General features: G+C 69.9%; 49 protein-coding genes and 3 pseudogenes (2 of these 52 cut by a window edge). 21 read left to right on the top strand and 31 right to left on the bottom strand.

What is annotated here, in order from left to right; translation table 11 throughout:
* A protein-coding gene (locus GA0115254_RS17835) for a CDP-alcohol phosphatidyltransferase family protein (RefSeq protein ID WP_256102635.1) crosses the window boundary here: on the bottom strand, positions 1-363 show its 5' end (the start). Its footprint begins 1422 nt before the window's first position; the window shows 363 of its 1785 coding nt (coding positions 1-363); it begins with the start codon at positions 361-363; its stop codon lies beyond the left edge, outside the window.
* Between the two features lie 274 nt (positions 364-637).
* On the opposite strand from GA0115254_RS17835, the gene galE reads away from it, so the two are divergent.
* The 4 genes from galE (at position 638) to idi (ending at position 4942) form a co-directional block, all read left to right on the top strand.
* Complete coding sequence (gene galE / locus GA0115254_RS17830) at positions 638-1618, top strand: UDP-glucose 4-epimerase GalE (protein WP_093896285.1); 981 nt, start codon at positions 638-640, stop codon at positions 1616-1618.
* A gap of 166 nt (positions 1619-1784) precedes the next feature.
* Entirely contained in the window at positions 1785-2726 is a 942-nt protein-coding gene (locus GA0115254_RS17825; protein ID WP_093896284.1) for a cation diffusion facilitator family transporter, read from the top strand.
* A 206-nt stretch (positions 2727-2932) separates the two neighbouring features.
* Positions 2933-4201 (top strand): bifunctional class I SAM-dependent methyltransferase/N-acetyltransferase, encoded by a 1269-nt coding sequence (locus tag GA0115254_RS17820; protein ID WP_093896283.1) that lies wholly within the window; start codon positions 2933-2935, stop codon positions 4199-4201.
* A 147-nt stretch (positions 4202-4348) separates the two neighbouring features.
* Positions 4349-4942 (top strand): isopentenyl-diphosphate Delta-isomerase, encoded by a 594-nt coding sequence (gene idi, locus GA0115254_RS17815; RefSeq protein ID WP_093896282.1) that lies wholly within the window; start codon positions 4349-4351, stop codon positions 4940-4942.
* 40 nt (positions 4943-4982) lie between these two features.
* Here idi and GA0115254_RS17810 read toward each other — a convergent pair whose 3' ends face one another.
* Positions 4983-5438: an ATP-binding protein gene (locus GA0115254_RS17810; RefSeq protein ID WP_093896281.1), complete on the bottom strand. Its 456-nt coding sequence runs from the start codon at positions 5436-5438 to the stop codon at positions 4983-4985.
* A gap of 134 nt (positions 5439-5572) precedes the next feature.
* A complete protein-coding gene (locus GA0115254_RS17805) occupies positions 5573-6196 on the bottom strand; it encodes an HdeD family acid-resistance protein (protein WP_093896280.1) in 624 nt (207 codons plus the stop codon).
* A gap of 80 nt (positions 6197-6276) precedes the next feature.
* Here GA0115254_RS17805 and GA0115254_RS17800 point away from each other — a divergent pair, with 80 nt between their 5' ends.
* Complete coding sequence (locus GA0115254_RS17800; protein ID WP_093896279.1) at positions 6277-7035, top strand: enoyl-CoA hydratase/isomerase family protein; 759 nt, start codon at positions 6277-6279, stop codon at positions 7033-7035.
* An 11-nt stretch (positions 7036-7046) separates the two neighbouring features.
* Here GA0115254_RS17800 and GA0115254_RS17795 read toward each other — a convergent pair whose 3' ends face one another.
* Complete coding sequence (locus tag GA0115254_RS17795) at positions 7047-7685, bottom strand: DJ-1/PfpI family protein (protein ID WP_093896278.1); 639 nt, start codon at positions 7683-7685, stop codon at positions 7047-7049.
* A gap of 18 nt (positions 7686-7703) precedes the next feature.
* The gene (locus GA0115254_RS17790; protein WP_093896277.1) at positions 7704-8666 is read right to left on the bottom strand and encodes a GlxA family transcriptional regulator; all 963 of its coding nucleotides are present in this window, start codon (positions 8664-8666) and stop codon (positions 7704-7706) included.
* 134 nt (positions 8667-8800) lie between these two features.
* Here GA0115254_RS17790 and GA0115254_RS17785 point away from each other — a divergent pair, with 134 nt between their 5' ends.
* Both GA0115254_RS17785 and GA0115254_RS17780 read left to right on the top strand, forming a co-directional pair.
* On the top strand, positions 8801-9664 hold the full coding sequence (locus GA0115254_RS17785; protein ID WP_093896276.1) for an SCO6745 family protein: 864 nt from the start codon (positions 8801-8803) through the stop codon (positions 9662-9664).
* 124 nt (positions 9665-9788) lie between these two features.
* Positions 9789-12203, top strand: a complete 2415-nt coding sequence (locus tag GA0115254_RS17780; protein WP_093896275.1) for a Tex family protein — start codon at positions 9789-9791, stop codon at positions 12201-12203.
* A gap of 171 nt (positions 12204-12374) precedes the next feature.
* Here the strand turns inward: GA0115254_RS17780 and GA0115254_RS17775 are convergent, their stop codons facing one another.
* From GA0115254_RS17775 to GA0115254_RS17765, 3 genes are all read right to left on the bottom strand, one after another.
* Positions 12375-14012 (bottom strand): ABC-F family ATP-binding cassette domain-containing protein, encoded by a 1638-nt coding sequence (locus GA0115254_RS17775; RefSeq protein WP_093896274.1) that lies wholly within the window; start codon positions 14010-14012, stop codon positions 12375-12377.
* Between the two features lie 261 nt (positions 14013-14273).
* A complete protein-coding gene (locus GA0115254_RS17770) occupies positions 14274-15581 on the bottom strand; it encodes a M14 family metallopeptidase (RefSeq protein WP_093896273.1) in 1308 nt (435 codons plus the stop codon).
* Positions 15578-17590 (bottom strand): Xaa-Pro dipeptidyl-peptidase, encoded by a 2013-nt coding sequence (locus GA0115254_RS17765; RefSeq protein ID WP_093896272.1) that lies wholly within the window; start codon positions 17588-17590, stop codon positions 15578-15580. Before GA0115254_RS17765 ends, GA0115254_RS17770 begins: the two co-directional genes overlap by 4 nt.
* Before the next feature lie 211 nt (positions 17591-17801).
* Between GA0115254_RS17765 and GA0115254_RS17760 the strand changes: the two genes are divergently transcribed.
* Together GA0115254_RS17760 and GA0115254_RS17755 are read left to right on the top strand one after the other, a co-directional pair.
* A complete protein-coding gene (locus tag GA0115254_RS17760; RefSeq protein ID WP_093896271.1) occupies positions 17802-19304 on the top strand; it encodes a M1 family metallopeptidase in 1503 nt (500 codons plus the stop codon).
* A gap of 160 nt (positions 19305-19464) precedes the next feature.
* The gene (locus GA0115254_RS17755) at positions 19465-20514 is read left to right on the top strand and encodes a LacI family DNA-binding transcriptional regulator (protein ID WP_093896308.1); all 1050 of its coding nucleotides are present in this window, start codon (positions 19465-19467) and stop codon (positions 20512-20514) included.
* On the opposite strand, the gene GA0115254_RS17750 is transcribed toward GA0115254_RS17755, so the two are convergent.
* Positions 20477-21394: an oxygenase MpaB family protein gene (locus tag GA0115254_RS17750; RefSeq protein WP_093896270.1), complete on the bottom strand. Its 918-nt coding sequence runs from the start codon at positions 21392-21394 to the stop codon at positions 20477-20479. The genes GA0115254_RS17755 and GA0115254_RS17750 overlap by 38 nt on opposite strands.
* Before the next feature lie 290 nt (positions 21395-21684).
* Between GA0115254_RS17750 and GA0115254_RS17745 the strand changes: the two genes are divergently transcribed.
* Positions 21685-22635, top strand: a complete 951-nt coding sequence (locus GA0115254_RS17745) for an oxygenase MpaB family protein (protein WP_093896269.1) — start codon at positions 21685-21687, stop codon at positions 22633-22635.
* Positions 22636-22762: 127 nt separating this feature from the next.
* Here the strand turns inward: GA0115254_RS17745 and GA0115254_RS17740 are convergent, their stop codons facing one another.
* The 3 genes from GA0115254_RS17740 to GA0115254_RS17730 all read right to left on the bottom strand — a co-directional run bounded on the left by GA0115254_RS17740 (position 22763) and on the right by GA0115254_RS17730 (position 25970).
* Positions 22763-23395 (bottom strand): TetR/AcrR family transcriptional regulator, encoded by a 633-nt coding sequence (locus tag GA0115254_RS17740; protein ID WP_093896268.1) that lies wholly within the window; start codon positions 23393-23395, stop codon positions 22763-22765.
* Positions 23396-23613: 218 nt separating this feature from the next.
* Positions 23614-24090 carry a macro domain-containing protein gene (locus GA0115254_RS17735; protein ID WP_093896267.1) on the bottom strand — a complete coding sequence of 159 codons (477 nt, stop codon included), beginning with the start codon at positions 24088-24090 and terminating at the stop codon, positions 23614-23616.
* A gap of 44 nt (positions 24091-24134) precedes the next feature.
* Positions 24135-25970, bottom strand: coding sequence for an AMP-dependent synthetase/ligase (locus tag GA0115254_RS17730; RefSeq protein WP_093896266.1), 1836 nt, complete (start codon positions 25968-25970; stop codon positions 24135-24137).
* 165 nt (positions 25971-26135) lie between these two features.
* On the opposite strand from GA0115254_RS17730, the gene GA0115254_RS17725 reads away from it, so the two are divergent.
* Positions 26136-26867, top strand: coding sequence for a MerR family transcriptional regulator (locus GA0115254_RS17725; RefSeq protein ID WP_093896265.1), 732 nt, complete (start codon positions 26136-26138; stop codon positions 26865-26867).
* Positions 26868-26888: 21 nt separating this feature from the next.
* Here the strand turns inward: GA0115254_RS17725 and GA0115254_RS17720 are convergent, their stop codons facing one another.
* Genes GA0115254_RS17720 through GA0115254_RS17700 form a run of 5 tightly spaced genes read right to left on the bottom strand, consistent with a single transcriptional unit; the run spans position 26889 to position 33671 of the window.
* Positions 26889-29060, bottom strand: a complete 2172-nt coding sequence (locus GA0115254_RS17720) for a 3-hydroxyacyl-CoA dehydrogenase NAD-binding domain-containing protein (RefSeq protein WP_093896264.1) — start codon at positions 29058-29060, stop codon at positions 26889-26891.
* Positions 29061-29099: 39 nt separating this feature from the next.
* Entirely contained in the window at positions 29100-30314 is a 1215-nt protein-coding gene (locus tag GA0115254_RS17715) for an acetyl-CoA C-acetyltransferase (protein ID WP_093896263.1), read from the bottom strand.
* Positions 30315-30350: 36 nt separating this feature from the next.
* Positions 30351-31493, bottom strand: coding sequence for an acyl-CoA dehydrogenase family protein (locus tag GA0115254_RS17710; RefSeq protein ID WP_093896262.1), 1143 nt, complete (start codon positions 31491-31493; stop codon positions 30351-30353).
* 10 nt (positions 31494-31503) lie between these two features.
* Positions 31504-32529, bottom strand: coding sequence for an LLM class F420-dependent oxidoreductase (locus tag GA0115254_RS17705; RefSeq protein ID WP_093896261.1), 1026 nt, complete (start codon positions 32527-32529; stop codon positions 31504-31506).
* Positions 32529-33671 (bottom strand): CaiB/BaiF CoA transferase family protein, encoded by a 1143-nt coding sequence (locus GA0115254_RS17700; RefSeq protein ID WP_093896260.1) that lies wholly within the window; start codon positions 33669-33671, stop codon positions 32529-32531. Before GA0115254_RS17700 ends, GA0115254_RS17705 begins: the two co-directional genes overlap by 1 nt.
* Before the next feature lie 404 nt (positions 33672-34075).
* Between GA0115254_RS17700 and GA0115254_RS17695 the strand changes: the two genes are divergently transcribed.
* Positions 34076-35266 (top strand): saccharopine dehydrogenase family protein, encoded by a 1191-nt coding sequence (locus GA0115254_RS17695; RefSeq protein WP_093896259.1) that lies wholly within the window; start codon positions 34076-34078, stop codon positions 35264-35266.
* Positions 35154-35582 (top strand): annotated as a pseudogene (locus GA0115254_RS47645) (peptidoglycan-binding protein); the annotation flags it as partial. The gene GA0115254_RS17695 and the pseudogene GA0115254_RS47645, both read left to right, overlap by 113 nt.
* A 139-nt stretch (positions 35583-35721) precedes the next feature.
* Here the strand turns inward: GA0115254_RS47645 and mmpA are convergent.
* From mmpA to GA0115254_RS17680, 3 genes are all read right to left on the bottom strand, one after another.
* A complete protein-coding gene (gene mmpA / locus GA0115254_RS44515; protein ID WP_176740165.1) occupies positions 35722-35865 on the bottom strand; it encodes a morphogenic membrane protein MmpA in 144 nt (47 codons plus the stop codon).
* 49 nt (positions 35866-35914) lie between these two features.
* Positions 35915-36592 (bottom strand): endonuclease V, encoded by a 678-nt coding sequence (locus tag GA0115254_RS17685; protein WP_256102634.1) that lies wholly within the window; start codon positions 36590-36592, stop codon positions 35915-35917.
* 225 nt (positions 36593-36817) lie between these two features.
* Entirely contained in the window at positions 36818-37915 is a 1098-nt protein-coding gene (locus GA0115254_RS17680; RefSeq protein WP_176740164.1) for a WD40/YVTN/BNR-like repeat-containing protein, read from the bottom strand.
* Between the two features lie 184 nt (positions 37916-38099).
* Between GA0115254_RS17680 and GA0115254_RS17675 the strand changes: the two genes are divergently transcribed.
* The 3 genes from GA0115254_RS17675 to GA0115254_RS17665 all read left to right on the top strand — a co-directional run bounded on the left by GA0115254_RS17675 (position 38100) and on the right by GA0115254_RS17665 (position 42140).
* Positions 38100-38516: a spore wall synthesis regulator SsgD gene (locus tag GA0115254_RS17675; RefSeq protein ID WP_093896256.1), complete on the top strand. Its 417-nt coding sequence runs from the start codon at positions 38100-38102 to the stop codon at positions 38514-38516.
* Between the two features lie 119 nt (positions 38517-38635).
* Positions 38636-40927: an ATP-binding cassette domain-containing protein gene (locus GA0115254_RS17670; RefSeq protein WP_093896255.1), complete on the top strand. Its 2292-nt coding sequence runs from the start codon at positions 38636-38638 to the stop codon at positions 40925-40927.
* Positions 40928-41165: 238 nt separating this feature from the next.
* Positions 41166-42140, top strand: coding sequence for an acyl-ACP desaturase (locus GA0115254_RS17665; RefSeq protein ID WP_093896254.1), 975 nt, complete (start codon positions 41166-41168; stop codon positions 42138-42140).
* A gap of 120 nt (positions 42141-42260) precedes the next feature.
* On the opposite strand, the gene GA0115254_RS17660 is transcribed toward GA0115254_RS17665, so the two are convergent.
* The 3 genes from GA0115254_RS17660 to GA0115254_RS17650 form a co-directional block, all read right to left on the bottom strand.
* Positions 42261-42761: a tetratricopeptide repeat protein gene (locus tag GA0115254_RS17660; RefSeq protein ID WP_093896253.1), complete on the bottom strand. Its 501-nt coding sequence runs from the start codon at positions 42759-42761 to the stop codon at positions 42261-42263.
* Positions 42762-42877: 116 nt separating this feature from the next.
* Positions 42878-43132: a WhiB family transcriptional regulator gene (locus GA0115254_RS17655; protein ID WP_093896307.1), complete on the bottom strand. Its 255-nt coding sequence runs from the start codon at positions 43130-43132 to the stop codon at positions 42878-42880.
* 73 nt (positions 43133-43205) lie between these two features.
* Positions 43206-44006 carry a VOC family protein gene (locus GA0115254_RS17650; protein ID WP_093896252.1) on the bottom strand — a complete coding sequence of 267 codons (801 nt, stop codon included), beginning with the start codon at positions 44004-44006 and terminating at the stop codon, positions 43206-43208.
* Between the two features lie 277 nt (positions 44007-44283).
* Between GA0115254_RS17650 and GA0115254_RS17645 the strand changes: the two genes are divergently transcribed.
* On the top strand, positions 44284-44742 hold the full coding sequence (locus tag GA0115254_RS17645) for a hypothetical protein (RefSeq protein ID WP_093896251.1): 459 nt from the start codon (positions 44284-44286) through the stop codon (positions 44740-44742).
* A gap of 63 nt (positions 44743-44805) precedes the next feature.
* Here the strand turns inward: GA0115254_RS17645 and GA0115254_RS17640 are convergent, their stop codons facing one another.
* The 7 genes from GA0115254_RS17640 to GA0115254_RS47640 form a co-directional block, all read right to left on the bottom strand.
* Positions 44806-45879 carry an LLM class flavin-dependent oxidoreductase gene (locus GA0115254_RS17640; RefSeq protein ID WP_093896306.1) on the bottom strand — a complete coding sequence of 358 codons (1074 nt, stop codon included), beginning with the start codon at positions 45877-45879 and terminating at the stop codon, positions 44806-44808.
* 4 nt (positions 45880-45883) lie between these two features.
* Entirely contained in the window at positions 45884-46771 is an 888-nt protein-coding gene (locus tag GA0115254_RS17635) for an ABC transporter substrate-binding protein (protein ID WP_093896250.1), read from the bottom strand.
* Entirely contained in the window at positions 46772-47527 is a 756-nt protein-coding gene (locus GA0115254_RS17630) for an ABC transporter ATP-binding protein (RefSeq protein WP_093896249.1), read from the bottom strand.
* Positions 47524-48354, bottom strand: coding sequence for an ABC transporter permease (locus GA0115254_RS17625; RefSeq protein WP_093896248.1), 831 nt, complete (start codon positions 48352-48354; stop codon positions 47524-47526). The genes GA0115254_RS17630 and GA0115254_RS17625 overlap by 4 nt, the downstream gene beginning before the upstream one ends.
* A complete protein-coding gene (locus GA0115254_RS17620) occupies positions 48351-49373 on the bottom strand; it encodes an ABC transporter substrate-binding protein (RefSeq protein ID WP_093896305.1) in 1023 nt (340 codons plus the stop codon). The genes GA0115254_RS17625 and GA0115254_RS17620 overlap by 4 nt, the downstream gene beginning before the upstream one ends.
* 21 nt (positions 49374-49394) lie before the next feature.
* Entirely contained in the window at positions 49395-50417 is a 1023-nt protein-coding gene (locus GA0115254_RS17615) for an ABC transporter substrate-binding protein (RefSeq protein ID WP_093896247.1), read from the bottom strand.
* A gap of 151 nt (positions 50418-50568) precedes the next feature.
* Complete coding sequence (locus tag GA0115254_RS47640; RefSeq protein WP_327271637.1) at positions 50569-50679, bottom strand: putative leader peptide; 111 nt, start codon at positions 50677-50679, stop codon at positions 50569-50571.
* 199 nt (positions 50680-50878) lie between these two features.
* Here GA0115254_RS47640 and GA0115254_RS17610 point away from each other — a divergent pair, with 199 nt between their 5' ends.
* The 3 genes and pseudogenes from GA0115254_RS17610 to GA0115254_RS47635 form a co-directional block, all read left to right on the top strand.
* Positions 50879-51661, top strand: a complete 783-nt coding sequence (locus GA0115254_RS17610; RefSeq protein WP_093896246.1) for an IclR family transcriptional regulator — start codon at positions 50879-50881, stop codon at positions 51659-51661.
* A gap of 97 nt (positions 51662-51758) precedes the next feature.
* Entirely contained in the window at positions 51759-53972 is a 2214-nt protein-coding gene (locus tag GA0115254_RS17605) for a DEAD/DEAH box helicase (protein ID WP_093896245.1), read from the top strand.
* Positions 53973-54037: 65 nt separating this feature from the next.
* Positions 54038-54193: pseudogene (locus tag GA0115254_RS47635) on the top strand (pentapeptide repeat-containing protein); the annotation flags it as partial.
* A 62-nt stretch (positions 54194-54255) separates the two neighbouring features.
* Here GA0115254_RS47635 and GA0115254_RS17600 read toward each other — a convergent pair.
* Positions 54256-55206, bottom strand: a pseudogene (locus GA0115254_RS17600) (multicopper oxidase domain-containing protein); the annotation flags it as partial.
* 297 nt (positions 55207-55503) lie between these two features.
* On the opposite strand from GA0115254_RS17600, the gene GA0115254_RS17595 reads away from it, so the two are divergent.
* Positions 55504-56501 carry the 5' end (the start) of a ThuA domain-containing protein gene (locus GA0115254_RS17595; RefSeq protein WP_370740887.1) on the top strand. Its footprint extends 1495 nt past the window's final position, so 998 of the gene's 2493 nt are visible here — the first part of the coding sequence; its start codon is at positions 55504-55506; its stop codon lies beyond the right edge, outside the window.

Raw genomic sequence — 56501 nt, 5'->3', positions numbered from 1 at the left:
CACAGCGGTGCCCTCGGCGTCCATGGTGACGGCGAGGCGGCCCGGCACGGTGCGGTCGGTGACCGTCGTCGTGGTCGTGCCCGGGCCGGCCGGGACGCCCGCGCCGACGGCCGCGGCGGTGGTGCTCAGAGCGCGGACGAGCGCGGGGCGCGCCTCCGGCTGCGCGGTGAGCGCACCGGGCACGGTGGCGGCGGGGAAGCGCGGGTCGGTCAGTCCGAGCCGGAGAGCATGGACATGGCCGACGAAACGGGGGTCGACCAGTGCGACGCGGCGGTCGGCGGGGACGGCCGAGAGCAGCCGTGCGGCCTCGGTCACATCGGCGGCGATCTGTACGTCGAAGCCCAGTGACCGCAGGTCGTCCACGAGCGACGATCCGGGTACCGGTGCACCGGTGAGGATGGCGGTCGACAGACGAACTCACTCCTTGGTGCTGACGGGGTCGGCGCGCGACAATGCGGCCCGGAAGCGGGCCGGCGGCACGTCGGCAGAGGCTATCGGATGAACGGAAGCGGGAGTTCACTGCCCGTTTGTGCTCCGTTCGGGGTGGACCGGCATCATGCGGCGCCGTCCGCGATCATCATCGTCGATCCCCGCCTCGGCTGACAAAACGCGATGGCATACACCTAGGCTGACCCGCATGACATGGCTGATCACAGGCGGAGCGGGATATATCGGCGCACATGTAGTGCGGTCCATGGTGGGTGCCGGAGAGCGGGTGGTCGTCCTCGACGACCTTTCGACCGGTGTCGTCGAGCGGCTCCCGGCAGATGTTCCGCTGATCCGGGGCTCGGCCGCCGACCGCCCGCTGCTCGACCGGGTGCTCGCTCAGTACGACGTGAGCGGTGTGGTGCATCTCGCAGCGAAGAAGCAGGTCGGTGAGTCCGTCGAGAAGCCGCTGCTGTACTACCGGGAGAACGTGGCCGGGCTGACCGTCCTCCTCGAGGCCGTCGTCGCCGCCGGTGTGCGGCGCTTCCTCTTCTCGTCCTCGGCCGCGGTGTACGGCGTACCGGATGTGGAACTCATCACCGAGGACACTCCTTGTGTTCCGATCAATCCGTACGGTGAGACGAAGCTCGCCGGGGAGTGGCTGGTCCGGGCTACCGGCAGGGCACACTCCCTGTCCACCGGCTGTCTGCGCTACTTCAACGTGGCCGGAGCCGCCACTCCGGAACTGTCGGACACCGGTGTCTTCAATGTGATTCCGATGTTCTTCGACCGGCTGACCCGTGGCGAGGCCCCCCGGATCTTCGGTGACGACTATGCGACACCCGACGGCACCTGCATCCGCGACTACATCCATGTCGCGGACCTCGCCGACGCGCATCTCGCCGTCGCCCGGAGGCTGGCCGAGCAGGGCGCCGGGGACCTGACCGTGAACATCGGCCGCGGCGAGGGCGTCTCGGTGCGTGAGCTCGCCGAACTGGTGGGCGAGGTCAGCGGCCGGCCGGAGAAGCCGGAGATCGAGGCACGCCGCCCCGGCGATGCGGCAAAGGCCGTCGCGTCCGCCGTACGGATGTCCGAGGAGCTCGGCTGGACGGCCCGGCGCGGGGTACGCGAGATGGTCGAGTCGGCCTGGCAGGGCTGGTGCCTGCATCACCCCGAGGCACACGGCAACTGAGCCGCCGACGATCACCCCACAGCCCTGACCTGCAGCCATTTCCGCAGGTCAGGGCATATGACAACGGTGTTCAGTGCCGTGTTGCCCGATACCCCCCACCCGTAGTTCACTGGCAGTGCTCGGGCAGATCGCGTCCGAGTCCGCGAGACGACCGGGAGGCGTCCCCATGGGGGCAGGGCACGACCACGGGCACACACACGGCGGGCCGCCGCCCACCGGCACGGCAGCTGCCGCGTACAAGGGACGGCTGCGGATCGCGCTGTGCATCACGCTCACCGTGATGGTCACGGAGATCGTCGGGGGGCTGCTCTCCGACTCGCTCGCCCTGATCGCCGACGCGGCCCATATGGCGACCGACGCCCTGGGTCTGGGCATGGCGCTGCTGGCGATCCACTTCGCCAACCGGCCGGCCGGGCTCAACCGAACCTTCGGCTTCGCCCGCGCCGAGATCCTCGCCGCCCTGGCCAACTGTCTGCTGCTGCTCGGTGTGGGCGGCTTTCTGCTCCTCGAGGCGATCCAGCGCTTCATCACGCCGGCCGAGACCAGGGGCGGACTGACGATCGTCTTCGCCCTGGTCGGCATGGTCGCCAACATGGTCTCCCTGTCGCTGCTGCTCCGCGGCCAGAAGGACAGCATCAATGTGCGCGGCGCCTATCTGGAGGTGCTCGCGGACACGCTCGGCTCGTTCGCCGTGCTGATCTCGGCAGGAATCATCCTGACCACAGGCTGGCAGGCCGCCGACCCGATCGCCTCGCTGGTGATCGGCCTGATGATCGTCCCCCGTACGGTGAAGCTGCTCAGAGAGACGCTCAATGTGCTGCTGGAGGCGGCGCCCAAGGGGGTCGACATGGCTGAGGTGCGGGCCCACATCACCGCCCTGCCCGGAGTGCTGGACGTCCATGACCTGCATGCCTGGACGATCACGTCGGGGATGCCGGTGCTCTCCGCCCATGTGGTGGTGCGCCAGGACATGCTCGATTCGATCGGTCACGAGAAGCTCCTCCATGAATTGCAGGGCTGCCTCGGTGTCCACTTCGACGTGGAGCACTGCACATTCCAACTGGAGCCGAGCGGCCATGCGGAGCACGAGGCCAGGCTCTGCCACTGAACTGCCGCCCAACAGCGCCGTGTAGGGTGTTCGGCGGGGCATGTGGGCCCCGTGTCCGAGAGAGGAGCTGAGGTTGATGACCGTCGCGACGGCGCCTGCCCGGCGCAGCATCCGGTCCCTCTTCATCTCCCGGGTTCTCGGCTAGCGCTCGACTCGCACCGGGTCGACAGGTCGGCCGGAGCCCTCGCACACAAGGGTTTGCCGCGTTGACCGACAACGATCACGCCGTCCGTTCCGAGGCGTTCTTCTCCCTGCACCACAACCTTCCCCGGCAGAGCCCCGGCTCCGATGCCACCACCCGACGGATGCTGGGGCTCAGCGGCCCGTTGCCGCGCCGCCCGCGCGTCCTGGATCTGGGCTGCGGGCCCGGCCGCGCCGCACTGCTGCTCGCCGCCGAGGCGGGCGCCGAGGTGACCGCCGTCGATCTCCACGAGCCGTTCCTCGACGAATTGCGCGAGGCGGCCGAAGCCCGTGGGCTCGGCGACCGCATCAATACGGTCCGGGCCGACATGGCCGAGCTTTCCGGTCCCGACTTTCCGGATGGATCGTTCGATCTCGTCTGGGCCGAGGGGTCCGCGTACATCATCGGTTTCGACACCGCTCTGCGTGACTGGAAGCGGCTGCTCGCCCCGGGCGGCTCCCTCGTCGTCAGCGAGTGCGTCTGGACGACGGACGCGCCGACGGGCGAAGCCCGCGCCTTCTGGGAGCAGGAAGCCTCGCTGCGCCCCGTGTCGGCCAACACCGCGGCAGCCGTGGCGGCCGGCTACCACGTCCTCGGGGTGCGGGTGCAGCCCGACAGCGACTGGGACGAGTACTACGTCCCGCTCGCCGAGCGTGTCGAGGCCGCCGATGCATCGGCTCCCGGTATGGAGTGGGCGCTCGCGGCGAGCCGCGCGGAGCTGGCCATGCGGCGCGACCACGGTACGGAGTATGGCTACGCCTGCTACGTACTGCGCCCCGCCGACCCGCGCTGGACGACCCGGCCGGAGACGGCGGCGGACATCGAGGCCGTGCACGCGGTCAACGCCGCAGCGTTCCCGACGCCGGACGAAGCCGCTCTCGTCGACGCGCTGCGCTCCGATCCGGCGGCCTGGCTGCCCGGCCTCGGGTATGTCGCGCTGGACGGCCCGGACGGCGACATCGCGGCGTACGCGCTGCTGACCCGGTGCCGGGTCGGGGACGCGCCGGCGCTCGCGCTGGCCCCGGTGGCGGCGGCCCCGGACCGTCAGCGGCAGGGTGCCGGACAGGCCGTGGTGCGGGCCGCGCTCGACGCGGCCCGGCTGCGGGGCGAGCCGCTCGTCCTGGTACTCGGTCATCCCGAGTACTACCCGAAGTTCGGTTTCGTACCGGCGTCCCGGTACGGGATCCGACCGGGCTTCGACGTCCCGGACGAAGCGATGATGGCCCTGGTGCTCGACGACTCCGTGCCGGTGCCGCAGGGCACGATCCGTTACCCGGCGGCTTTCGGCGTCTGATGTGCCGTCCGGCCCCGCCGTGCCCCGTGGTGCGGCGGGGCCGGACATGCCAGGACCCGAAGTGCGGACAAGCGGCTTTTGTACGGCAGACTTGAGCGGACTCGACGGGACCGGCGCACGAGGCCGGGACCATAGCGAAGGATGGGTATGCCGACCACACCAGCCACCGCGGCGAACAGCTCGTCGAACGGCACAGCAGAAGCGATCATGCTCGAACTGGTCGACGAGAACGGCACCACCATCGGTACGGCGGAGAAGCTCGCCGCCCATCAGCCGCCCGGTCGACTGCACCGGGCCTTCTCGGTGTTCCTCTTCGACGAGCAGGGCAGGCTGCTGCTGCAGCGCCGCGCGCTCGGCAAGTATCACTCCCCCGGTGTCTGGTCGAACACCTGCTGCGGCCACCCCTACCCGGGGGAGGCGCCCTTCGCCGCCGCCGCCCGGCGTACGTACGAGGAGCTGGGGGTCTCGCCGTCCCTGCTGGCGGAGGCGGGCACGGTCCGCTACAACCACCCCGACCCGGCCTCCGGCCTGGTGGAGCAGGAGTTCAACCATCTCTTCGTGGGAATGGCGCAGGACCGGTTGCACCCGGACCCGGAGGAAGTCGGCGAGACCGCGTTCGTGACAGCCGATGAGCTGACCGAGCGGCATGCCCGGGCGCCGTTCTCGGCCTGGTTCATGACGGTGCTGGATGCCGCACGGCCGGCGATCAGGGAGCTGACCGGACCGTCCGCCGGCTGGTAAGGGGCGAAGGGGCACCGGGTGCCGCAGCGAATGCGGGTGGTCAGAGCTGCGGGCGCAGCGGCAGTGCCGCCCAGATGATCTTTCCGCCGCCTGCGGTGTGTTCCACATCGCAGGCGCCGCCCGCTTCCCGGGTGATCTCCCGGACCAGGAGCAGGCCGCGCCCGCCGGTCTGCGCGTAGTCCGTCTCCAGGGCCGTCGGACGGTAGGGATGGTTGTCCTCGACGGACACTCTGACCCACTCCGCGCCGACGGCCACCTCGACGGCGAGCTCCGGCGAGAGCAGCGCGGCATGCTTCACGGCATTGGTAACCAGCTCGGAGACGATGAGCAGCAGACCTTCGGCGATGTCGTCGTCCAGCGGCACGCCCTGACGGTTCAGCAGATCGCGTACGGCGTGCCTGGCCTGCGGTACGGAGACGTCCACGGCCGGGGCGGTGAACCGCCAGACTCCCTCGTACGACACGGGCCGGGCGGGGACACTCCCGCGGCTCTCCATAGTCCGGTACCCGCTCTCGACTCGATGGGGACTGCACATCGAGTACAGAGTGCGGGGCACGGTTGGTCCGGACCGTGCTGCTGAACAAAAGTCGACTTCTATCGGCAGGTTTTGACCGGACAAGCTCGAAACCATCAGCTCCTGGACCGGTTCTGATCCTCTCCGGTGGGGGTGTCCGGCAGCTCTCCGGCCGCCTGTTGATCCGAGACCATGGAGACGATACGGCGGCCGCCGACCCCGATCGCGATGAGGCCGAGCCCGTCGAAGAGCAACGCCAGCGAGAAGAAGAGGCCGAGCACGTAGAGGCTGCTGTGCGGCCAGTCGAAGAGCACCAGCAGCCCCAGCAGCAGGCCGAAGGCCCCTTGCAGCAGAGTCCAGCCGAACTGCGGACCACGCACCACGACGCTGCCCACCAGCCGGAACACTCCACCGGTCAGGAAGAGCAGCGCGGCGAACATGGTCAGCGCCTCCGCCGTGCCGTGCGGATGGCGCAGGACGACGACTCCGGCGGCGATGTTCAGTGCGGCCACCACGACGCCCAGCCAGAAGTAGTTGCTGCCGCGGGACTCGATGGCGTGGAGCAGCCCGACGAGGCCGCCGATCAGCAGAAGCCAGCCGAAGAGGAGCATCGAGGTGAGCGTCGCGACGCCGGTGTAGACGAGGCCGACCAGACCGGCCACGACGAGAAGGGTGCCGAGCAGCGCCAGCCGGCCGAAACTGCGGCTCAGCTTCTTGCCCTCGACTACGGGATCGGCCATGGGAAGCTCCTCACGGTGCGTGCCTGTCCGGCGACCCCTTCTTGATCATAGGTTCGCACCGTACGGATAGCATCCGGCGCATGGACCGTACGGAACCCCGGCTGGAGCACACCGTCGCGGGCGGTGTCGCCACTGTCGTCATCAGCAACCCCGCCAAACGCAATGCGATGACGGCCGCGATGTGGAGCACGTTGCCCGGTCTGCTGAAGCAGCTGGCCGCCGACCCCGCGGTCTGCGTTCTGGTGCTGACGGGCGCCGGGGACACCTTCTGTGCCGGTGCGGACATCTCCTCGCTCCGGGATCCGGCGGGCGATCCGCAGGCGCTCGCCGTGGCGGCCGAAGAAGCGCTGGCCGCGTTCCCCGGGCCGACACTGGCGGCGGTCCGCGGCTACTGCGTGGGCGGCGGCAGCCAGCTCGCGGCCGCCTGCGATCTGCGGTTCGCCGAGGAGGGTGCGTCGTTCGGCGTGACACCGGCCAAGCTCGGGGTCGTGTACGCCGCGTCGTCCACGCGGCGGCTGGTGGCGCTGATCGGCCCGGCCGCCGCGAAGCATCTGCTGTTCTCCGGCGAGCTGATCGACACCGCACGGGCGCTGCGGACCGGTCTGGTGGACGAGGTGCTGCCGGCCGGTGAGCTGGACAAGCGGGTCGACTCGTACGTACGCACCCTGGTAGCGCGCTCGCGGCTGACGCAGGCAGCGGCGAAGGAGTTCGCCACCGGGCGCGAGGACCGCGACGCGTACTGGGCGGAGCAGGCGCGGCGCAGCGGCGACACCGCGGAGGGTGTCGCCGCGTTCCTGGAGCGGCGTGCGCCGCGCTTCACCTGGACGACGGGGTCGTGACGCCGCCGCGGCTACTGCTCGAGGATGAAGCGGCTCTTGACGCGGAACTCCTCGACCAGTGCCGCCGGGGCCTTCGCCGGTGAGCCCGCGTCGTAAGGCGGCTGCGGGTCGTACTCGGTCAGCAGCTGTACCGCCATGGCGTGCTCGTCGTCCGCGATCCGGCCGAGCAGGGTGAGCCCCATGTCGATGCCGGAGGAGACGCCCGCTGCCGTGACGTACTTGCCGTCGATGACGACGCGTTCGCCGGTCGCGTCCGTGCCGAGGCCCTTCAGGATGTCCAGCGCGAGCCAGTGCGATGTGGCTCGGCGGCCCTTCAGCAGTCCGGCCGCGGCGAGCAGCAGCGAACCGGTGCAGACGGAGGTGGTCCAGGTGCTGGTGGCGTCGGCCGTGCGCAGCCAGCCGAGCAGTGTCTCGTTCTCCATCTGGTCGCTCTGGCCGGGGCCGCCGGGGACGACGATCACATCCGGTGCCGGTACGTCGGCGAAGGTCTTGTCGGCGACGAGCGCTAGGCTCCCGTTGTCGTTGCGCACGGGGCCGGTCCGTTCGGCGACGAACACCGTCTCGGCGCCGGGGGTGCGGGCCAGCATTTCGTAGGGGCCCACGGCGTCGAGCGAGGTGAAGCGGTCGAAGAGGACGATGGCGATCTGCATGGGGTTCCTTTCGTTCGGTCAGTCGAGGGCGGGCTGGGTGCGGAAGCGCCGGCGGTATTCGGCGGGTGCTGTGCCGAGGGCCTTGGTGAACGCGCGGCGCATGGCCTCCGGGGTGCCGTAGCCACAGGCGCGTGCGATGCCGGTCACGCCGTCGGTGGTGTCCTCCAGCAGCCGACGGGCGTGTTCGAGGCGTACCCGGTCGACGTAACGGCCCGGTGTGAGGCCCGTCTCCGCCTGGAAGGCTCGGGCGAAGTGGCGGGGCGAGAGGCGGGCTCGGGCGGCGAGCGCCTCGACGGAGAGATCGTCGCCGGGGTGCTCGGTGATCCAGTGCTGGACCTCGCGCAGCGGTTCGCGCCGGGCGGTCTGGGCGGTGAGCTGGGCGCTGAACTGGGCCTGGTTCCCGGGTCTGCGCAGAAAGACCACCAGGTGGCGGGCGACGGTGAGCGCGATGTCCCGGCCGTGGTCCTCCTCGACGAGTGCGAGGGCGAGGTCGATACCGGCGGTGACTCCGGCGGAGGTGGCCAGCCTGCCGTCGCGTACGAAGATCGGGTCCGGGTCGACCTCGACCGCCGGGTAGCTGCGGGCGAGGTGCTCGCAGACCGTCCAGTGCGTGGTCACCCGGTGCCCGTCCAGCAGCCCGGCCGCGGCGAGCAGCAGCGCACCGGTGCAGACGGAGACGAGCCGTTCGGCGTGCGCGGCGTGGTCCCGCAGCCAGCCGACGAGCGCCGGATCGGGGGTTCGGGTGCCCTCGCCGCCCGGGACGAGGAGGGTGTGCGGCGGTTCGGCGTCGGCAAGGCCGCCGTCCGGGACGAGGTTCAGGCCACTGCTGGTACGGACCGGGGCGCCGTCGAGGGAGGCGGTGCGCAGTTCGTACCCGGCCCCGGGGAAGTGGGAGGCCCCGGCGAAGACCTCCACCGGGCCGGTCACATCGAGGCTCTGGACGCCGTCGAAGAGGACCACGAGTACGGATCGCTGCGTCATGACTGCCATCCTGGGCAACCTGGAGCATGGCCGCAATGACGAAAAGCCCACCTTTTCTGCCATGTCGGGGCTCGCGCGGATTGGGCGTCGCCCCGGGGTTACGGGACGTACCGACCAGTCGGTAACGTGCTTGTATGAGTACTCTGCCGCCGCGCGCCGGACGCCGCTGCCACAACGCCATCAACCCGTTGCACTCGACGGTCTACTTCTCCCCCGACCTCGGCAAGGAGCTCGGAGAGCTCGGCATCGACGACTCGAACGCCGCCTACTTCGCAGCGCGCGGGGCGGCGCTGGGCGCCGTCGGCCCCGGCACGGTCACCGCGGCCTTCTACAACTTCAACCACGACCTCGTCGCCCGGCACCTGCCCGCCGTGTGGTCCGTCGCCTCGCCGCAGGCGGTCCTGGACGCCCGGCTGCGCGCCGCCGACTCCACGCTGCGCCGACTGCTGGGTGAGGAGATCATCGCCTCCCCCGAACTGGCCGAGGCGGCCGGACTGGCGCTCCACGCCGCCGAGGCGTGCACCCGACACGCCCGGCCGCTCTACGCCGCCCACGCCGATCTTCCGGTGCCCGAGCAGCCGCACCTGGCGTACTGGCACGCGGGCACGCTGTTGCGCGAACACCGCGGTGACGGTCATGTCGCGGCTCTCCTCGCTGCCGGTCTCGACCCGGTGGAGGCTCTGGTCAGCCACACGGCGACCGGCAAGGGAATGTCCCCGCGCTGGGTCCTCGCCACCCGCGGCTGGCGCCGCAGCGACTGGGAGGAGGCGTCCGAACGGCTGCGCGGGCGTGGACTCCTGGACGGCGAGGGCGAGTTGACGGAGGCAGGTATCGCGCTTCGGGCAGATCTGGAGGACGCCACGGACCGGACGGACCAGGCCCCGTACGAGCATCTGGGCGAGGAGGGTGTGGCGCGGCTGACCGAGCTGGCGCGCGGATTCCTGTTCACGGCGGCCTCGGCGGGTGCCTTCCCGGCCGATCTGATCGGCAGGGGCTGAGCCGCCGACCGACGGACAAGTGGGGTGGTCGGGCGACACCGCGCCCGACCACCCGGCACAATGCAGGCGAAGGGGCCCCGCCCCGGTAAGCACAGCCAGTACGAGAAGGCGAGTCGGTAGAACCGTGACGACGTCCATCGAAGGCAGGATCGCCGAGGAGCTCGGCGTACGCGAGCGGCAGGTGAAGGCGGCCGTCGAGCTGCTCGACGGCGGGTCGACCGTGCCGTTCATCGCGCGCTACCGCAAGGAAGCGACCGAGATGCTCGACGATGCGCAGCTGCGCACGCTCGAGGAGCGGCTGCGGTATCTGCGGGAGCTGGAGGACCGTCGTACGGCGATCCTCGAATCGGTACGCGAACAGGGCAAGCTGGACGAGGCGCTGGAGGCGCAGATCCGGGCCGCCGACACCAAGGCGCGCCTCGAGGACATCTATCTGCCGTTCAAGCCCAAGCGGCGCACGAAGGCGCAGATCGCCAGGGAGGCGGGGCTCGAACCGCTCGCCGACAGCCTGCTCGGCGACCCGTCGGTGGAACCGCTCGCCGCCGCAGCCGCCTTCGTCGACGCCGACAAGGGCGTCGCGGACGGTGCGGCCGCGCTGGAGGGGGCCCGCGCCATCCTCACCGAGCGGTTCTCGGAGGACGCCGATCTGATCGGTGAGCTGCGGGAGCGCATGTGGTCGCGCGGGCGGCTGGCCGCCAAGGTGCGGGACGGCAAGGAGGAGGCGGGGGCGAAGTTCGCCGACTACTTCGACTTCGCTGAGCCGTTCACCGCGCTGCCCTCGCACCGGGTGCTCGCGATGCTGCGGGGCGAGAAGGAGGACGTGCTCGACCTGGTCATGGAGCCGGAGGAGCCCTCGGAGACGCCCGGCCCTTCGACGTACGAGAACATGGTCGCCCGGCGCTTCGGGATCGGCGACCGCGGCCGCCCCGGCGACAAGTGGCTCGGAGACACCGTGCGCTGGGCCTGGCGGACCCGGATCCTGGTGCACCTCGGTATCGATCTGCGGCTGCGGCTGCGCACGGCGGCGGAGGACGAGGCGGTACGCGTCTTCGCGTCGAACCTGCGCGATCTGCTGCTTGCCGCGCCGGCCGGGACTCGGGCCACGCTGGGGCTCGACCCCGGTTTCCGCACGGGCGTGAAGGTCGCCGTCGTCGACGCGACCGGCAAGGTCGTCGCGACGGATGTCATCCACCCGCACGTCCCGGCGAACAAGTGGGACCAGTCGCTGGCCAGGCTGGAGCAGCTGGCGAAGGCCCACGCCGTCGACCTGATCGCGATCGGCAACGGTACGGCGTCCCGCGAGACCGACAAACTCGCCGGTGAACTCATCGACAAGCACGCCGAGTTGAAGCTCACCAAGGTGATGGTGTCGGAGGCGGGCGCGTCGGTGTACTCGGCCTCGGCCTTCGCCTCCCAGGAGCTCCCCGACATGGACGTGTCGTTGCGCGGCGCCGTCTCGATCGCGCGGCGGCTGCAGGACCCCCTCGCAGAGCTGGTGAAGATCGACCCGAAGTCGATCGGTGTCGGCCAGTACCAGCACGACCTGTCCGAGGTGAAGCTGTCGCGCTCGCTGGACGCGGTCGTCGAGGACTGTGTGAACGGTGTCGGTGTCGACGTCAACACCGCATCGGCGCCGCTGCTCTCACGGGTCTCGGGGATCGGCTCGGGGCTCGCCGAGAACATCGTCGCGCACCGCGATGCGAACGGGCCGTTCCGGTCCCGCAAGGCGCTCAAGGACGTGGCGCGGCTGGGCCCGAAGGCGTACGAGCAGTGCGCGGGCTTCCTGCGCATCCGGGGCGACGATCCGCTGGACGCGTCGAGCGTGCACCCCGAGGCGTACCCGGTGGTACGGGCGATGGTGAAGCGGACAGGCAGTGACGTCGCCTCGCTGATCGGCAACACGAGCGTGCTGCGGTCATTGCGGGCCGACGACTTCGTGGACGAGAAGTTCGGTCTGCCGACCGTCACCGACATCCTGAAGGAGCTGGAGAAGCCGGGGCGTGACCCGCGTCCCGCGTTCAAGACGGCCACCTTCAAGGAAGGCGTCGAGAAGATCGGCGATCTGGCGTCCGGGATGGTGCTGGAGGGCGTCGTGACCAATGTCGCGGCGTTCGGTGCGTTCGTGGACATCGGTGTGCATCAGGACGGCCTGGTGCATGTGTCGGCGATGTCGCACACCTTCGTGAAGGACCCGCGGGATGTCGTGAAGCCGGGCGACATCGTGAAGGTCAAGGTCATGGATGTCGACATTCCGCGGAAGCGGATCTCGCTGACGCTGCGGCTGGACGACGAAGCGTCGGCGGGGGGCGCGTCCCAGGGCGGCGGGCCCAGGCGGGAGCGGGGCGAGCGAGGCGGCCAGGGTGGTGGCCAGGGTGGCCGGCCGCCGCGGCAGCGGCAGGGGCAGGGCGGTCAGGACCGTGACCGGCGCGGTGGCGGTGGCGGCGGCTCTGCCCGTCCGGCGCCGGTGAACAGCGCGATGGCGGATGCGTTGCGGCGGGCCGGGCTGGCGGATCCGAAGCAGGGCGGCAAGAGGGGCTGACGTCGAGGGCGGGTGGGGGTGAGGTGCGGTCCGCTGTGCGGGGCCCGTCCCTCCCCCACCCGCCCCCTTCCCGAAGCCGTGGCTCTGCCCCGGATCCAGCCCCTCAAGCGCCGGAGGGGATCAACAAATATCCTTGAACGCCGGACGGGCCGAAAATGTCTGAGGAGCCGCTCACAGCTCCTTCACCTTGCCGTCCACCACCTCGACACGCCGCGTCGTCCGTACCGCTTCCAGCATGCGGCGGTCGTGCGTGACCAGCAGCAGCGTCCCCGTGTACGACTCCAGCGCCGATTCCAGCTGTTCGATCGCGGGCAGATCGAGGTGGTTCGTCGGCTCGTCGAGGACGAGGAGATTGACGCCCCTGCCCTGGAGCAGGGCGAGCGCCGCCCTCGTGCGTTCACCCGGTGAGAGTGTCGTCGCGGGACGCATCACGTGGTCCGCGCGCAGGCCGAACTTGGCGAGCAGCGTTCGGACTTCAGCCGGTTCGGTGTCGGGGACGGCGGCGCAGAACGCCTCCAGGAGCGACTCCGAGCCGTGGAACAGCTTGCGCGCCTGGTCGACCTCTCCGACCACCACTCCCGAGCCGAGCGTCGCATGCCCGGCATCCAGCGGCAGGCGGCCCAGAAGTGCGGCGAGGAGGGTGGACTTGCCCGCTCCGTTGGCACCGGTGATGGCGACCCGGTCCGCCCAGTCGATCTGCAGCGATGCCGGGCCGAAGCTGAAGTCGCCGCGTACGACCTGCGCTTCGCGGAGAGTTGCCACGACCGAGCCGGAGCGGGGTGCGGCGGCGATCTCCATCCGCAGTTCCCACTCCTTGCGCGGCTCGTCGACGACATCGAGCCGCTCGATCATGCGCTGGGTCTGCCTGGCCTTCGCGGCCTGCTTCTCGCTCGATTCGCTGCGGAACTTGCGGCCGGTCTTGTCGTTGTCGGTGGCCTTGCGGCGGGCGTTCTTGACGCCCTTGTCCATCCAGCCGCGCTGCATCTGCGCGCGGCCTTCGAGGGCGGAGCGCTTGTCGGCGTACTCCTCGAACTCCTCACGGGCATGCCGGCGAGCCCGCTCGCGCTCCTCCAGATAGGCCGCGTATCCGCCGCCGTACAGGTTGATCTGCTGCTGGGCCAGGTCCAGTTCGAGGACCTTGGTGACCGTACGCATCAGGAATTCGCGGTCGTGGCTGATGACGACCGTGCCTGCGCGCAGCCCGGAGACGTAGCGCTCCAGCCGCTCCAGGCCGTCCAGGTCGAGGTCGTTGGTGGGCTCGTCGAGCAGGAAGATGTCGTAGCGGGAGAGCAGGAGGGAAGCCAGGCCCGCACGGGCAGCCTGGCCTCCGGAGAGTGCGGTCATCGGCAGGTCGAGGCCGACGGTCAGTCCGAGGTCGGCAGCGACCTCCTCGGCGCGCTCGTCCAGGTCCGCGCCGCCGAGAGCCAGCCAGCGTTCCAGCGTCTCGGAGTACGCGTCGTCCGCGCCCGGCGCCCCGTCGACGAGGGCCTGCGTCGCCTCGTCCATCGCGGTCTGGGCGTCGGTGACGCCGGTGCGACGGGCCAGGAACTCCCGCACGGTCTCCTGCGGACGCCGCTCCGGCTCCTGCGGGAGGTGGCCGACGGTGGCGGTGGGCGGGGAGAGCCGCAGCTCACCCTCCTCCGGCCGGTCGAGTCCGGCGAGCAGCCGGAGCAGGGACGATTTACCGGCGCCGTTGACACCGACGAGACCGATCACATCACCGGGCGCGACGACGAGGTCGAGTCCGGCGAAGAGTGCGCGGTCGCCGTGTCCGGCGGCGAGGTCTTTGGCGACGAGAGTGGCAGTCATCAGGGTGCCGATCCTAATCGGCTGCCGGGAAGGGCGAAGCAGCCCGGCCGGTCACGGTTCGCAGAGCAGGTACAGGTGCCGGTACGGGTGCGGGCGCGGATGGTGGGCGGGGAGAGACCGGACCGGGGAGGTCCGCCGTCACCGGCAGATCCCCCCGGCCACCCGTTCTCTGTTCGTCCTGCGGCACGAATGGCACCTTTCACGGAAGCTGTGACTTCGCTCTCCGTAGCCAGAATGACACGCGCCGCTCATCTCATGGGATCAACAAGTGGTATCGGCCTGACCGTTTGTGAGGTGATATGTCGCCCGCTCGTCCAGGAGGAGGGGGATCAGATTCCGGGCCGACTGCCGCAGCGGTACGTACGCTCCGCCACCGTCGGGCCGGGAGGTGACGCCGTGCAGGGCGAGTTCGTCCTTGATGTCGTCGAACTGGGCCTTGGTGAGCCGGTATCCGCACGGCGGGTCCTGAAGGACCTGGCCGGCTTGGGGTGACTCGTTGTCGGCGCCGCCGAGATAGATGGGACCGCGGTCCTTGAACCCCGCGGCGCGGGATGCGGCGGTGGCGGCCTCGATCCGGCCGCGCCGTTCATCGGTGAAGGTGAACAGGCCTTCCAGTGCGGCAAGTTGCGAGTTCACGCGGCGTCGGCTGTTGAGTGCCGGGTCGGCCTTCTCGGCGTCGGTGAGCGCGTCGACACGGGATTCTATGAGCAGGCCGACGGCGTGCTTGATACCTGAGGTGTTGCGCAGGATGCGCTCCTGTCCGTCGCCCGCGGTCTGTTTGATCGGGTCGCCGGTGACCGGGTCGGTCCAGATGCCGTAGAGGCCGCTGCTGTAGCCGGCCTCCTTGGCGGTGGGGCGTACATACCCTTCGGCGAGGGTCTGCGATTCACCGTGCACCCGGTCCGAGGCGTTGAGGTTCCGCGGCCACAGGACGAAGAGGTCCTTGTCGTAGTACGGCGGGGTGGCTCCGTACTCGTGCAGGTCGTAGATCACGTCGGGCTTCCGGTCGCGGATGACCGCCGCCATGGCACGGGCCTCGGCGGTCTGCAGCGCGATGTGGTCGCGATTGATGTCGACGCCGTCGGAGTTGCCGCGGGTGTTCGCGGCGCGCCCATCGGGGTTGGCGGTGGGCACGACGAGGACATTGGTACGGGAGAGGAAGGCGCGGGTCGACCGGTCCTGGGCGTAGGCCAGATCACGAATGGTCGTCAGACACGCTTCGCGGCCGGACGGTTCGTTGCCGTGCTGGCTGCAGATCAGCAGCATCGTGTCGGCGCTGGGTCGGTGGTTGCCGATGCGGACGAGCTGGAGCGGGCGGCCCTGCTTCGTCGTGCCGATCCGGTCGACGGAGACCCGGTCGCTGCCCCGGTCGACGGTTGCCAGGAAGGACTGTTCCTCCGGCTGGCTGGTCCAGCGAGCCCCGTTGCTGATCTCGAAGCCGGTACGGGGCTGGGCGGGCGCGGCCTCGGCGGGCACGGTGACCAGGGGTACGGCCAGAACGGCGGCCGCGACCGCCAGGATCAGGTTGCGGCGGACGGGCCGATGGGCGGTCGGGATACGGGGTGTCATGTGCGGCTGCCTCCCGGGATGCGATGGGCGGGACGCGGCGGCGCCACGCCCTCGGAGTGGATTGCGCGGGGGGTGGCTGTCGCGGGTGCGGAACCCGCGGTGGCACGTACGAAGGCTCCGGCGCCGCCGACGAACGGCAGCTTCGCGGACGTACGGGCCAGGTCGAGGGTGAGCGTGGGCTCGGAGTCCGGCGGGTCGATGAGGTCCCGGTCGGTGCCGGCGACGATCAGGGCGAGCCGGTGTCCGGCCGGGACGACATGGTCGGTGGCCGCCAGATCGATGGTGATCGTGTAGGCCCTGCCCGGGGTGAGCGGGCGGCCGTGTCCGGCGGAGGCGTAGGTGCCGAGGTCTGCCCAGCCGCGGCTGATGACGGTCCGGTCGACCGTGACCGTGTCGGCCCGGGTGTCCTTGAAGCAGGAGCTGTCCCCGGTCGTGCTCGCGCCCCAGCAGGTGCGGTCGTCGAGGGTGGTGATGCCTTCGCCGGACGATCCGTAGTCGCGGACGGTGTCGGGGCCGATGTCCACGAGGACCGCGGAGAGATGGGCGGTCGGTGTGGTCGGGGTGGCGGTGACGGTCACCGTGGACGATCCGGAGAGCCGAAGGTCCCGGGTGAGCGGCGCGGTACGGAATCCGGCCTTGGCGCCCGTGGTCCGGTCCAGGTCGGCGGCCCATTCCGTCTCGCTCTGCGCCGGATCGTCGGTGAACGTCTCGGTGGCTCCGGGGCGGGCGGGCTTCAGGGCGAGGGTGCCGACGCCGGGCGCACTGCCGGAGCCGGGGCGCACGGTGGTGGTGTGCGTGGTGCGGGGCGGCCAGACCTTGTCGGTGGACCACTGGTCGGGATGGCGTTCGATGTCGGCCATCGGTTCACGGTCGATGCCGTTGTGGTATCCGAGGAGGTAGTGGTCGAACCAGCGGTGCAGGGTGTCGACCCACTCGGCGCGCCGGTAGTCGAACGGGTCGACGTGTCCGGTCTGCGAGAGCCAGATCTTGCGCTCCACGCCCTGGTCCGCGAGCGCGTCCCACCACTGGCCGAGGTGTTTGGTGCGGACGTTGAGGTCCTGCATGCCGTGTACGGCGAAGACGCTGGCCCGCACGTTGCGGGCGTCCTTCACGTAGTCGCGGTCGCTCCACAGCTTCGTCAGATCGCCGGTGCGCGGCGCCTGGTCGACGAGCTGCTGCTGGACGGCGGCGCAGCGCCCGCGCGCCTCGGGACTCTCGACATAGCCGGCGAGCCGGTCGGGACCGCTGTTGTAGAGAGGGGCGCCCCGGGCGAAGTAGTAGTCGTACCAGGAGGAGATGGCGCTGATCGGCACGATGGTCCGCAGCCCGTCCACTCCGGTCGCCGCGACACCGTTGGCGATGGTGCCGTCATAGCTCTTGCCGATCATTCCGGTGCGGCCGTTGGACCAGCCGGCCGTGGCGCGGTCGCCGCCGGTACGCGTGGTGTAACCGCGGGCGCGACCGTTCAGCCAGTCGATGACGGCCTTGGCGGACTGCACATCGGAGCGGCCGCCGACGTCGATACAGCCGTCGGAGCGATTGGTACCGGCCAGATCGACGGCGACGAACGCGTAGCCGCGCGGCACGAAGTAGTTGTCGTAGTAGAGGGGGAACCGCACGGGCCGGCCGTCGGTGTCGTACGTCTTGAGCTGACTCTCGTTGCCGCGGCCGCAGCAGGAGTAGTACGGGCTGGCATCCATGATCACGGGGATCTTCCGGCCCTGTCGGGCGGGTTCACGCGGCCGGACGATGTCGACGGCGACGCGGTCGCTCTTCCCGTTTCCGTCGCCGTCCAGCCCGGTATCGACCCAGACGGATTCGCGGACGGCGTTCTCGTACGAGTGGACGGGCCTGCTCTCCAGGGGTCCGGATTGCTGGGCGCTGTTCTCCGGGGGCCGTGCGGCGCCCTGTGCACCTGCCGGTGAGAGCAGGACGGTCACCAGGGCGGCGACGGCCGTCACCACCAGCGATCTGTACGTCAAGCGGGTGCCCCGCGCACGTATCGGCATGGGCGGAAGGTACCCCGGTCAACTCCTGAGCAACAGAGGGCGATCAACGGTGAACATTACGTGCCCATGACGTATCGCTCACCGTGTGCCATGTCGGCCGAATGGCGATCGTGTGACAGCTGTGGCCATGGACAGGACTGATGCGACAGTCGCTGAATAGTGTCGACGTGACGGTTCGAAAGATCATTCGCCTCGACGACTTGGAGCATTCGTGCACCGCAGATTCATCGTCCCGAGCGCGCTCGCGGCCTCCCTGCTGCTGGCGATCCCGGCCTCGGCCGCCGAAGGCACCGTGGGCGCCCCGGGCATCGGCGACCCCTATTACCCGGCCAGTGGCAATGGCGGCTACGACGTTTCCCACTACGACCTGCGGCTGAAGTACCAGCCCGCGACGGACCTGTTGGAGGGCACGGCGACGATCCTCGCCACGACCACCCAGGAACTCTCCCGCTTCGACCTCGACTTCGGGCTGGACGTCTCCGAGGTGCGGGTGAACGGCAAGAAGGCCGGTTACGCCAGGAGCGGCGATCAGGAACTGGAGATCACCCCGGCTACAGCCCTGGCGAGGGGCAAGGCCGTCTCGGTGGTCGTGCGATACGCCGGGAAGCCGTCGGAGCTGCAGATCAACGGCTGGACCTCCTGGGCCCGTACCCCGGACGGCGCGGTGGCCGCGCAGGAGCCGGACTCGGCCGTATGGTGGTTCCCCAGCAATGACCACCCGCTGGACAAGGCCACGTACGACATCTCGGTGTCCGTGCCCGACGGCACCCAGGCGATCAGCAACGGCGTGCTCCAGTCGCAGAGTTCGAAGCTCGGCTGGACCCGCTTCAACTGGCGTTCCAGCAAGCCGCAGGCGACGTATCTGACGACGCTGGCGATCGGCAGGTTCGACATCACCACGGACACCACGTCGGACGGACTGCCGGTCGTCAACGCGTACAGCAAGGACCTCGGCGCCAACGCCGGTGCGGCACGCGCCAGCATCGAACGGACCACCGAGGTCGCCGAGTGGCTGTCGGAGGTCTTCGGACCGTATCCCTTCGACGCGCTCGGCGGTTACTCCCCCAATGTGAAGAGCGGGTTCGCACTGGAGACACAGACCAGGCCCTTCTACAGCCCGAAGCAGTTCGCGAACGGTGCGAACGTCTCGGTCGTCGTCCATGAGCTGGCGCACCAGTGGTACGGCGACAGCGTGTCCGTCAAGGGCTGGAAGGACATCTGGATCAACGAGGGCTTTGCCCGCTACAGCCAGTGGCTGTGGTCGGAGAAGGAGGGCGAGGGCACCGCGCAGGAGCTGGCGGACTACACCTACGCCCAGCATCCGGCGGACGACGCCTTCTGGACGGTGAAGCCGGGCGACCCGGGCCCCGACAACCAGTTCGACGCGGCCGTCTACGACCGGGGCGCGCTGGCGATCCAGGCGCTGCGCAACAAGGTGGGCGACGAGACGTTCTTCGAGCTGTTGAAGGGCTGGCCGGCCGAGCATGCCTACGGGAACGCGAGCGTGGGGGACTTCGTGACATACGCGGAACGGGTCTCGGGCCGGCCGCTCGCCGACTTCTTCGACACCTGGCTGTACCAGCCGACGCGTCCTCAGGCGCCGGCGGCGGCCGCGGCGCGCCCCCTGCACGCGACCACACAGCCCGCTCAGCCCGCTCAGCCCGCTTCATGGAAGCAGATCGCGGCCACGAACACGATTCACGACCACCGCTGACGGTCCGCGGACCGGCTCCGGGCACCGTCGCCCCGCTCTCCTCGGCGGGGCGACGCTGTCCGGCGGACGGCCGGGGCGGACGGTTAGGCTGATGGCGCCGGTGCTGTCCGGCCGGCCCAGGCCGTATCCGGCCCGATCCCGCGCGTACGAGGAGCGTCCCTTGCCCGGTCCGACCCCCGATTCCCCTCGCGATGTCCGCCCCACACTGGAAGCCGTGGCGGCCCTCGCCGGGGTCTCACGGGCGACGGCCTCCCGGGTGGTGAACGGCGGGGCGGGGGTGCGGAAGCCGCTCGTGGAACAGGTGCGCAAGGCGGTCGACGAGCTCGGCTACGTTCCGAACCACGCCGCGCGGACCCTGGTCACCCGGCGCAACGGCGCGGTCGCCGTGATCATCGACGAGCCGGAGTTCCGGATCTTCTCCGACCCGTTCTTCTCCCAGCAGATCCGCGGCATCAGCCGTGAACTGAACGTGTACGACGCACAGTTGGTACTGCTCCTGGTGGAGGGCAGCGGGGACTTCGGCCGGGTCGCCCGCTATCTGGCCGGCGGCCATGTGGACGGCGCGCTGGCGTTCTCGCTGCACATGGACGACGAGCTCCCTTCCATCATCCGCCGGTTCCGGGTGCCCACGGTCTACGGCGGCCGCCCCGGCCGCCCGGGTGCCGCGTCCGAACTGGCCGTTCCCTACGTCGACTGCGACAATCGGGGCGGCGCAGCCGAAGCCGTACGCCATCTCGTCTCCCTCGGCCGTCGGCGGATCGCGCACATCGCCGGACCGCGCGACCAGACATCGGCACTCGACCGGATCGACGGCTACCGCGATGTGCTGCCCGAAAGCGATCCGGCACTGCTCGCGGAAGGCGACTTCACCGTCGAGGGCGGCGCACGCGCGATGACGCAACTCCTTGGGCACCACCCCGATCTGGACGCGGTCTTCGCAGCCAACGACCTGATGGCCTCGGGTGCCCTGCGGGTGCTGCGCGAGCGCGGCCGCAGGGTGCCGGAGGAGGTGGCCCTGGTCGGCTTCGACGACATGGCGTCGATAGCGGGGACCACCGAGCCCCCACTGACGACGGTCCGTCAGGACATCGAGGGAATGGGAAGGTTGATGGTGCGGATGCTGATGCGGCGACTGAACGGCGAGGGCGAGGGTGACGAGCTCGAATCGGTGATCACGCCGACCCAGCTGGTGCACCGGGCTTCTGCCTGAGCCTCCCGTCGCCCCGGACGGCCTCGCGATGCGCCGCCCGTGCCCTGCGCGCGTACGGCAGATAGCGCAGCCGCTCGGGCAGCACGGGCACGACGCGCCGCACCACTCCGCAGAACCGCCGCAGCTGCCGCTCCTGCGCATCCGTCCAATCCAGCCCGATCGCCGCCCGCGCGTCCGGCGGCATCAGCCCGATGGTGACGAAGCGGCGGAACCGGGCCAGCGGCGGGAGCAGCACCGGCCACAGCGCCTTCAGCAGCAGCCGGACGGGCAGCGGCCCCCGGTCCGGTGGCGGTACGGGGCGGTCGGTGGCGATCAGGTCCTCGACGACGACGGTCAGCTCGATCTCGTCGGCGAGCACCTTTCGGAAGTACGGCCAGAACTCCTCGATCGTCTGCGGCATGTCCCGGTCGTGAATGCCGAGAATCCTGCCCACCTGGAGCCACTCCCGGTACAGGGCCCGTTCCTGGGCGTCGGTGAGCGGCCGGACGAGATACCGCGCGGCGTGCTGGTAGACGGGGAAGCCCGTGGCGTGCACCCACGCATAGTTCTCCGGGGACAACGCATGGTAACGGCGCCCCCGGGTGTCGGTGCCCTGGATGGTGCGGTGCAGCTTGCGGAGCCTGCGGCCCTCCTCGGCGGCCGCCTCGCCCCCGTACACCCATAGCTGGAGCGATCGCAGGGACCTCTCGCCGCGCCCCCACGGGTCCGTACGGAAGACGGAGTGTTCGTCGACGCCCGCACCGACCGCCGGGTGGGCGACCTGGAGAGTGAGGGCGGCGGGCAGCATCAGGAGGGCGCGGATGTCGCCGGAGAGGCTCCAGAGCACACCGCCGGGCGGCGGCGGGACGGGTGCGTCACCTCTGACTGCTTCGGTGTTCATGCGGTGCTCCCGGCGGTCGGCGGGGCGTGCGGGTCGGCGCCCGACCCTTGTGTGATCCAGTATGCGATTGCTCCCGAGCCGGTGCGCACGGGCCCCCGGGATGCCTTCTTCGGCGCTTGCGCGTCGACGGTGTTGACGCAACCGATGAAACAAGTCGATAGTATTTGTATCTTTGACTCCTTTCACGCGATGGACCGTCAGATTCGTTGCAAACAAGTGGAGTTGATCAAAAGAGGAGATGAAAGAGGCAGGGCTCGCACAAAATCGGCACACGGACAGGAGGGCGCACCATGGGCCGTTACAGCCGTCTGCGCAAGATCCGCCGGATGGATCCCGCGCGCGATTACGCCGAGATCCTCCGGCTGATCTCGCAGTACGAGTTTCCCTGGGACTACCGGCAGGGCGTGAGCGTCGCGTTCCTCCGCGACTACGGAGTGCCCCGGATCTCCGTGCTCCTGGACCGCACTCAGGAGTTCGAGCGGTCCGGGCAGAAGCGGTACGACGACACGGTGCTGTTCGGGTACGAGATGGCCGCGGACGGCTTCGACTCGGAGCGTGGCCGGGCAGCGGCGCGTCATCTCAATCGGATCCATGGCAAGTACCACATCCCGAACGAGGACTTCCTCTATGTCCTCGCGACGACGGTCGTGGGCCCGAAACGCTGGATCGACCGGTTCGGCTGGCGCCCGCTCTGCACGCAGGAGGTCCAGGCGCTGGCGGAGGTCGGAGGGAAGATGGCGGCGATGATGGGCATCGAGGGGGCTCCCGAGTCGTACGAGGGATTCGAGCGGCTCCTCGACTCGTACGAGGAGCGGATGTTCGCGTACGACCCGGCCAACCGAAGGGTTGCGAACGCCACGTTCCGGATCATGGCCGACTGGTATCCGCGGCCGTTGCGCCCCCTGGTGGCGCGGTTCTCACTCGCGGTGCTGGACGAGCGGCTGCTCGCGGCGCTGGGCTTCCGTCCGCAACCTCACTGGGTGCGGTCGTCGGCCGCGGGAGCTCTGCGGCTGCGTGCGCGTTGCGTACGGTGGCTGCCGGCCCGGCCGCACTGGCTGCCCTCGCGCCCGCAGCCTCGTTCGTACCCCTTCGGCTGGCGGCTCGACGACCTCGGTCCGCACTGGGCGCGCAGCCGTCCTCTGAAGCCCCTGCCCGACGAGGCGGGTCCCTTCCCCACCACCGACGGCTCCGGGACGATTCTTTCGGATCATCCGAGGGCCCGCCCGACGACGGACGCGTGAAGCCGCCGAGACCCACTCGGCGGTCGACCCGGAAGCGGCGCCGGTACTGCGCGCCGGGACCGCGGGATACGCGTGGACAGAGCGCCGTGTGATCAGCCGGTTCCGGCTGTGGTCCGGACGGGGCGGCCTAGCCCGCGGCAAGCAGCGGCACCAGATAACGGCGCGCGAACGCCCGCACCTGCGCGTCGTCGTCGAGCTCGAAACAGCTGACGGGGTTGAGGAGGAAGGAGACCGTGATCCGCACCATCAGCTCGGCAACCGGTGTCGGATCGCTCACCGGCCGGCCTTCCGCACGCCGGGCATGGCGCAGCCGGTCGGCCAGGTACTCACGGATGGCGAGGAAGGCCGGCCCGCTCTCCAGGGTCAGAAAGGGAAGCATGGTCTCGGGCTCCAGCCTCAACAAACCACCGATGAGCGGATGTTCACGAATGTGCCCGAGGACGGCGGTGAAACCCTCGACGAGCCGGTCCTCCGTCGTGGGCAGTGCGGCAACCGCGTCGTCCACTTCCACGACGAAGCGCCGGTACTCGCGCAGCAGACAGGCCGAGACCAGGCTGTCCTTGTTGCCGATCCGCCGGTATACGGTGACCCGCGAGACCCTGGCGCGTTTGGCGACGTCGTCGACGGTCGAGCGGCGCAGCCCGAAGGTCATGAACTGCTCACGCGCGGCGTCGAGGATCTGCTCGCTCAGCGCGTCGGACGGCGGTGTCTCGCTGAGCGCCCGGGCCAGCAGCGTCTCGCTCGTTCTCCGTGCTGCCATGAGCCCTCCCCGTTCCGCCGCTTCCACCCCACCATAGAAGCCGGTCCACAGTGACCTGCGCCGTTTCTCTGTAACTCTCCCCCGCTCCAGGGTTCTTCCCTCTGAAAGCTGCCCAGGCTTTGCCACCGGGGGCTGCGCTCGGCAGGGGGCGCCCGGCGCGAACGGAGACACGCGGACACCGGCTGCACGCCGGGGGCAGTGCAACAGCTGCAGGGGCACTAGTCGAAGTCGTACACCGTCACCGCTATTCCCCGGCTCAGCAGCCGCTCCTCTATCAGCGGCTCGATCCGGGACCACGTGCCGCCCGCCAACCCGCAGCCGATCCGCGGCATATGGACCGAGGCCCCCAGCTCGACGGCCCGGTCGGCCACGGCCCCCAATGCCGTGTCGATCGCCTCGTAGCGCACGGGTACGCCCTTGCTGCCCGTGCGCATCCCTCGCTGGCCGACCATGTTCGCCACCCAGAGGTACGGACTCACCCGGACGAACTGCGTCGCGCCCAGGGCGAAGTCGTTGCCCGCGCGCTCCCGGTGCCAGTGGCGGTAGGCCGTCTCCGGTTCGGGCCAGCGGCGCGAGACGGCCAGGACGAAGCCCTTGCCCCAGCCGCCCAGGTCGTTGCAGACATGGGCGATCAGCTTGACACCCTTGCCCTGTGGGGCGGTGGCGTCCCCCCGTGCATACGTGATCTCCGGCATGACACCAGCGTAGGAGCCGCCACTGACAAGTGACCCGAGCCCGGTCAGTCCCGGCCGCCCTCCCCGTACAACGCGTCGATCAACTCGCCGTACTTGTCGCGGATCACCCGTCGGCGCAGTTTCAGCGAGGGGGTCAGCTCGCCTGTCCCGGGGCCCCATTCCTCCGGGAGCAGCCGGTAGCGCTTGATCTGTTCCGTGCTGTTGAGCCGGGCATTGGCCGCCTCGACCGCTCGGGCGATCTCCTCCCGTACGGCTGGATGGCCGGCCAGTGCGGACGGGTCGGCGTCGATGCCGTGGGCCGCCGCCCAGGCAGGCGCCGTCTCGGAGTCCAGGACCAGCAGCGCGACCAGGTAGGAGCGGTCGTCGCCGTGGACGAGGGCCTGGCCGATCAGGGGATGTTCCTTGAGGGTGTTCTCGACCAGGGCCGGCGAGACGTTCTTGCCCGTCGAGGTGACGATCATTTCCTTCTTGCGGTCCTTGAGCCAGAGGTAGCCGTCCTCGTCTATCCGGCCGATGTCCCCGGTCGCGAACCAGCCGTCCTTGTCGCGGGCGTCGTCCACCGTCCCATCGGCGCGCAGATAGCCGGTGAAGACCGTCTGCCCGCGCACCAGGATCTCGCCGTCCTGCGCGATCTTCAGTTCCAGGCCGTCCAGGGGCCGCCCCACCGAACCGAGCCGGAAGGCGGACGGGCTGTTGCAGGTGCAGACCCCGACCGTCTCGGTCAGCCCCCACGCGTCCATGATCACGATGCCGAAGCCGGCCCAGAAGCGGACCACGTCGAGTGGCATCGGTGCGGATGCGCTCGCCGCCCACTCCAGCCGGTCCAATCCGGCCGGCGCCAGCAGCGGGTCCAGGATCGTGGACTTGGCCCGCTGATACGCGGCTTCGAGCGCCGCCGGTGGCTGTTCACCGCGCTCCCGGTACGCAACATGCTGCCGGGCCGTCCCGCCCGCGGCGTCGACCGCCGCACGCTGCCCCTCCGGCAGGGTGGCGAGGGCGGCCTGCAGGGAGGCTGCGAGCTTCTCCCAGACTCTCGGTACGCCGAAGAACTGGGCCGGATGCAGGGCTCGTGCCGTGGCCGCGACGGCTGCCGGGTCGGAGCAGAGATGGACGTGCGAGGCGCGGAAGACCGGCAGATAGATGCCGAGCATCCGCTCCGCGATATGGGCGAAGGGCAGGTAGCAGATGTGCTCGACGTGGTCGGGGAGCTCGACGACCCGGTCCAGTGCGAGGGCATTGAGGACCACGCTGCGGTGGGTGACCGGGACGGCCTTGGGATCGCCGGTCGTGCCGGACGTGTAGACGACGGTGAGCAGGTCGTCGGCGCGGGACTCCCGCCAGGCCTTCTCGAACACATCGGGCCGGTGCAGGCGGGCGCCCATGGCCGGCAGTGATCCGTACGTACGGTGGGGTCCGGCCTCGGCCGCGTCGACGACGACCAGCTTCTCCAGCCGTACGGTGTCCTCCGCGAGCAGCGGCTCCCAGCGTTCCCGTTCACGGCTGCCCTCGACGATCGCGAACCGGGCGCGGCTGTGCCGGGCGATGTGTGCGATCTGTTCGGGGGCCGCGGTGCCGTACACACTGACGGGGACTGCCCCCAGGTGGGTGAGGGCCAGGTCGGACAGCCAGTGTTCGGGCCGGTTGCCCATCATCATGAGGACCTGTTCGCCGCGCTCCACACCGAGTGCGCTGTATCCGGTGGCGAGTACGGCAGTTCTGCGCCGCACCTCCTGCCAGGTGAGGGTCGTCCAGTCCGTTCCGTCGCCGCCGGCACGCCAGGAGAGCGCCGGGCGGTCGCCGTGGTCCTCGGCGTTGCGCAGGAGCAGAGCGGGCAGGGTGAGTCGCCCGGGTTCCGCGGGGAGTCGCAGGATCGTGGTCACGGCCGCCTCCTGTCACCATCGGCCGGACCGTGCGGTCCGTACGGAGTGGGACTGCGCTCGGATACTGCCGGACACTTTCACAACAGTGGTGAGACAGCAATACTGTTGAACCTGATTGGTGCAGACGCAGCAGTTCGCCGCTGGGTCGGAACGCGAGGAGCAGACATGGCGACCGGGACCGAGGACCCGACGCTCACCGTCGACGAGCTGGCGGCGCGCGCCGGTGTCACCGTACGCACCGTGCGCTTCTACAGCACCCGGGGTCTGCTGCCGCCTCCGGTGATCGGGCCGCGTCGCGTCGGGCATTACGGGCCTGAGCATCTGTCCCGGCTCGCGCTCATCGAGGAGCTCCAGCACCAGGGCATGACGCTGGCCGCGATCGAACGCTATCTGGAGCAGCTGCCGCCGGATCTGAGCGCGCACGATCTGGCGATCCACCGGGCGCTGGTGGCGTCCTGGGCACCGGATTCGGCGGAGGATGCGACGCGGGCGGAACTGGAGCGGCGTGCGGGGCGGGCGCTGACCGAACAGGACATGGCGCGGTTGGCAGCCATGGGGGTGCTGGAGCGTGCGGAGCCGGCCGATGGCAGCTACCGGGTGGACCCGGGACTGCTGCGGCTCGGGGTCGAGCTGCTCGGGGTACCGATCGCGCACGAGACGATTCTGGCCGCGCGCACAGTCCTGCTGGAGCACTCCCGGTCCGCCGCACAGGAGCTGACCCGGCTGTTCCGGGACGAGGTGTGGAATCCGTACCGGGAGCGGGAGTCGGACCCGGAGCATGTGGCGGCGATGAAGTCGCTGTCGGCCGACATGCAGCCGATGGTGCTGCAGGCACTGGTGACCGCGTTCCAGCGGTCGCTGAAGGAAGAGCTGCGGGCCGCGTTCACTGCGGAGTGAACGCGGCCCGGGGTGCTGCTGTCAGTCGTGGAAGGTCTCGCCCTTCTCGGCCTTCTCCAGGAGCAGCGCGGGCGGCAGGAAGCGGTCGCCGTACTTCTCGGCGAGCTCCCGGGCGCGTGCCACGAAGCCGGGCAGGCCGCCCTCGTAGCCGTTGATGTACTGGAGCACGCCGCCGGTCCACGGCGGGAAGCCGATGCCCATGATGGAGCCGATGTTGGCGTCGGCGACGGAGATGAGGACGTTCTCCTCCAGGCAGCGGACGCTGTCCAGTGCCTCGGAGAACAGCATCCGCTCCTTCATGTCGATGAAGGGGATGCCGGTGTCGGGCCTCGTGAAGTGCTCACGCAGCCCGGGCCACAGGCGGGTGCGCTTGCCGGCCTCGTCGTACTCGTAGAAGCCCGCGCCGCCGCTGCGTCCCGGGCGGTCGAACTCGTCGACCATGCGGTCGATGACCGCGTCCGCCGGGTGTCCGGCCCAGGTGCCACCGGCCTCCTCGACGGCCCGCCTGGTCTCGTTGCGGATCTTGCGGGGCAGGGTGAGAGTCAGCTCATCCATCAGGGACAGCACCTTGGCCGGGTAGCCGGACTGCGCCGCGGCCTGTTCGACCGACGCGGGCTCGACGCCCTCGCCGACCATGGCGACGCCCTCGTTGATGAACTGGCCGATGACGCGCGAGGTGAAGAAGCCGCGTGAGTCGTTGACGACGATCGGCGTCTTCTTGATCCGGCGGACCAGGTCGAAGGCGCGGGCCAGGGCCTCGTCGCCGGTCTGCTCGCCCTTGATGATCTCGACCAGCGGCATCTTGTCCACGGGCGAGAAGAAGTGCAGCCCGATGAAGTCGGCGGGGCGCGAGACACCCTCGGCGAGGACGGTGATGGGCAGGGTCGAGGTGTTGGAGCAGAGCAGGGCGTCCGGCTCGATGATGTCCTGGATCTCCTGGAACACCTTGTGCTTGAGCGCGGTGTCCTCGAAGACCGCCTCGATGACGGCGTCGCAGCCCGCCAGATCGGCCGGGTCGCCGGTCGGGGTGATGCGGGCCAGCAGCTCGTCGCGCCCGGCCTCGGTGGTACGGCCCCGGGAGAGCGCCTTGTCGAGGAGCTTCTCGCTGTACGCCTTGCCCTTGGCCGCGGCCTCCACGGAGATGTCCTTGAGGACGACGTCGATGCCCGCGCGGGCGCAGGAGTACGCGATGCCCGCGCCCATCATCCCGGCGCCGAGAACGGCCACCTTGCGGACCTGGCGCTCCTCGATGCCCTTGGGACGGCTGGCACCGGAGTTGACGGCCTGGAGGTCGAAGAAGAACGCCTGGATCATGTTCTTCGAGACCTGGCCGGTGACCAGCTCGGTGAAGTAGCGGGCCTCGATGGTCAGCGCGGTCTCGAAGTCGACCTGCGAGCCCTCGACGGCAGCGGCCAGGATGTTGCGGGGTGCGGGCATCGGGGCGCCCGCGATCTGCTTCTTCAGGTTGGCCGGGAAGGCGGGCAGATTCGCGGCGAACTTCGGGTGGGACGGGGTGCCGCCGGGGATCTTGTAGCCCTTGACGTCCCAGGGCTGCTGGGATTCGGGGTGGGCGTCGATGAAGGCGCGGGCCTTGTCGAGCATCTCCTCACGGGTGGCGGCGACCTCGTGGACCAGGCCGTTGTCCAGGGCGCGCTGCGGGGTGTACTGGGTGCCCTGGAGGAGGACCTTCAGCAGTGCGTCGGCGATACCCATGAGGCGTACGGTGCGGGTGACACCGCCGCCCGCGGGCAGCAGGCCGAGGGTGACCTCGGGCAGACCGATCCGGGAGCCGGGTGCGTCGAGGGCGACGCGGTGGTGCGAGGCGAGCGCGATCTCGTAACCGCCGCCGAGCGCCGCGCCGTTGATGGCGGCGACGACGGGAATGCCGAGAGTCTCGATGCGGCGCAGCGAGTTCTTGATGGCGGTGCCGGTGTCGAAGGCCTGCTGGGCGTTCTCGGGACCGACCTTGATCATGTCCTTGAGGTCGCCGCCCGCGAAGAAGGTCTTCTTGGCGGAGGTGTAGATGATGCCGCGGATGGAGTCCTTCTCGGACTCGGCGCGGTCGGCGATGGCCGCGATGGAGTCCTTGAAGGCCTGGTTCATCGTGTTGGCGGACTGGTTCGGGTCGTCGAGTACGAGGGTGACGACGCCGGTCTCGTCCTGTTCCCAGCGGATGGTCGTGCTCTCGGTCATTGCTTTTCTTCTCCGTAAGCAGGGGTGGCCGGGGGACGGTCAGAGACGCTCGATGACGGTGGCGATGCCCATGCCGCCGCCGACGCAGAGGGTGACGAGGCCGTATCGCTTCTCGCGCCGTTCCAGTTCGTCGATGAGGGTGCCGAGGATCATCGCGCCGGTGGCGCCGAGCGGGTGGCCGAGCGCGATCGCGCCGCCGTTGACGTTGATCTTGTCGAGGGAGAGCCCCATGTCCCTGGCGAAGCGCAGCACGACGCCCGCGAATGCCTCGTTGATCTCGACGAGGTCGATGTCGTCGATGGTCAGCCCGGCCTTGGCGAGGGCCTTGCGAGTGGCGGGCGCGGGGCCGGTCAGCATGATGGTGGGCTCGGAGCCGGAGACGGCGGCGGAGACGATCCGGGCACGCGGCGTGAGTCCGTACCGCTCACCGGTCTCCTTGTTGCCGATCGCGACGAGCGCGGCGCCGTCGACGATGCCGGAGGAGTTGCCCGCGTGGTGGACGTGGTCGATCTTCTCGACCCAGTGGTACTTCTGCAGCGCGACCGCGTCGAAGCCGCCCATCTCACCGATCGCGGCGAAGGACGGCTTGAGCGCGGCGAGCGAGTCGGCGGTGGTGCCCGGCCGCATGTGCTCGTCGTGGTCGAGGACGACGAGGCCGTTGCGGTCCTTGACGGGGACGACGGAGCGCGCGAAGCGGCCGTCCTTCCACGCCTCGGCGGCGCGCTCCTGGGAGAGCGCGGCGAACTCGTCGACGTCGCGGCGGGAGAAGCCCTCGATGGTGGCGATGAGGTCGGCGCCGACGCCCTGCGGGGCGAAGCCGGTGTCGAAGTTGGTCATCGGGTCCATCGCCCAGGCACCGCCGTCGGATCCCATCGGGACGCGGGACATCGATTCGACGCCGCCCGCGAGGATCAGGTCCTCCCAGCCCGAACGGACCTTGGCGGCGGCCAGGTTGACCGCTTCCAGACCCGAAGCGCAGAAGCGGTTCTCCTGGACGCCCGCGACGGAGTCCGGGAGGCCGGCCGCGATGGCCGCGATCCGCGCGATGTCGGAACCCTGGTCGCCGAGCGGGCTGACCACGCCGAGGACGATGTCGTCGATGGCCGCCGGGTCCAGGCCGGGGAAGCGGCTGCGGATTTCGTGGATGAGGCCGACGACGAGGTCGATCGGCTTGGTGCCGTGCAGGGCGCCATTGGCCTTGCCGCGGCCGCGCGGGGTGCGGATCGCGTCGTAGACAAACGCTTCGGTACTCAAGACAGCAGCCTTTCGAGGGTGGTTGTGCGTCGGGGGTCAGGCGAGCAGCGAGCGGCCGATGATCTCCTTCATGATCTCGGTCGTGCCGCCGTAGATGGTCTGGATGCGGCCGTCGGTGAACGCCTTCGCGACCGGGTATTCCGTCATGTAGCCGTAACCGCCGTGGAGTTGCAGGCACCGGTCGGCGACGCGCTTCTGCAGTTCGGTGGCCCACCACTTGGCCATCGAGGCGTGAACGGCGTCGAGCCCACCGTCGGAGTGTTCGACGATGCACCGGTCGATGAAGGTGCGGGTGACGGTGCACTCGGTGGCCATCTCGGCGATCTCGAACCGGATGTGCTGGAGCTCGGAGAGCGGCCGTCCGAAGGCCTCGCGCTCCTTGACGTACTGTGTGGTGATCTCCAGCAGATGTTCGGCGGCGGCGATTCCGGCGACGGCTATACCGATGCGCTCCTGTGCCAGGTTGGTCATCAGATGGATGAAGGCGCCGTCCCGTTCGCCGAGCAGATTCTCCTTGGGGACACGGACGGCGTTGAAGAACAACTCGGCGGTGTCCTGGGACTTCTGACCGATCTTGTCGAGGTTGCGGCCTCGCTCGAAGCCCTCCGCGCCACGTTCGACGACGATCAGCGAGAGCCCCTTCGCACCGCCCTGCGGAGTTGTCTTCGCCACGACGACCACCAGGTCGGCGAGGATGCCGTTGGAGATGAACGTCTTGGAACCGTTGAGCAGCCAGTGGTCGCCCTTGTCCTCGGCGGTGGTGCGGATCCCCTGGAGGTCGGAGCCCGCTCCGGGTTCGGTCATGGCGATGGCGGTGATGATCTCGCCGCTGCAGAAGCCGGGCAGCCAGCGTCGCTTCTGCTCGTCGGTGCCGAGGCCGGTGAGGTAGGGGCCGATGATGTCGTTGTGCAGCCCGAGTGCGAGTCCGGGGGCACCGGCGCGGGTGAACTCCTCGGCGAGGACGGCGCTGTAGCGGTAGTCGGTGTTGCCGCCGCCCCCGTACTCCTCGGGCACGGCGAGGCCGAGCAGTCCCTGCCGGCCGGCCGCGAGCCAGGCCTCTCGCGAGACGATGCCGTCCTTCTCCCACTGTTCGTAGTGTGGGAGGACCTCCTTGGTGAGGAAGGTACGGACGGTCTCGCGGAACGCGTCGTGCCCCTGGGTGAAGATCTGCCGCTGCACTGCGAGCCTCCTACAGCCAGTTCTTGACGGTCGAGATCAGCCGGGCCGGGTCGGGGCCGACGGGGGTGACGTTGAGCATCGTCACGCCCGCCTCACGGAAGGCCTCGATGCGGTCGCGTACGTAACCCTCGGGGCCGCAGAGCGACATGAGCTCGCAGAATTCGTCCGGGACGGCGGCCTCTGCCTCCTTCTTCTTCCCGGAGAGGTAGAGCTCCTGGATGAGTGCTGCTTCCTTCTCGTATCCGTAGGCGACGGCCAGGTCGTTGTAGAAGTTCTTGCCCCTGGCACCCATGCCGCCGACGTACAGCGCGATCTGCGGGCGTGCCAGATCCCGGAGCGCGGCGGCGTCGTCACCGATGGCGAGGAGTCCGCCCGCGACGGTCCGGAGGGGGCCTCGTGCCGGGTCGCGCTTCGCCGCGCCTTCGGCGAGAGCCGTGCCCCACACCTGCCGGGCCTTCTCCGGGATGTAGAGCGTCGGCAGCCAGCCGTCGGCGATCTCGGCGGTCAGCCGGACATTGGCGGGGCCCAGGGATGCGATGTAGAGCGGGATCTCCTCGCGCACCGGCCGGGTGAGGATCTTCAGCGGCTTGCCGAGCCGGCCGCCCTTCTCCTTCGGGAGCGGCATGTCGGTGATGCCGTGGTGATCGATGATCTCGCGGCGCCAGATCCGGCGGCAGAGTTCGACGGTCTCGCGGGTCCGGCCGAGCGGCTTGTCGTACGCCTTGCCGTGCCAGCCCTCGACGACCTGCGGCCCGGAGGCGCCGAGCCCGAGCAGCGCCCGGCCGCCTGAGATCGCGTCGAGTCCCGCACCGGTCTGGGCGATGAGGGCGGGGGTGCGGGAGTAGACGTTGAGGATGGCCGCACCGATCTTCATGCGTTCGGTCCGGGCGGCCAGATAGCCCATGATCGTGGGCGAGTCGAAGCCGTACGCCTCCGCGACCCAGACGGCGTCGAGTCCGGCGGGCTCCAGGGCGGCAACCTGGTCACAGGCCTCGCGCGGGTCGCCCGCGTAGTTCAGCGGCAGGGAGAGTTCCATCAGTCGGTGGTGTCCTTCCGGGTCCTCGTGATGCTGGGTACATCCCAGTCGGCGGCGACGGCCTCGGCGTCCGTGCCGGGCCGCGCGGGCCCGCTGCGCACGGATGCGGGGGTGGCGGAGAAGCGGGGTGCGGGGGCGGGCTGGGTGAGTCCGCCGTGCTCGACGAAGGTCGAGCGCGCGGCGATGTGCGGATGGCGGGGGGCCTCACGGAGCGAGAGGACGGGGGCGACGCAGGCGTCCGTGCCCTCGAACACCTCGGTCCACTCCGCGCGCGTACGGGTCCTGAACCGGTCGGCAATGAGCGTGCGCAGCTCCTCCCAGCGGGCGATGTCCGCCCGGTCCGGAGCCTCGTCCTCGATACCGAGGAGCTTGCTGAACTCGTCGTAGAACCGCTGCTCCAGCGGGCCCACTGCCATGTACTGGCCGTCGGCTGTCTCGTACGAACCGTAGAACGGGCAGCCGCCGTCCAGGAGGTTGGAGCCGCGCCGGTCCTGCCAGCCGCCGGCCGCCAGCATGCCGTGGATCATCGTGGCGAGATGGGCGGCGCCGTCGACGATCGCCGCGTCCACGACCTGGCCCCGGCCGCCCGGGGTGCGGGCGTGCTGGAGGGCGGCGAGGACGCCGACGACGAGATAGAGCGAGCCGCCCGCGTAGTCGCCGACCAGATTGGCCGGAACGGTGGGCGGCTCACCGGGCTTGCCGATCATGGAGAGGGTGCCGGTGAGGGCGATGTAGGCGATGTCGTGCCCGGCTCGTTCGGCGAGCGGTCCGTCCTGGCCCCAGCCGGTCATCCGTCCGTAGACGAGTCGCGGATTACGGGCCAGCGCGGCGGCCGGTCCGACACCGAGGCGTTCGGCGACGCCCGGCCGGTAGCCCTCGATCAGGATGTCGGCGCGCTCGACCAGATCGAGCACCTTGGCGGCCCCGTCCTCGGCCTTGAGGTCGACGAGCACGGAGCGTTTGTTGCGGTTGGTGAGGTCGTACGCGGGGTCGATGCCGAGCCCCGGGCCGCCGGGCCGGTCGACCCTGACGACATCGGCGCCGAGGTCGGCCAGGAGCATCGCGGCGAACGGGCCGGGGCCGATGCCTGCCAGCTCGACCACGCGCACGCCTGCCAGCGGGCCGTGCTCTGTCGTTGCCATCAAACCCCCAGCGGTGTGACACAACTGATGTAACAGCGATGATGCTAAGAACGCATCACGCTCCGCACAACCCTTTGGGCCGAGCAAGCGCTTAGACCGACCGGCAAATGGGGGGTGGGAGAAGGAGCGGGGCTGGGTGCGTGCAGCTGCAAGGCGGAGGATTGAGACAGATGGGGTCTCCCCTGCTCGAGCGCAGCCGAGAGCTTGGGGAAGGAGCCATGGCGACTGACGACAACGCGGCAGATGCGCGTGCCCAGCCCCGCGACGCCGCCCCCCATTTGCCGGTCGGTCTTAGTTCTTTCCCCTGGATCCTCCCCCACGATCGCCGCCCGACTGCACAGCGCCACGAACCCCTCCGCTAGCCTCTGCCTGCTACATCGGCGGCGGCCCCTGCGGAGGCACTCGTGAACAGGCAGAACGGGGCACAACGCCCCTATGACGTAGTCCTCTTCGGCGCCACCGGCTTCGTGGGCACCCTCACCGCGGAATATCTCGCCGCCCACGCACCCGCCGGCTGCCGCTGGGCCATGGCCGGGCGCAATCGGGCCAAAATGGAGCAACTGCGCGAACATCTCGCCGCGATCGACCCGCGCTGCGCAGATCTCCCGTTGCTGCACGCCGACGCCGACGACGTGCACTCGCTGCGCGAACTCACCGAATCCACCCATGTGGTGGCCACGACGGTCGGCCCCTACGTCTGGTACGGCGAGCAACTGGTCGCGGCCTGCGCCGAGGCCGGGACGGACTATGCGGACCTCACCGGCGAGACGGAGTTCGTGGACCGGATGTATCTGGAGCACGACGCGCGGGCCCGCGAGACGGGGGCCCGGCTCGTGCACGCCTGCGGTTTCGACTCGGTGCCGCACGACCTCGGGGCGTACTTCACCGTCCAGCAGCTGCCGCGGGACGTGCCGCTGACGATCGACGGGTTCGTCCGCAGCAACGCCGTCTTCTCCGGCGGTACGTTCGCCTCCGCGCTCACCGCGATGGGCCGCGGCCCTCACATGCTGCGCGCCGCGCAGGAACGCCGGCTCCATGAACCCCGTCTGGTGGCCCGCCGTGCCCGCGCCCGGTTGGGCGCCCCGCACTTCAGTACGGAGACCGGCACCTGGGCGCTGCCGCTGCCGACGCTGGACCCGCAGGTCGTCGAGCGTTCGGCGCGGATGCTCGCCCGGTACGGCCCCGACTTCCGCTACCGCCACTTCGCCTCCGTGAAGCATCTGCCCGTGGCGCTGGGCGGCACGGCCGCGATCGGCGCACTCCTGGGAGCCGCGCAGGTACCGGCGGCGCGGTCCTGGCTGATGGACCGTTACGAGCCGGGCGTGGGCCCGGACGCGGAGCGCAGGCGGCGCAGCTGGTTCACCGTGCGCTTCGTCGGCAGGGGCGGCGGGCACCGGGTCTTCACCGAGGTGTCGGGCGGCGACCCCGGCTACGACGAAACGGCGAAGATGCTCGCCGAGTCCGCGCTCTGCCTCGCCCTGGATGAGCTTCCGCCGACATCGGGGCAGGTCACCACAGCCGTCGCGATGGGTGACGCGCTGCTGGAGCGGCTGCGCGCGGCCGGGCTGCGTTTCCGGATCGCGGCGGCTCGCTGAGCGGACCGGCGCCCGGTCGGGTGGTGCGGTCGGCAGGCCGGTGTCCGTCCTCGGGCGCCTCGTGCGGTGGGTGGTCCCGACCACGGGGCAGAGTGATACCGAGGCCACCGCGAAGGTGTCGGACCGTCCGTCGGAGGGAACGGACCGGCCGTTGGTACGCAAGGGCCATGTGCTCCGGAAGGCCCGGACCGTGCAGCATCTGCTCCGGGCGAACGGCCCGGACGTGAAGATCGACGCCGACCACGGACCGGCCACGGCGGAGGCGGTGAAGAAGTTCCGGGCCACTCACGACCTGACGGCCGACGGCAAGGCCGGGAAGAACACCTGGCCGTTGCCGATGACGACGATCGACTCGCGCACGACGAAGTCCGAGGCCGTCGAGGCGGTGCAGTACCTGCTTCACGACGCGGGGGTTCCGACCGGCACCACCGGCGGCGGGGCGGCGACCCTCTCGGTCAGAGTGCCCAGGACACCAGCGTGCAGACCATCGAGACGGCCCAGACCGCTCCCGCGAGCATGCCGAGAGTCATCCCCACCGCGACCCGGCGCTGAGCGAGATAGACGGTTCCTGGTCGTGAAGACGTTCGATGTTCGGTCATACGTACCAGTCTGCCCGTCATGACCGGCGGGCGTTATCCGTACACATACTCAGGCGGTCGCTTCCCGCAGGGCCTGACGGCAGAGCGCGTCGGCCCTGCGGGTGGTCTCCGGCTGACGGAAGTCGCGGGCCAGCAGCAGGGTATGGCCGCAGGCGTTGTCCAGACCGGTCCGGTGTCCGACGGAGACGAAGACCGGCTTGATGCCGTCCTGGGTGCGCAACGCCCGGCCCACCTCCTCCTCGCCGTCGAGCAGCGGCGACCAGTCGCCCCGGCGGGGGCCCGGTTGCTCGTACGAGAAGGTGAACGGGTTCTTGGCGACACCGATCACCGGCAGCCCGGTGAGTACCCCGAGGTGACTGGCGAGTCCGAAGCGGCGCGGGTGAGCCAGGCCGTAGCCGTCACAGACCACGAGTCCGGGGTCGGTCGGCAGCGACTCCAGTGCCGCCAGCACGGTCGGGATCTCCCGGAAGGCGAGCAGCCCGGGGATGTACGGAAAGGTGACCCGGCCGACGGCAGTGGCCTCGGCGACCACGTCGAGCGTCGCCTCGTCGAGGACGACCGCTGCCGCCACGACGACATCGTGCTCGTCGTCATAGGCGACGTCGACCCCCGTGACCCGGCCGGTGCCGGGCGGCGGGCCGGGTTCGTCGAGCACCACCCGGGGGCGCAGGGCGTCCTGGAGTGCTCGGGCTTCGGTCTCGTCGGCGGGCATCGGAAGCGTTGTCATAGTGCTGTCGAGTTTAGGCAACGGGCACGGCGGGCGGCGCGGCAGCGGGCCGGGGCCCCCAGGAGGGTGCTGAAGATCTCGGCCGGGCTCGCCACACCCGGCAGGCGCATCTGCGGCGTTGCCGGAACGCCCTGACAGCTCCTTCCCCGAGCTCTCAGCTTCGTTCGAGCAGGGGAGACCTCATTCGAGGACGCTCCGGCGCCTTGCAGCTGCACGCACCGAACGCTACCCCCCGCGCGCCACTCGTCCCCTCTCGCCCGCGGCCCAGCAGCCGCCGTCCGGTGTGCAGTCGACCGTGTCGTACGACCCGGTGTCGACCGTGCGCCAGGTTCGGCCGCCGTCCACGGTGAGGTCCGTGCCGGTCGGGCCGACCGCCAGCGCACCCGACCTGCTGTGCGGGAGCCAGGCGACCCCCGAGCGGTAGGCGGCCGGCGGGGTGGCGGACTGCTGCCAGCTGCGGCCGGCATCGCCCGTCACCGCCGCGGCGTTCGGCGACGGCAGGCCGGCCCGGTAGTCGCCGCCGACCGCGATGCCGTGGTGGCGGTCGCGGAAGGCCAGACCGAAGACGCCGCGTGCCGGGTCGCCGGCCGGGATCGTGGATTCGGTCGCGGTCCAGGTCAGCCCTCGGTCGGCGGAGTGCAGCACCCGTGCGGTGGCGGCGCCCCCGGTCGCCAGCCAGACGTCCTCGGTACCCGATGCGACCAGGCACTGACCGCTGGCGGCGAACCCCGACTCACCGGCCAGGGCATCCGGCATGCCCGCACTGGGCAGCACCCGCCAGCTCCGACCGCCGTCAGCGGTCGACAGGATGCGGTACTTCCCGTCGACGGGATCGCTCACCGCGAGTCCGTGCCGACTGTCGAAGAAGGTGAGGCAGTCGTAGAAGGCGCGGGCATCGGTGTTACGGAACGACTCCGTCCAGGTCGCTCCCCCGTCGTCCGTACGGAACACCCTGGAGGCCTCGCCCTCCCCGATGGCCAGTGCCACCGCGCGCCGGGCGTCGAATGCCTCGATGTCACGGAACTCCAGCGCCTCCTGAGCCGCACCGGGCGGTGACACATCGCGCCAGTGGCGGCCGCCGTCCGAGGTGCGCAGCACCGTGCCCTTCGAACCCGCGACCCAGGCGGTGCGACGGCTGACGGCGGCGAGGCCGCGGAAGCGGGCGTCGGTCCCCGTCCCGGTGAGCGTCCAGACCGGCCGTTCGCCGGGCCGGTGCCGCTCCCCCGGCGCAGCCGCGGCTGCCGGTGTGGCCAGTGTCGCGGTCAGCGCCGCCGCACAGAGCCCCCATGACATCAGTCGTCTCGTCTTCCCCTTGGCCCTCATGGCGCTGGAAGCTAGCCCACGAACCGTGCTCCGTCCAGGGCACACCGGCGGCAAGTGGGCACTCGATCGGTGCGGCGGCGTGCGGTGATACAGCTCACGCCACCTTCCGATGCACGGATGAGGGAGTTCCGTCGTCTACATCAGTGCCGGGAACCGTTCATCTGGCCGAGAAAGGGAGCAGGTCTTGTCCACCGTTATCGAGCAGTCCGTGCAGGCCCGCATGGTCGCATCCGCACCGCGGATGGAGACCCTTCCCGCCACCCTGCAGTACGACCGGAGGGACCCGTTCGCCGTACGCATGGCGTTCCCCGCGACGGCGACCCTGGAGGGCACCGATGTCTCCTGGGAGTTCTCCCGCGAGTTGCTCGCGGCGGGAGTGGACGCGGCCGCCGGTGTCGGGGACGTGCGCATCAGGCCGTTCGGATATGACCGCACGGTCCTGGAGTTCCATGCCACCGAGGGAATCGCGATGGTGCACGTCCGCACTGCGGAGCTGCGCCGTTTCCTCGAGCGGGCGCAGGAACTGGTGCCGGTCGGCGACGAGCACCGGTTCCTGGATCTCGACCGGAGCCTGACCGATCTGCTCGGCGGGGCCTGCTGACACCGCGCCGACAGCTCTGAGCGCTCTGCCGACGGGGGCCGGCCCGGCCTCGCAGAAGATCCCGATCGCCCGCAAAATCCAGACAGAAGCTGTCCGGTATCGCGGTTAGCTTCGGCGACATGGATCGGAACACGGACCGGAGCATCGTCATCACCGGGGCACGCGCGAACAATCTGCGCGATGTCTCCCTCACCGTCCCCAAGGGGAGGATCACCGTCTTCACCGGAGTCTCCGGGTCGGGCAAGTCGTCGATCGTCTTCGACACCATCGCCGTGGAATCGCAGCGGCAGCTGAATGAGACCTTCACCTGGTTCATCCGGAACAGGCTGCCGAAATACGAACGGCCCCATGCCGACGTCATCGACGACCTCTCTGTGGCAATCGTCGTCGACCAGAAGCCGCTGGGCGGCAATGCCCGCTCCACCGTCGGCACGATGACCGACATCTGGTCCGTGATCCGGGTGTTGTTCTCGCGCCACGGGACGCCGAGTGCGGGCCCGGCGACCTCCTACTCCTTCAACGACCCCGGCGGGATGTGCCCGGAGTGCGACGGTGTGGGGCGCACGGTCCGCCTCGACATCGACCGGGCGATCGACGTCACGAAGTCGCTCAACGAGGGTGCCCTGCTGCTGCCGGGGCTCTCTGTGGGCAGCTGGGAGTGGCAGCTGTATGCCGGTTCGGGACGCTTCGACAACGACAAGCCGCTCGCGGAGTTCACCGAAGGAGAACTTCAACTCCTCCTGTACGGAGGTGGGTTCACCGTCCGGCTGGAGCTGAAGTCGGCCTCCGCGGACATGCGGTTCGAGGGGATCGCCGATCGGTTCACCCGGCTCTTCCTGAAGCGGGACACCGAGTCGCTCTCCGAGCGGCGGCGCGAGGCCGCCCGGCGCTTCACGACCGAAGCCGTGTGCGCGTCCTGCGGCGGCGCCCGGCTGAACGCGGCCGCGCTGGCCACCCGTATCGACGGGCTCTCCGTGGCCGACTACGGGCGGATGGAGGTGGCCGATCTGGTGGGCGTCCTGGCCGGGATCGACGATCCGGTGGCCGGTCCGATCGCCTCGGCCGCCCGCGAACGGCTGGAACGTCTGGTGGGCATCGGGCTCGGCTATCTCAGCCTGGACCGGGAGACCACCACGCTGTCGGGCGGCGAGGGGCAGCGACTCAAGATGGTCCGGCATCTGGGCAGTTCACTGACCGGGCTGACGTTCATCTTCGACGAGCCGAGCGTGGGCCTGCATCCGCGTGATGTCAGCAGGCTGAACGATCTCCTGGTACGGCTGCGCGACCGGGGCAACACCGTCATCGTCGTCGAGCACGACCCGGATGTGATGGCCGTCGCGGACCACATCGTCGACATGGGCCCGAGAGCGGGCACCGACGGCGGACATGTCGTGTTCGAAGGCCCGGTGGACCGGTTGCGCGAGGCGGACACCCTCACCGGCCGCTGCCTGCGCCACCGGACACCGCTCAAGGAAACCTTCCGCTCCCCCACCGGACGGCTGCCGGTGACGGGCGCCGCGCTGCACAACCTCAAGGGCGTGGACGTGGCGTTCCCCGAAGGTGTGCTGACGGTCGTGACCGGGGTGGCCGGATCCGGCAAGTCGACGCTGGTCTCCCGGGTGTTCACGGCGGCGTACCCGGACGCGGTGGTCATCGACCAGGGGGCGATCACCGCGTCGTCCCGCTCCACGCCGGCCTCGTACCTCGGAGCACTGGACTCCATCCGCAAGGTCTTCGCCAGGGAGAACGGAGTCGATCCCGGCCTGTTCAGTTTCAACTCCTCCGGGGCGTGCGGGCATTGCTCCGGCCGCGGCATCATTTTCACCGATCTCGCATTCATGGACCCGGTGACCACCACCTGCCAGGTGTGCGAGGGGCGGCGCTTCCACGACGACGTGCTGAAGCACCGGGTGGGCGGCGCGTCGATCGTCGACGTACTGGAGATGACGGCCGCCCGGGCGGCCGAGCTCTTCGACGACCGGACACTGCTGCGGAAGCTGCGCACGCTCGACGACGTCGGCCTGACCTATCTGACACTGGGGCAACCGCTCAGCACGCTCTCCGGTGGTGAGCGTCAGCGCATCAAGCTCGCCACCCGGCTGCACCGGACAGGCAGCGTGTACGTTCTGGACGAGCCGACCACCGGACTGCACATGGCGGACACCGGCACGCTCGTCGATCTGCTGGACCGGCTGGTCGACGCGGGCAACAGTGTGATCTGCGTGGAGCACAACCTCGAGGTGCTCAAGCGCGCGGACTGGGTGGTCGACCTCGGCCCCGAGGGTGGCAGAAACGGCGGCGAGCTGGTCTTCGAGGGGACCCCGGCGGCGCTGCTCGGCCATCGCACATCGTTCACGGCCGAGTATCTGCGCCGGGATCTGGGGCTGGAGCGTCCTGGCGCCGGGACGTGAGAGCACTTCTCCGAGCCCACAGAGCCCGACACGTCCCGCTATTGATGGATATGAGGGAGTTCAGCGCACCCGACAGTCGAGCGCACTGTCAGGCACCACACCCCTCGCGACCTGCGTACATAACGTTACGTAATTGGGCATCGCGGGGGCGGGCTTGGCGATGGCCTTACTGCCGCTTTAACCTACGGTCTCGTAACCTACGTGTCCGTAGGTAATTCTCCCGTCCCCAGGAGTCCCCGTGACGATCACCGCTCCCCACCTCGGCAGCCCGAAGGCGTGGACCGACGCCCAACTGCTGTACGCCCTGGAAGAGGTGGTGGAGAAGGAGCTCAACCGCCATCTCAAGGTCGCCAAGGACTGGATGCCCCACGAGTACGTGCCCTTCTCCGACGGGCGGAACTTCCCCGGCGTCTTCGAGGACGGTGAGGCCTGGCAGGCCGATCAGTCCAAGGTCACCGACATCGGCAAGGTCGCGCTGGTCGTGAATCTCCTGACCGAGGACAACCTCCCCAGCTACCACCACGAGATCGCGTCCCTCTTCGGCCGCGACGGCGCGTGGGGCACCTGGGTGCACCGCTGGACCGCGGAGGAGGGGCGGCACGGCATCGTGATGCGTGATTACCTGCTCACCTCGCGCGCCGTCGACCCGGACAAGCTGGAGCAGTTCCGGATGGCGCACATGGCGGAGGGCTTCGAGTCCGACAACCGTCACTCGATGCTGCACTCCGTGGCGTACGTCGCCTTCCAGGAGCTGGCCACCCGTGTCTCGCACCGCAACACCGGCCACCAGTCGGGCGACCCGGTCTGCGACCGCATGCTGGCCCGGATCGCCACCGACGAGAACCTGCACATGGTCTTCTACCGCAACCTCCTCGGTGCGGCCTTCGAGCTCGCTCCGGACCTGACGATGCAGGCCGTGCGCGATGTCGTCGTCAACTTCCGGATGCCCGGTCACGGCATGCCGGGCTTCGAGCGGGCCGCCGCGCAGATGGCGATCGGCGAGATCTACAACATGCGCATCCACCACGACGACGTGATCCAGCCCGTGCTGCGCTACCTGAAGGTCCTCGACATCGACGGCCTGGGTCCCGACGGCCTGAAGGCGCAGGAGGAGCTGGGCCTGTACATGGGCGGCCTGGACAGCGAGGCGGCCAAGTTCGACGAGAAGCTGGCGGCCCGCAAGGCGCGACTGGCAGCGCGCGCCCTGGCCTGACGGCCCGCCCGGCATCGGCCGCCGGCCGGGCCACCGTTGCGCAGTCCTGTCCGGCGGCCGACGGCCTGTCCGACCCTGATCCGCCGGACGGGCCGTGGGGCACAGCGCCTCGCGCCGGGCTCACATCGTCTCGTGCAAGTCCTGAGCGTAGTGCTCGATCGCCCGTCGGTACTGCCGCACGTGCGGGTCCTCGCTGGTGGCGGCGAGCAGTTTCAGCAGCAGCTGCATGGATTCACGGTGCTCACCGGTGTTGAAGAGCGCCATGGCGAGGAACGTCCGCAGTGCCCCGTCGTCGGGGAACCGCTCGACACCGCTGCGCAGCACCTCGACGGCTCTCTCGTACTGTCCGAGCACCCGATGGGTGCTTCCGAGGCCGAGCAGCGCACCCCGGCGGTCCTCCTCCGACAGCCCCGTCCCGTCCAGGCAGCGTTCATAGAACGGCACGGCCTCGGCTTCCAGACCGAGCACATCGTGGACCCAGGCGGTCTGGTAGGCCACTTCGGCATCGGCGGGGAAGGCGGCGGAGAGGGACAGCAGCTGCTGTCGGGCTTCCTCGGGCCGTCCGTCGGTGCGCAGCCGCACCGCCGCTGCGAGCAGAGTGTCCCTGTCGTGATCATTCATGCGGACATCGTCCCAGGCGTCCGGCAGTGCCCGTCCGGCCGGGGAGCCCCGTCTCCTGGAGGTGCGGTGCGGCCGGTGCCCCGAGCGGCCCGGATCATTGCGCGGGCAGGGTGACTTCAGGCCCGTTCGCGACCGGTTCTGCGCAACCGGTCCCGCTCCTTCTCGGAGAGTCCGCCCCATACGCCGAAGCGCTCGTCGTTGGCGAGGGCGTACTCCAGGCAGGCCTCGCGCCCTTCGCAGGCGTTGCAGAGCTGCTTGGCCTCACGGGTGGAGCTGCCGGGAGCAGGAAAGAAGAACTCGGGCCCCGCCTGCGCGCACAGCGCCGTCTCCTGCCAGGCGAGCGCGGGGTCGACCGCGGTGTTGATCAGCATGGAAGTCACAGTGCCCGGTCGCGATAAACGACTGATCAACGCCTCATCAATGCGGCGCGCCGACAACTTCCGGTCAGCCTTCCGGCGTCTGCGCGCTCTTGATCAGAGCGAATTCCGCCCCGTCCGGATCGGCGGCGTTGGCGAACTTGCCCACGCCTTCCATCTCCATCGGTTCCAGCGTCAGTTTGCCGCCCAGCCGCTCGACGTCCGCGACGGCGGCGTCGCAGTCGTCGACCTCGAAGTAGGGCAGCCAGTGCGGCCCGGCGACCGCTTGTGCGGCAACAGCGTTGAGCGGCACCAGACCGCCGAAGCTCGCGTCCTCGCCACCGCCCCTGGTCCGGATCACGGTATAGGACCCACCGCCTCCCGGGAACGGCGTCTGCGCGGTCTCCCAACCGAATACGGAGTCGTAGAACGCGGCGGCCGCCGGGACGTCCGGGGTGTACAACTCGGCCCAGCACAGGGAGCCCGGTGCTCCCACCACGCCGAGGCCCGGATTCTCCTTCGGCTCCCAGATGCCGAAGAACGCTCCCGCCCGGTCCTTGAAACCGGCCATCCTGCCGAAGTCCAGGACGTCCATCGGGGCGAACGGCACACTGCCGCCGGCCTGCTCGACCGCCTTCGCCGTGGCATCGGCGTCCGGCGACTGGAAGTACACCGACCAGGACGGCTTCGCCTGCTCCTCGGTGACCGTCATCGCGCCCCCGGCCGTCTTCCCGTCCAGCGTGAACATCCCGTAGCCGCCGGTCCCCGGGCCTCCGGCCCGATACTCCCAGCCGAAGAGACCGGTGTAGAACGCGATGGCCCCGTCGAGGTCGGGCGTGCCCAGATCGATCCAGTTGGGCGCTCCGGTGACAAAACGGGTGGTGAGCATGGCGAGCTCCTTCGATGAGGCCCGTTCTTGCGGTGGCAGGGATCCTTCCTGACGTTCCGAGTCTTGCACCGGGCACTGACAACCGCAGCCTGCGGCCTGCGCGCGGGCCGCGCTGCCGTACGCCGTACAAGGGCGGCACACGGATGGCCGGTATCCGCCGCCGCATTGCGTACGGGCACCGGCCCCATGGATGATCTCCGTCATGACCATCAGAAAGGCTCATGCCGCGTAGGCGCCCCTTCCTCCGGCCCTCGGCCAACGCGCCACCGGTCCGGGGGTGTACGGGAACGATCCGCTCAGCCACCCCGGTCTGCGGCGCTGGAGCAGCGCGGGCGAACCGCTCTGGTCGTTCAGCCCCGGGCCCGGACTGATGGACATGTCGGACTGCGTCACGCTCAATGTGGACGGCACGACGGCTTGGGCCTGTCCGTACATGCACTACCCACTGATCGAGGTCCGCCCCGACGGCACCGTGAGAGTCCGTACGACGCGGATGAGCGGCGTGCGCGGCATCGCGCTCGATGGCGAGCGCGTGGCGTTCCTGCACGGGGTGAGCACACTGACGTACGGCCGCCTCACCGAGGCGACCGTCGAGCCGGAGCAGGGGCCCGCGCAGCTGGTCCGGCCCGACGGCAGCGCGTTGGCGAACAATGGCACGGTGTGTCGCGGCACGCGTATCCACGTCCGGGAGCGGAAGGGGACGGACTGGTGGGTGCTCGACATCGCCAGGAGCTGACGAACCCGGGCCGATGCCGTACGGTGCCCCCCGGCCACCGTACGGAGCATCGGCCGCCGCGCGTCAGCCCTTCACCCCCAGAGCCGGAAGCACCGTCTCCGCCACCCGGTATGCCTCCTCCAGCAGCGGGTTGCCGGAGAGGATGAAGGTGTCGACGCCCAGGTCCTCGAACTCCTTGAGGCGTTCGATCACCTGGGCCGTCGAGCCGACGACCGCGGTGCCGGGGCCGGGGCGGAAGAGGCTCATACCCGGCCACATGTTGGGGTGCGCCTCCAGCTCCCGTGCGCGCGCGGGAACCCTGCCGCCGTGCTGACGGAACTGGCGCTGCCAGCCCACCCCGTCCTCTCCTGCGCGGTCGCCGAGTCGACGGGCGTACGTCGCGTCGCTCGTGACGTCCAGCAGCCGGTCGGCCGCCGCCCAGGCTTCGTCCTGCGTGTCGCGGACGATGAGGTGCAGGCGCAGTCCGATCCTGAGCGTGCGCCCGTACGCGGCGGCGCGCGCCCTGACCTTCTCCAGTTTCTCCTTGAGCAGGTGCGGCGGTTCGCCCCAGGTCAGGTAGGTGTCGACGTGCTCGGCCGCCATCTCGATACCGGGGTCGGAGGAGCCGCCGAACCAGAGCGGGATGTGCGATTCCTGAACCGGCTTCAGCTCCCTGAAGGACGCGCCCGCGTTCCTCAGGTCGTAGAAGCGGCCCTGGTGGTCGAAGACCTCACCGGCCGTCAGCCGCTTCACGATCGACCAGTACTCGGCGCTCAGTTCGTACCGTTCGTCGTGCTCCACGTGGAGTCCGTACTCCTGGAGCGACGTGGTCGAGCCGTTGACGACGTTGAAGCGGAGCCGGCCGCCGAAGAGGGTGTCGAAACTGAGCGCCATCTTGGCGAGCAGGGTGGGTGAGATCAGGCCGGGGTGGACGGCCAGCAAGGGCTTGAACCGGGTGCTGGTGGAGGCGGCCAGCGCACTGCCGAGCGGCCAGACGTCGTACAGGTCGGTGGCGAGCAACGCACCGCTGTAGCCCAGGCGTTCGACCGAACCGGCGAGCTGGGCGAGGTAGCCGAGGTCCACCGGCCGCCGCCCTTCGGGCTCCCAGGGGTAGGCGCCTTCGCGCGGGATGATGTACCAGAGGACTTCCGTCGCCATGTCGTCACGCCGCCTCGTCCGCGGCGGCACCGGCCCGGGCACGGGCGACGGTGACCGGCCGGCCGATGAAGCCGGTGCGGTGGAAGATGTCGGCCGCTTCCTGCTGCTCGGCGAGGAAAGTGTCCGTGACGGGCTCGATCTGCCAGGGCAGGGTGCGCAGCGCGGTCTCCCAGTCGTCGGCGGATCCGCCGAGGTCGGCGGCGGCGATCTCGGCCGCCTGGCGAGGGTGGGCGGCCGCCCAGTCGTCGGCGCGCTGCAGAGCACGGGTGAGCGCCTCGATGATCTCGGGGCGGCTCTCGGCCAGGTCGCGGCGGGCGAAGAAGACGGAACGGTCGGTGATGACGTCGCCGGTACGGACGAGGGTGCGCAGCCCGCCGGTGCGGCGGGCCGCGGCCAGCTGGGCGCCCTGTGCGACCCAGGCGGCGATGGCACCGGTGCGCAGCAGCTCCTCGCTGTCGTCGTTGCTGCGTACGGCGGTGATGTCATCGGCGTAGGAGAGCCCGGCGTCGTCGAGCGCCTTGGCGATCAGATGGGTCTGCCAGGAGCCGATCGCGAGGTGGACGGTGGTGCCCTTGAGGTCCGCGACCGTACGGACGGGGCTGTCCTCGGGGACGAGGAGTGCGCCGTGTTCGGGGCGCGGTGCGGAGACGGCGGTGTAGACGATGTCGTGCCCGGCGGCCTGGGCGGTGACCGGCGGGGTGGAGCCGGTGCCGCCGAAGTCGATGACGCCCTGGCTGAGGAGCTCGCCGGTGCGGACGCCGTTGGTGTACGGGTGGAAGACGACGCTCTCGCCGAGCGGGGCCAGTTCTTCCTGGGCGAGGCCGAGCCGGGAGAGGTGGTACAGGTGGTAGAGAGACGGGTTGCTGCTGTGCACACCAATGGTGACGGTCATTCAGATCACTCCGGCTTCGGTACGTTCGTGGGCTGTTGCGGGTTGCGGGGTCGTCTCGACCCCGAGGTCGTCGAGGAGTCGTCGGCGCAGGGCTGCGAACGCGGGGTCGCCGGGGTCGCGCGGCCGGTCGACGGTGACGGGATCGTCGGTGATGAGCCGGCCGTCGCGCAGGACGGCGACCCGGTCGGCGAGCCGTACCGCTTCGTCGACGTCATGGGTGACGAGGAGGACGGCGGGCCGGTGCTTGCGGCACAGCTCTCCCACCAGGTCCTGCATCCTCAGCCGGGTCAGGGCGTCGAGTGCGGCGAACGGTTCGTCCAGCAGCAGCAGTTCGGGTTCGCGTACCAGGGCGCGGGCGAGCGCGACCCGCTGGGCCTCGCCGCCGGAGAGGGTGGCGGGCCAGGCGTCGGCGTGCCGTTCCAGGCCGACTTCGGCCAGGGCACGCAGCCCGTGCTCGGAGCGGTTGCGCGGCAGGGCCACCGTCACATTGGCGAGGACTTTCTTCGACGGTACGAGGCGGGGCTCCTGGAAGACGACGGTACGGGCCTGAGGGACGAGGACCTCTCCCCCGTCGGCGCCGTCGAGTGCGGCCAGGATGCGCAGCAGGGTCGTCTTGCCGCTCCCGCTCGCGCCGAGCAGGGCGACGAACTCGCCCCGTGCGATCTCGAGTCGAAGTCCGTCGAGCACGGCACGGTCACCGAAGAGGCGGCGCAGTCCCCGTACCCGTACTGCGGCCTGAGAAGTCCCATCGGTCATCGGGTGGCTCCCTGTGGGGTACGCCAGGGCATCAGTACGCGTTCCAGCAGCCGTACGACGATGTCGGCGGTGAGTCCGAGCAGTCCGTAGACGAGGATGCAGACGGCGAGGATGTCGGTGCGGGCATAGCTCTGTGCCTGGGACATCAGATAGCCGATGCCGGCGGTCGCGTTGATCTCCTCGGCGGCGATCAGTGCGATGACGCTGAGGGTCATGGACAGCCGCAGCCCGGCGAGCAGGGACGGCAGGGCTCCGGGAAGGACGACTTCCCGTACGAGAGCGAGCCGGCCCATGCCGAAGCTGCGCATGGCCTCGATGAGCTTCGGGTCGGTGTTGCGCACCCCGCTCGATGTCGACACATACATCGGGAAGGTGGTGGCGACGGCGATGAGCAGGATCTTCGCGGTCTCGTTGATCCCGAACCAGACCATGAACAGGGGTACCAGGGAGAGGAACGGGATGGTGCGCAGGGTCTGGAGGGAGGAGTCGAGGAGTTCGTCGCCGAGGCGCGTGAATCCGGTCGTGATGCCGAGGGCAAGCCCGGCGGCGAGCCCGATGAGGAGGCCGAGTCCGGAGCGGGTGAGGGAGGTGGTGAGCGCGTCGGGCAGCTGTCCGTTGCTCCACAACTCATCTACCGCACGCAGCACTTCGGCGGGCGAGGCGAGTACGTCCGGGGTGAGGAGCCCGGTGGCGGACGCCGCCCACCAGAGAGCGAGGAGGGCGAGCGGGCCGAGTGCCCGGACGGTCACGGAGCAGGTCCGGCTGCGGGCCCCCAGCCGCCGGGGGCGTGGCCGGACGAGGCCCGGATGCAGGGTGGCGTCACTCATTTCAGCTTCTCGATGTCGATGAGGTGGGCGGCGACGTCGACCTCGGTCGGGGTGACCTTCTGCTCGGCGTAGAAGGCGGCGACGGCCTCGAAGCGCTTGATGTCCTCGGGGCCGATGGGGCCGACCGTGCCGCCCTTGCGGGTGAATTCGGTCTGGACCTCCTTGGCCTTGCCGGTGACGGCGGTCGGTCCGACGTCCGTGAAAACATTCAGGTACGCGGCCGGGTTCTGCTTCTCCTTGGCGCCGGCTTCGCGGAGGTACCGGTAGAGCGCCTTCACGACCTTCGGGTGCTGCTCGGCGAAGCCCGTGCGTACGGCGTTGAGGCTGTAGTTGTCGGAGCCGATCGCGGCGCCGTCGGCGACGAAGTGCGCCTTGCCGCTGCCGATTTCGGCAACGGCGTAGGTCGCCCAGACGGCCCAGGCGTCGACCTTGTCCGCGTTGAAGACGGCGGCTGTCTGGTCGGGCCGCAGATAGACCCGCTTGACCTTGTCGGCGGGGATACCGGCCTTGGCCAGGGCCTTCAGCAGCAGGTATTCGCCGGTGCCGCCCTGGTTGACGGCGACCTTCCTGCCGACCAGATCGGCGACCGATTCGATGCCGGAGCCGTTCTTGACGAGTATTCCTTCGCCCGCAGCGTCCGGGTCGACCGCGGTGAAGAACTTGAAGCCGGGGCGCTGGGCGAGCGAGGTGATGCCGGAGGTGATGGAGCCGGTGGCGATGTCGAGCTGGTCGGCGTTCATCGCCTGGGCGGCCGGGGCGAACGGCCCGGCGCTGCCGGTCCACCGCACCCTGGCGCCGGCCTTCGCGAGCGCCTTGTCGAGGCTGCCGTCCTTCTTGCCGAGGGCGAGCACACCGGAGTTGCCGGGGTCGGGGATGCGGATGACCACCGTGCCCTCGGCACCGGAACCTCCGCTGCCGCTGTCGGCCTCGGAGGTGCCGCACGCGGTGAGGGCGAGGAGTGCGGTCACCGTGAGGAGTGCGGGGGCAAGGGTCGTACGCGATGGACGGGGAAGGATCATGGTGTCGGGGGTCCTCATGGCTCAGGGGGCGGAAAGCGGGGAGGCGGCGGAACGGGAGGCGGCGAGCGCGATGGCGCGGCGCAGCGGCTCGGGGTCGGCCCAGGCCGTGACATCGACGGGTTCGGGCAGGAAGCCGTGGGCGCGCAGCCCGGCCTCCTGCTCGGCGAGGAGGGCGAGGCGTTCCGGGGAGAGGCCGGGATGAAGGTTGAGGTGGGTGCCCGGCCGGTAGGCTCCGGCGACTCCGTCGGCGCCCGCCCCGGTTTCGGCGCCGAGGATGCGGGCGACCTCGCCGGGCTGTCCGGTGGCCCAGTCGGCGGCCCTGAGCAGGACGGCGAGGAAGCGGTCGACGAGGTCGGGGTGGTCGTCGAGGAGTCGCTGGTGGACGGTGATGGGGCGCGGGGTGCCGTTGTTGATCCGGAACCGGCGGTCGGCCAGTTCGTCGAGTTCGACGGCCACCTCGGCGCCTGCCCGCCGTGCGGCCTCGACGGCCAGCGCGCCCTTCACATACACGGCATCGACGTCACCGCGCTGCAGCGCCGCCAGTTCGGCGGCCCACTGGCCTTCGTACTCCGAGGCGGGTACATCGACGACGGTGGCGTCGTCCAGTGCGAGTCCGGCGCAGGCGAGCGCACCCTCGAAGCCGCGCAGCGCCATGGCCCGCCAGAAGTCGATGGCGATGTCGTGCACCGGAACGGCGAGCCGCAGCCCGCGCAGGGCGTCTACGCCCTGGATGCCGGAGCCGGGCCTGACCAGTACGGTCTGCCGTTCCTCGATCCAGGTGAGACCGATCAGCCGCGTCCGCTCACCACGGGAACGGGCCCACAGGGCGGGGACGTTGCCTCCTTCCCGGAAGAGTCCCGGCAGGGCGTGGGTGAAGTGGGCGGCACGGTCGGCATCGGGCGCGGCGTCCTGGAGGGAACGCACCGTGATGCCGTCGGGCGCGAACTCTTCGGCGAGCCACTGCCGGTCGGCGGCGATGCCGGTCGCGGTGGGTACGGGACAGCGGGTGAACCAGAGCGTCCGGGGCAGGACGGCATGCGTCATGGAGTCTTCCCGAGGGGTCGGCGAAGCAGATGGAGTCGTGGCGCGTGGCACGTACGTCAGGGGTGCGGGCACCGCGTACGGCGAAAGAGCTCCGGGCCGCGTCGGAAACGCGGCGGGAGCAAGAAATGGAAAGTGGGGGAAGGGAAGAGGATCAGCGACAGGCGGCGCTGGAGACCCGCGCCAGGTCGATGTGACGGCGCAGCGTCAGGGCGAGCAGGACCGGAGCTGCGTGGGCGGGGGTCGCGGTTCGGCGGCCGGCCATGGCACTGCTCCCTTCTGCTCGTCGGTGGTGACGTGCAGCAGCCTGCCACGGACTCGCTTCGGCTCACAACTCGCTTCCCGTGATGTGGGATTGAGTGTGAATAGAATGTTTCACAGTCCCGGAATTCGCTTTCTCAACTCCCGTAATGTGGCAACCACGTGCCGCGCCTTCCCCTTTAACGAGCGGAGAGTGACCTGATATGACCGAGGCCGCGACAGTGCGTGCTCCCGGCGGAGCGCAGGCGGTACAGCGCGCCCTGGACGTCCTGCACTGCTTCCACGACAACGGCCCCGACCTCAGCGCCTCCGACCTCGCCCGCCGCCTCGGACTCTCGGTCTCCACCGCGCACCGGCTGGCCCGCACCCTGCTCGGCGCCGGCTTCCTCGAGCAGGACGTCCGTACGTCCCGCTACCGGCTCGGCCCCGCCGTGACCGAGCTGGGCCGGCTCTCGTACCACCAGCGCGGTCTGCATCTGGCCGCCCCGGAGCTGACCGATCTCGCCGAGCGCACCGGCGCCACCACCGACCTGGCACTGCGCAGCGGCCCCCACGCCGTGATCGTCGCCGGTGGTTCGGTCACTCCGAGGACGGGGCTGCGCAGGCCACTGCACTCCACCGCGCTCGGCAAGGTGCTGCTGGCATGGGCCCGGCCGGGCGAGGGCGGGCCCTCCTCGCTCCCTCCGCTCCCCGCGTTCACCGACCGCACGATCATCGAACCGGCGGCGTTGGAAGCCGAGTTGGCGAAGGTACGGACCGACGCCTATGCGCTCAACGACGGCGAGTCGGCGTACGGGGTGCGCACCCTGGCGGTCCCGGTGCTGGACGGCGCCGGGTACGCGCGCTTCGCTCTCGCGGTCCGGGCCACGCCGTCGGTGATCACGAAAGCACGCACCGAGTGGTTCCTGTCGCAGGCCCGCTCCTGTGCGCGGGCCCTGGAGGTCCTGCTGCTGTCCCCGGCGGAACGCCGACCGCCCACGCCCTGAACCGAAGGCACTGTCGGTGCCTCGTGGCACGATATGAATCGCTCGGGGCAGGTGCCGGGCAGGACGGCAGCCGGGCTGCGCGGACAGAGGAACGTACATGACAGAGGCCGGACCGACGGAGGCCGGGGCGCTCACGGGAAGGGACGCCCGGGAACTGCTGGCACAGGCCGAGCGGCTGCTGGACACGGCGCGCGCGGTGCTGACCGATCACGCCCGCGCCGTCGATGCGGTGCACACGGCGCTGGCTCCGCTGCTCGACTCCCTCATCCGTCGCGAACTGTCGGCCATCCCGGTGTCCAGACTCAAGGACGTCACCGAGGGCAGACTGCGGCTCGGCGCGGTCGAGCAGGCCGGCTTCACGACCGTCGGCCAGGTCCACGAGGCAAACCGTTACGAGCTCCGCCAGATCCCCGGGGTCGGCGCTCAGACCGCCGACCAGGCGTTGGCCGCAGCCGGGCAGATCGCCCACGCGGTACGGGACACCGTCGCGGTCCGGATAGATGTGGACACCCCGGACGATTCCACGACCGCGCTGGTCACCGCACTGCACCGGCTGGTCGAGGCCGGTCCGGACGTCCGCCGGGCCGTCGATGCGGCGGGCCGGCTCATCGGGCGTCTTGAGCCCCTGCTCGCCGCGGCTGGACCTGCGCGGGGGCGGCTGCGCATGCTGTTCACCCGGCGGCAGGCCCGCGCTCAGGCGCTGGAGGCCGTCGCCTCGGTACGGGCCGCCGTCGCCGAAGCGGCTGCGCGCAGGCTTCCCCTGCTGTTCGGGCAGGTGTCGGTCGATCTGCTGAGGGACGCGGAGTCGGACGTCGCGGCGTGGGTCGACTACGAGCTACGGTCCGCCGAGTACTACAGCCTGCTCGCCGAGATGTCGGGCACCAGCCCCGACCGGGATGCGGCCGAAGGGTTCCTCCCGTCCGGGATCGCGCACCGGGTGCGCGATCTGCGGTTGGAGGACGCCCATCTGCGCGTCTCCCTGCGCGGCTACCAGTCGTTCGGCGCCCGGTTCGCGCTCACGCAGAAGCGGGTGATCCTCGGCGACGAGATGGGGCTCGGCAAGACCGTCCAGGCCATTGCCGCGCTCGCGCACCTCTCGGCACGGGGCGAGACGCACTTCCTGGTGGTCTGCCCGGCGAGCGTGCTCATCAACTGGGCGCGCGAGGTCCGCTCCCGCTCCACTCTGCGCGCGCTGCCGGTGCACGGCCCCGAGCGACACGGCGCCTTCGCCGAGTGGCGCGAGACCGGCGGGGTCGCTCTCACCACGTTCGATGCCCTGCACACCCTGCCGGCCCCCCGGGACTGCGGCATGAGGCCCGGCATGCTGGTGGTCGACGAGGCGCACTACGTCAAGAACCCCGAGACCCGCCGCTCCCGGGCGGTGTCCGGCTGGACGCAACGCACCGAACGGGTGCTGTTCCTGACCGGTACACCGATGGAGAACCGGGTCGAGGAGTTCCGCAGCCTGGTCCGCCATCTTCAGCCCGAACTGGCGCCCTCGATCCACACCACCCATGGAGCCGCCGGTTCGCACGCGTTCCGCAGGGCCGTCGCCCCGGCTTATCTGCGGCGCAATCAGGAGGATGTGCTGACCGAACTCCCTGCGCTGGTGCAGGTCGACGAGTGGGAGGAGTTCAGCAAGGACGATCTCGATGCCTACCGCGAGGCGGTGGGCGCCGGGCAGTTCATGCGGATGCGCCGGGCGGCGTACGCCCGGCCCACCACATCCGCGAAACTGAACCGGCTGCGCGAGCTGGTTGCGGAGGCCGCGGACAACGGCCTCAAGGTCGTCGTGTTCTCGTACTTCCGAGAAGTGCTCCTCACGGTCGAACAGGTCCTGGGGACAGGTGTGTTCGGGCCACTCTCGGGGAGTCTCCCGGCTGCCCGGCGCCAGGAGATGATCGACCGGTTCGGTGCCGTCGAGGGCCATGCCGTCCTGCTGAGCCAGATCCAGGCGGGCGGTGTCGGACTGAACATGCAGGCTGCCTCCGTCGTCATCATCTGCGAACCGCAGATCAAGCCGACGATGGAGCACCAGGCGGTGGCCCGCGCCCATCGGATGGGGCAGATACGGACCGTCCAGGTGCACCGGCTCCTCGCGGCCGACAGCGTCGACGAGCGGATGCTGAACATCCTGGCCCGCAAGGAGCGGCTGTTCGACCTCTACGCACGGCGCAGCGACGTCGCCGAGACGACGCCGGACGCCGTGGATGTGTCGGAGGGGGCTCTGGCCCGACGCATCGTCGAGGAGGAACAGCTGCGCCTCGCCACCGGAACGGCCGAAGCAGCCGGAGCGGTGTCGGAGAGCTGACTGCTCAGGACCCGTGCGCCGCCGGGTCATGGGCGGCCGGCTCCTTCCCCGTCTTGCCGGGCGCGGTGTCACCCGAAGCGGTCTTGTCCGGCGCGGTCTTGTCCGGCGCGGTCTTGTCCGGCGCGGTCTTGTCCGGCGCGGTCTTGTCCGGCGCGGTCTTGTCCGGCGCGGTCTTGTCCGGCGCGGTCTTGTCCGGCGCGGTCTTGTCCGGCGCGGTCTTGTCCGGCGCGGTCTTGTCCGGCGCGGTCTTGTCCGGCGCGGCCGTGTCGTGGGTCGTCGTGGCGTGCGGGTCGTACCCCGGCACCGTGCCGTCCGCCTTGGCGACCAGCAGCAGTCCGGCCATGCCCATGTCGGAGTGGCTCTGCACATGGCAGTGGTACATCCAGGCACCGGCGCCGACGTGTTCGCCCGCGATGACCTGGAAGCCGAAGGAGTCCGCCGGGCCGACGATCTTTGTGTCGACGACGCGGCTCGGGTCGTCGGGGCCGGTGAGCAGACCGGTCCGGTTGTCCGCCCAGCGATGACCGTGGACGTGGAACGTGTGGTAGTAGTCACCATGCGTGATCATGACCACTTCGAGCCGGTCCCCCACCGTGGCCTCGAAGTCGGGTGCTGCGTGGGCGGCCTTGTTGTTGATCGTCATGTCGTTGAAGACGATCGTGATCGTCTTGTCCGGCAGGATGTCGCCCTTGCGCCGGACGATCACCGGACCGTACAGGCCTTTTCGGATACCGCCGGTGCCGTGATCCGTACCGACGACATGGTCGTGGTAGTGCCAGTAACCCGCACTGCCCGGCTGCCAGGTGCCGTCCTTGCGCCGGCTCGGCGCATGAGTGCGCCAGGTGTACGTGCGGGTGCCGCCCGGTTCGACGATGCTCTTGTTCATCCGGGTGCCGTCGCTCGCGATGTCGTAGTCGACGCCGTGCGCATGAAGGCTGGCCGGCACATCCATGGCGTTCTCGAACTCGATGTGCAGGGTGTCGCCCTCGTTGATCTCGATGAGCGGTCCCGGGATCGACGCCTTGCCCTTCTCCAGGCCGTATCCCATCTGACCGTCCGCCAGCTTCTCCGCGTACAGCTTGAGATGGCGGACGACGCCTCCGGCCGGGGCGGTCTTGGGCGGGGGTTCCGCCGAGCTGGCCTCGATCGTACCGACCGACAACGATGTCACGCCGGTGGCGGCCGCCACCCCACCACCGACCAGAATCCGCCGGTTGAAGCTCCTTCTGTCCATGTCGAACTCCCCACTGCACTAAGGAATTTACGGAGTTTTTGCGAACTTGCCCAGAACGCGGAGACTGCGTAGACCGCGGAGATTACGGAGGTTACGGGGATTGCGGCGGCTTCAGAGGTAGCAGAGGTTGGCGGGGCACAGGTGCCGCCCGGACGGCCCACACCGTAGCCGGGGGATCTTCGTTTATCCACACCCAGGACAAAGTTCGTGCCATTGCTGCCATAGCTATTGGCGAGCCGCGAAAAGAGGTCTAGCTTCATCCGCTGTTGCAGTGACCAAAGAGGGGTGGGTGACCACATGCAGCGCACACCACATCACAGGTCCAGATCGCGACGCGGACTTGCGGTGGCCCTGACGGCCGGCGCACTGACCGCTTCCCTGCTCGGCGGCAACGCCGCCAGCGCCAGACCTTTTCCGGAACCGCCGCGAAGCCTCGTGACAACGTTATCCCTGCCGTCGCCGCCGGGCGGCGCCAACGTCAAGGTGCTGGTGTTCCATGCCTCCGCCACCGAGGAGTCCCCGACCGTCGACGCCGGGATCGCGGCGATCGAGAAGATCGGGCTCACCGGGCCGGAGGCCGGTCGGTTCAGGACCGTCGCCACCGACGACCCGGCCGTCTTCACCAACGGCAAGCAGCTCGGCAAGTACAACGCCGTCGTCTTCCTGACCGGTGGCGGCGATGTGCTCGACCCGGAGCAGGAGGCCGGTCTCGAGGCGTACATGGAGGCGGGCGGCGGATTCCTCGGCATCCACGACGCGGCGCGCACCGAGCCGTACTCGGACTGGTTCACCGGTCTGATCGGAGCCCGTCCGGCAGCCGGCAGTCCAACCGGCGTACAGCGTGCGACGGTTGAGATCGGAGACCGCCGGCATCCGGCGACCAAGAATCTGCCGCTGGAATGGAAGCGCCCGGACAAGTGGCTCAACTGGACGAAGAATCCGTCCGGTGATGTACACACCGTGGCGCGCGTCCGGGAGATCACGTACAAGCCGGGCGCGAGCGCCAACGGCTGGGACCACCCGGTCTCCTGGTGCCGGGACTACGACGGCGGCAGGTCCTTCTACACGGCGATGGGCGGTACGGTCGACAGCTTCGCGGAGACCGACTTCCGCGACCATCTGCGGGGCGCGCTCGACTGGACGACGCGGATCTCGCAGGCCGACTGCAAGGCGACGATCAATTCCAACTACAAGGCGGAGCGCGTCACGCAGCCCAATCAGCCGGGCCGGAACGACCAGATCGGCGAGCCGCACGGCCTGGTTGTCGCCCCCGACGGACGGGTGCTGTACATCGG

Origin of the sequence: Streptomyces sp. Ncost-T10-10d (assembly GCF_900091955.1) — a bacterium.
In the GTDB taxonomy this organism is placed as follows: domain Bacteria; phylum Actinomycetota; class Actinomycetes; order Streptomycetales; family Streptomycetaceae; genus Streptomyces.
This window is presented reverse-complemented; position numbering and strand designations above follow the sequence as displayed.

Coding starts and splice junctions, on each gene's coding strand:
- GA0115254_RS17660 (WP_093896253.1), bottom strand. CDS start 42,761: ATGAATGATCACGACAGGGACACTCTGCTCGCAGCGGCGGTGCGGCTG.
- GA0115254_RS17770 (WP_093896273.1), bottom strand. CDS start 15,581: ATGACACCCCGTATCCCGACCGCCCATCGGCCCGTCCGCCGCAACCTG.
- GA0115254_RS17765 (WP_093896272.1), bottom strand. CDS start 17,590: ATGCCGATACGTGCGCGGGGCACCCGCTTGACGTACAGATCGCTGGTG.
- GA0115254_RS17790 (WP_093896277.1), bottom strand. CDS start 8,666: ATGACGCAGCGATCCGTACTCGTGGTCCTCTTCGACGGCGTCCAGAGC.
- GA0115254_RS17635 (WP_093896250.1), bottom strand. CDS start 46,771: ATGACCGTCACCATTGGTGTGCACAGCAGCAACCCGTCTCTCTACCAC.
- GA0115254_RS17720 (WP_093896264.1), bottom strand. CDS start 29,060: ATGACCGAGAGCACGACCATCCGCTGGGAACAGGACGAGACCGGCGTC.
- GA0115254_RS17700 (WP_093896260.1), bottom strand. CDS start 33,671: ATGGCAACGACAGAGCACGGCCCGCTGGCAGGCGTGCGCGTGGTCGAG.
- GA0115254_RS17670 (WP_093896255.1), top strand. CDS start 38,636: ATGGATCGGAACACGGACCGGAGCATCGTCATCACCGGGGCACGCGCG.
- GA0115254_RS17705 (WP_093896261.1), bottom strand. CDS start 32,529: ATGGAACTCTCCCTGCCGCTGAACTACGCGGGCGACCCGCGCGAGGCC.
- mmpA (WP_176740165.1), bottom strand. CDS start 35,865: ATGACCGAACATCGAACGTCTTCACGACCAGGAACCGTCTATCTCGCT.
- GA0115254_RS17725 (WP_093896265.1), top strand. CDS start 26,136: ATGGCGACCGGGACCGAGGACCCGACGCTCACCGTCGACGAGCTGGCG.
- GA0115254_RS17735 (WP_093896267.1), bottom strand. CDS start 24,090: ATGCCGGAGATCACGTATGCACGGGGGGACGCCACCGCCCCACAGGGC.
- GA0115254_RS17775 (WP_093896274.1), bottom strand. CDS start 14,012: ATGACTGCCACTCTCGTCGCCAAAGACCTCGCCGCCGGACACGGCGAC.
- galE (WP_093896285.1), top strand. CDS start 638: ATGACATGGCTGATCACAGGCGGAGCGGGATATATCGGCGCACATGTA.
- GA0115254_RS17795 (WP_093896278.1), bottom strand. CDS start 7,685: ATGCAGATCGCCATCGTCCTCTTCGACCGCTTCACCTCGCTCGACGCC.
- GA0115254_RS17640 (WP_093896306.1), bottom strand. CDS start 45,879: ATGGCGACGGAAGTCCTCTGGTACATCATCCCGCGCGAAGGCGCCTAC.
- GA0115254_RS17650 (WP_093896252.1), bottom strand. CDS start 44,006: ATGCTCACCACCCGTTTTGTCACCGGAGCGCCCAACTGGATCGATCTG.
- GA0115254_RS17680 (WP_176740164.1), bottom strand. CDS start 37,915: ATGAGGGCCAAGGGGAAGACGAGACGACTGATGTCATGGGGGCTCTGT.
- GA0115254_RS17810 (WP_093896281.1), bottom strand. CDS start 5,438: ATGGAGAGCCGCGGGAGTGTCCCCGCCCGGCCCGTGTCGTACGAGGGA.
- GA0115254_RS17610 (WP_093896246.1), top strand. CDS start 50,879: ATGACCGAGGCCGCGACAGTGCGTGCTCCCGGCGGAGCGCAGGCGGTA.
- GA0115254_RS17745 (WP_093896269.1), top strand. CDS start 21,685: ATGGGCCGTTACAGCCGTCTGCGCAAGATCCGCCGGATGGATCCCGCG.
- GA0115254_RS17625 (WP_093896248.1), bottom strand. CDS start 48,354: ATGAGTGACGCCACCCTGCATCCGGGCCTCGTCCGGCCACGCCCCCGG.
- GA0115254_RS17605 (WP_093896245.1), top strand. CDS start 51,759: ATGACAGAGGCCGGACCGACGGAGGCCGGGGCGCTCACGGGAAGGGAC.
- GA0115254_RS17825 (WP_093896284.1), top strand. CDS start 1,785: ATGGGGGCAGGGCACGACCACGGGCACACACACGGCGGGCCGCCGCCC.
- GA0115254_RS17805 (WP_093896280.1), bottom strand. CDS start 6,196: ATGGCCGATCCCGTAGTCGAGGGCAAGAAGCTGAGCCGCAGTTTCGGC.
- GA0115254_RS17740 (WP_093896268.1), bottom strand. CDS start 23,395: ATGGCAGCACGGAGAACGAGCGAGACGCTGCTGGCCCGGGCGCTCAGC.
- GA0115254_RS17615 (WP_093896247.1), bottom strand. CDS start 50,417: ATGACGCATGCCGTCCTGCCCCGGACGCTCTGGTTCACCCGCTGTCCC.
- GA0115254_RS17630 (WP_093896249.1), bottom strand. CDS start 47,527: ATGACCGATGGGACTTCTCAGGCCGCAGTACGGGTACGGGGACTGCGC.
- GA0115254_RS17655 (WP_093896307.1), bottom strand. CDS start 43,132: ATGCTGATCAACACCGCGGTCGACCCCGCGCTCGCCTGGCAGGAGACG.
- GA0115254_RS17785 (WP_093896276.1), top strand. CDS start 8,801: ATGAGTACTCTGCCGCCGCGCGCCGGACGCCGCTGCCACAACGCCATC.
- GA0115254_RS17800 (WP_093896279.1), top strand. CDS start 6,277: ATGGACCGTACGGAACCCCGGCTGGAGCACACCGTCGCGGGCGGTGTC.
- GA0115254_RS17750 (WP_093896270.1), bottom strand. CDS start 21,394: ATGAACACCGAAGCAGTCAGAGGTGACGCACCCGTCCCGCCGCCGCCC.
- GA0115254_RS17620 (WP_093896305.1), bottom strand. CDS start 49,373: ATGATCCTTCCCCGTCCATCGCGTACGACCCTTGCCCCCGCACTCCTC.
- GA0115254_RS17685 (WP_256102634.1), bottom strand. CDS start 36,592: ATGACAACGCTTCCGATGCCCGCCGACGAGACCGAAGCCCGAGCACTC.
- GA0115254_RS47640 (WP_327271637.1), bottom strand. CDS start 50,679: ATGGCCGGCCGCCGAACCGCGACCCCCGCCCACGCAGCTCCGGTCCTG.
- idi (WP_093896282.1), top strand. CDS start 4,349: ATGCCGACCACACCAGCCACCGCGGCGAACAGCTCGTCGAACGGCACA.